The 55,658-nt window shown below is 64.8% G+C and carries 59 protein-coding genes and 2 riboswitches (2 of these 61 running past the window's edge); of the genes, 23 read left to right on the top strand and 36 right to left on the bottom strand.

Translation table 11 applies throughout. The annotated features are described in order from the left end of the window. Positions 1-587, top strand: the end of a protein-coding gene (locus tag AC5Y5C_RS10155) for an alpha/beta hydrolase (protein WP_499971446.1). It extends 838 nt beyond the left edge of the window; the window shows 587 of its 1,425 coding nt (coding positions 839-1,425); the start codon falls outside the window, past its left edge; its stop codon occupies positions 585-587. Between the two features lie 4 nt (positions 588-591). Here the strand turns inward: AC5Y5C_RS10155 and AC5Y5C_RS10150 are convergent, their stop codons facing one another. The 5 genes from AC5Y5C_RS10150 to AC5Y5C_RS10130 form a co-directional block, all read right to left on the bottom strand. Next, positions 592-1,062, bottom strand: a complete 471-nt coding sequence (locus tag AC5Y5C_RS10150) for an SRPBCC domain-containing protein (RefSeq protein ID WP_499971445.1) — start codon at positions 1,060-1,062, stop codon at positions 592-594. Next, positions 1,062-1,409 (bottom strand): ArsR/SmtB family transcription factor, encoded by a 348-nt coding sequence (locus AC5Y5C_RS10145; protein ID WP_499971444.1) that lies wholly within the window; start codon positions 1,407-1,409, stop codon positions 1,062-1,064. The genes AC5Y5C_RS10150 and AC5Y5C_RS10145 overlap by 1 nt, the downstream gene beginning before the upstream one ends. After that, positions 1,406-1,858, bottom strand: a complete 453-nt coding sequence (locus AC5Y5C_RS10140; protein ID WP_499971442.1) for a VOC family protein — start codon at positions 1,856-1,858, stop codon at positions 1,406-1,408. The genes AC5Y5C_RS10145 and AC5Y5C_RS10140 overlap by 4 nt, the downstream gene beginning before the upstream one ends. A gap of 81 nt (positions 1,859-1,939) precedes the next feature. Then, positions 1,940-2,812 carry an LLM class flavin-dependent oxidoreductase gene (locus AC5Y5C_RS10135; protein WP_499971440.1) on the bottom strand — a complete coding sequence of 291 codons (873 nt, stop codon included), beginning with the start codon at positions 2,810-2,812 and terminating at the stop codon, positions 1,940-1,942. Positions 2,813-2,909: 97 nt separating this feature from the next. Further along, positions 2,910-3,290, bottom strand: a complete 381-nt coding sequence (locus AC5Y5C_RS10130; protein ID WP_499971438.1) for a DUF4345 domain-containing protein — start codon at positions 3,288-3,290, stop codon at positions 2,910-2,912. A gap of 96 nt (positions 3,291-3,386) precedes the next feature. On the opposite strand from AC5Y5C_RS10130, the gene AC5Y5C_RS10125 reads away from it, so the two are divergent. Both AC5Y5C_RS10125 and AC5Y5C_RS10120 read left to right on the top strand, forming a co-directional pair. Continuing rightward, positions 3,387-3,983, top strand: a complete 597-nt coding sequence (locus tag AC5Y5C_RS10125; protein WP_499971436.1) for a TetR/AcrR family transcriptional regulator — start codon at positions 3,387-3,389, stop codon at positions 3,981-3,983. Positions 3,984-4,034: 51 nt separating this feature from the next. Next, complete coding sequence (locus AC5Y5C_RS10120; protein WP_499971434.1) at positions 4,035-5,015, top strand: pirin family protein; 981 nt, start codon at positions 4,035-4,037, stop codon at positions 5,013-5,015. An 11-nt stretch (positions 5,016-5,026) separates the two neighbouring features. Here the strand turns inward: AC5Y5C_RS10120 and AC5Y5C_RS10115 are convergent, their stop codons facing one another. Next, the gene (locus AC5Y5C_RS10115; protein WP_499971432.1) at positions 5,027-5,980 is read right to left on the bottom strand and encodes a GlxA family transcriptional regulator; all 954 of its coding nucleotides are present in this window, start codon (positions 5,978-5,980) and stop codon (positions 5,027-5,029) included. Positions 5,981-6,009: 29 nt separating this feature from the next. On the opposite strand from AC5Y5C_RS10115, the gene AC5Y5C_RS10110 reads away from it, so the two are divergent. Continuing rightward, the gene (locus AC5Y5C_RS10110) at positions 6,010-6,810 is read left to right on the top strand and encodes an HD domain-containing protein (RefSeq protein ID WP_499971430.1); all 801 of its coding nucleotides are present in this window, start codon (positions 6,010-6,012) and stop codon (positions 6,808-6,810) included. Between the two features lie 2 nt (positions 6,811-6,812). Here AC5Y5C_RS10110 and AC5Y5C_RS10105 read toward each other — a convergent pair whose 3' ends face one another. After that, complete coding sequence (locus tag AC5Y5C_RS10105; protein ID WP_499971429.1) at positions 6,813-8,078, bottom strand: competence/damage-inducible protein A; 1,266 nt, start codon at positions 8,076-8,078, stop codon at positions 6,813-6,815. A 31-nt stretch (positions 8,079-8,109) separates the two neighbouring features. Here AC5Y5C_RS10105 and AC5Y5C_RS10100 point away from each other — a divergent pair, with 31 nt between their 5' ends. Continuing rightward, complete coding sequence (locus tag AC5Y5C_RS10100) at positions 8,110-8,508, top strand: DUF6194 family protein (protein ID WP_499971427.1); 399 nt, start codon at positions 8,110-8,112, stop codon at positions 8,506-8,508. Here AC5Y5C_RS10100 and AC5Y5C_RS10095 read toward each other — a convergent pair. From AC5Y5C_RS10095 to AC5Y5C_RS10070, 6 genes are all read right to left on the bottom strand, one after another. Next, the gene (locus tag AC5Y5C_RS10095) at positions 8,505-9,518 is read right to left on the bottom strand and encodes a GNAT family N-acetyltransferase (protein ID WP_499971425.1); all 1,014 of its coding nucleotides are present in this window, start codon (positions 9,516-9,518) and stop codon (positions 8,505-8,507) included. The two genes, AC5Y5C_RS10100 and AC5Y5C_RS10095, sit on opposite strands and share 4 nt — an antisense overlap. 138 nt (positions 9,519-9,656) lie before the next feature. Continuing rightward, complete coding sequence (locus AC5Y5C_RS10090; protein ID WP_499971423.1) at positions 9,657-10,814, bottom strand: GNAT family N-acetyltransferase; 1,158 nt, start codon at positions 10,812-10,814, stop codon at positions 9,657-9,659. 41 nt (positions 10,815-10,855) lie between these two features. Then, positions 10,856-11,299 carry a universal stress protein gene (locus AC5Y5C_RS10085; RefSeq protein WP_499971421.1) on the bottom strand — a complete coding sequence of 148 codons (444 nt, stop codon included), beginning with the start codon at positions 11,297-11,299 and terminating at the stop codon, positions 10,856-10,858. Between the two features lie 10 nt (positions 11,300-11,309). After that, on the bottom strand, positions 11,310-11,663 hold the full coding sequence (locus tag AC5Y5C_RS10080; RefSeq protein ID WP_499971864.1) for a fluoride efflux transporter FluC: 354 nt from the start codon (positions 11,661-11,663) through the stop codon (positions 11,310-11,312). Between the two features lie 14 nt (positions 11,664-11,677). After that, positions 11,678-12,145, bottom strand: a complete 468-nt coding sequence (locus tag AC5Y5C_RS10075; protein WP_499971419.1) for a fluoride efflux transporter FluC — start codon at positions 12,143-12,145, stop codon at positions 11,678-11,680. Between the two features lie 14 nt (positions 12,146-12,159). Next, a riboswitch (Fluoride riboswitch) is annotated at positions 12,160-12,232 on the bottom strand. Positions 12,233-12,248: 16 nt separating this feature from the next. Next, on the bottom strand, positions 12,249-16,097 hold the full coding sequence (locus AC5Y5C_RS10070) for a bifunctional nitrate reductase/sulfite reductase flavoprotein subunit alpha (protein WP_499971417.1): 3,849 nt from the start codon (positions 16,095-16,097) through the stop codon (positions 12,249-12,251). Positions 16,098-16,305: 208 nt separating this feature from the next. Here AC5Y5C_RS10070 and AC5Y5C_RS10065 point away from each other — a divergent pair, with 208 nt between their 5' ends. Continuing rightward, the gene (locus tag AC5Y5C_RS10065) at positions 16,306-16,581 is read left to right on the top strand and encodes a GlsB/YeaQ/YmgE family stress response membrane protein (protein ID WP_499971415.1); all 276 of its coding nucleotides are present in this window, start codon (positions 16,306-16,308) and stop codon (positions 16,579-16,581) included. Between the two features lie 166 nt (positions 16,582-16,747). On the opposite strand, the gene AC5Y5C_RS10060 is transcribed toward AC5Y5C_RS10065, so the two are convergent. From AC5Y5C_RS10060 to modA, 4 genes are all read right to left on the bottom strand, one after another. Further along, on the bottom strand, positions 16,748-17,779 hold the full coding sequence (locus AC5Y5C_RS10060) for an APA family fibronectin-binding glycoprotein (protein WP_499971413.1): 1,032 nt from the start codon (positions 17,777-17,779) through the stop codon (positions 16,748-16,750). A gap of 180 nt (positions 17,780-17,959) precedes the next feature. Then, positions 17,960-19,027 carry a sulfate/molybdate ABC transporter ATP-binding protein gene (locus AC5Y5C_RS10055; protein ID WP_499971411.1) on the bottom strand — a complete coding sequence of 356 codons (1,068 nt, stop codon included), beginning with the start codon at positions 19,025-19,027 and terminating at the stop codon, positions 17,960-17,962. A 10-nt stretch (positions 19,028-19,037) separates the two neighbouring features. Further along, complete coding sequence (locus AC5Y5C_RS10050; RefSeq protein WP_499971409.1) at positions 19,038-19,850, bottom strand: ABC transporter permease; 813 nt, start codon at positions 19,848-19,850, stop codon at positions 19,038-19,040. Next, positions 19,847-20,590, bottom strand: coding sequence for a molybdate ABC transporter substrate-binding protein (modA, locus tag AC5Y5C_RS10045; protein WP_499971862.1), 744 nt, complete (start codon positions 20,588-20,590; stop codon positions 19,847-19,849). Before modA ends, AC5Y5C_RS10050 begins: the two co-directional genes overlap by 4 nt. 283 nt (positions 20,591-20,873) lie before the next feature. Here modA and AC5Y5C_RS10040 point away from each other — a divergent pair, with 283 nt between their 5' ends. The 5 genes from AC5Y5C_RS10040 (at position 20,874) to AC5Y5C_RS10020 (ending at position 24,879) form a co-directional block, all read left to right on the top strand. Next, the gene (locus AC5Y5C_RS10040) at positions 20,874-21,557 is read left to right on the top strand and encodes an SDR family oxidoreductase (RefSeq protein ID WP_499971408.1); all 684 of its coding nucleotides are present in this window, start codon (positions 20,874-20,876) and stop codon (positions 21,555-21,557) included. A 95-nt stretch (positions 21,558-21,652) separates the two neighbouring features. Beyond that, on the top strand, positions 21,653-22,636 hold the full coding sequence (locus AC5Y5C_RS10035) for an LLM class F420-dependent oxidoreductase (protein WP_499971406.1): 984 nt from the start codon (positions 21,653-21,655) through the stop codon (positions 22,634-22,636). A gap of 40 nt (positions 22,637-22,676) precedes the next feature. Then, positions 22,677-23,048, top strand: a complete 372-nt coding sequence (locus tag AC5Y5C_RS10030; protein ID WP_499971404.1) for a maleylpyruvate isomerase N-terminal domain-containing protein — start codon at positions 22,677-22,679, stop codon at positions 23,046-23,048. Next, entirely contained in the window at positions 22,954-23,301 is a 348-nt protein-coding gene (locus AC5Y5C_RS10025) for a DinB family protein (RefSeq protein WP_499971402.1), read from the top strand. The genes AC5Y5C_RS10030 and AC5Y5C_RS10025 overlap by 95 nt, the downstream gene beginning before the upstream one ends. Positions 23,302-23,424: 123 nt before the next feature. Further along, positions 23,425-24,879: an NAD(P)/FAD-dependent oxidoreductase gene (locus AC5Y5C_RS10020; protein ID WP_499971400.1), complete on the top strand. Its 1,455-nt coding sequence runs from the start codon at positions 23,425-23,427 to the stop codon at positions 24,877-24,879. A gap of 5 nt (positions 24,880-24,884) precedes the next feature. Here the strand turns inward: AC5Y5C_RS10020 and AC5Y5C_RS10015 are convergent, their stop codons facing one another. Genes AC5Y5C_RS10015 through AC5Y5C_RS09990 form a run of 6 tightly spaced genes read right to left on the bottom strand, consistent with a single transcriptional unit; the run spans position 24,885 to position 29,282 of the window. Beyond that, entirely contained in the window at positions 24,885-25,532 is a 648-nt protein-coding gene (locus tag AC5Y5C_RS10015; RefSeq protein WP_499971398.1) for an urease accessory protein UreD, read from the bottom strand. After that, positions 25,522-26,226, bottom strand: coding sequence for an urease accessory protein UreG (ureG, locus tag AC5Y5C_RS10010; RefSeq protein WP_499971396.1), 705 nt, complete (start codon positions 26,224-26,226; stop codon positions 25,522-25,524). The genes AC5Y5C_RS10015 and ureG overlap by 11 nt, the downstream gene beginning before the upstream one ends. A 41-nt stretch (positions 26,227-26,267) precedes the next feature. Further along, entirely contained in the window at positions 26,268-26,921 is a 654-nt protein-coding gene (locus AC5Y5C_RS10005; RefSeq protein ID WP_499971394.1) for an urease accessory protein UreF, read from the bottom strand. After that, on the bottom strand, positions 26,921-28,654 hold the full coding sequence (locus tag AC5Y5C_RS10000; RefSeq protein WP_499971392.1) for an urease subunit alpha: 1,734 nt from the start codon (positions 28,652-28,654) through the stop codon (positions 26,921-26,923). Before AC5Y5C_RS10000 ends, AC5Y5C_RS10005 begins: the two co-directional genes overlap by 1 nt. Then, entirely contained in the window at positions 28,651-28,974 is a 324-nt protein-coding gene (locus AC5Y5C_RS09995) for an urease subunit beta (protein ID WP_499971390.1), read from the bottom strand. Before AC5Y5C_RS09995 ends, AC5Y5C_RS10000 begins: the two co-directional genes overlap by 4 nt. A gap of 5 nt (positions 28,975-28,979) precedes the next feature. After that, the gene (locus AC5Y5C_RS09990) at positions 28,980-29,282 is read right to left on the bottom strand and encodes an urease subunit gamma (RefSeq protein ID WP_499971388.1); all 303 of its coding nucleotides are present in this window, start codon (positions 29,280-29,282) and stop codon (positions 28,980-28,982) included. 143 nt (positions 29,283-29,425) lie between these two features. Here AC5Y5C_RS09990 and AC5Y5C_RS09985 point away from each other — a divergent pair, with 143 nt between their 5' ends. The 4 genes from AC5Y5C_RS09985 (at position 29,426) to AC5Y5C_RS09970 (ending at position 32,585) form a co-directional block, all read left to right on the top strand. Further along, complete coding sequence (locus tag AC5Y5C_RS09985; protein ID WP_499971386.1) at positions 29,426-30,181, top strand: sensor domain-containing protein; 756 nt, start codon at positions 29,426-29,428, stop codon at positions 30,179-30,181. A 5-nt stretch (positions 30,182-30,186) separates the two neighbouring features. Beyond that, positions 30,187-30,921 carry a sensor domain-containing protein gene (locus AC5Y5C_RS09980; protein WP_499971384.1) on the top strand — a complete coding sequence of 245 codons (735 nt, stop codon included), beginning with the start codon at positions 30,187-30,189 and terminating at the stop codon, positions 30,919-30,921. 99 nt (positions 30,922-31,020) lie between these two features. Continuing rightward, complete coding sequence (locus AC5Y5C_RS09975; protein WP_499971382.1) at positions 31,021-31,785, top strand: sensor domain-containing protein; 765 nt, start codon at positions 31,021-31,023, stop codon at positions 31,783-31,785. Further along, the gene (locus tag AC5Y5C_RS09970) at positions 31,770-32,585 is read left to right on the top strand and encodes a sensor domain-containing protein (protein ID WP_499971380.1); all 816 of its coding nucleotides are present in this window, start codon (positions 31,770-31,772) and stop codon (positions 32,583-32,585) included. The genes AC5Y5C_RS09975 and AC5Y5C_RS09970 overlap by 16 nt, the downstream gene beginning before the upstream one ends. 130 nt (positions 32,586-32,715) lie before the next feature. Here AC5Y5C_RS09970 and AC5Y5C_RS09965 read toward each other — a convergent pair whose 3' ends face one another. Both AC5Y5C_RS09965 and AC5Y5C_RS09960 read right to left on the bottom strand, forming a co-directional pair. Beyond that, on the bottom strand, positions 32,716-33,126 hold the full coding sequence (locus AC5Y5C_RS09965) for a PaaI family thioesterase (protein WP_499971378.1): 411 nt from the start codon (positions 33,124-33,126) through the stop codon (positions 32,716-32,718). Between the two features lie 177 nt (positions 33,127-33,303). Further along, the gene (locus AC5Y5C_RS09960; RefSeq protein ID WP_499971376.1) at positions 33,304-34,062 is read right to left on the bottom strand and encodes an iron reductase; all 759 of its coding nucleotides are present in this window, start codon (positions 34,060-34,062) and stop codon (positions 33,304-33,306) included. Positions 34,063-34,319: 257 nt separating this feature from the next. Here AC5Y5C_RS09960 and AC5Y5C_RS09955 point away from each other — a divergent pair, with 257 nt between their 5' ends. The 8 genes from AC5Y5C_RS09955 to AC5Y5C_RS09920 all read left to right on the top strand — a co-directional run bounded on the left by AC5Y5C_RS09955 (position 34,320) and on the right by AC5Y5C_RS09920 (position 45,674). Next, a complete protein-coding gene (locus AC5Y5C_RS09955) occupies positions 34,320-34,727 on the top strand; it encodes a BlaI/MecI/CopY family transcriptional regulator (protein WP_499971374.1) in 408 nt (135 codons plus the stop codon). A gap of 14 nt (positions 34,728-34,741) precedes the next feature. Next, a complete protein-coding gene (locus AC5Y5C_RS09950) occupies positions 34,742-35,707 on the top strand; it encodes a M56 family metallopeptidase (protein ID WP_499971372.1) in 966 nt (321 codons plus the stop codon). 186 nt (positions 35,708-35,893) lie between these two features. Next, the gene (gene gnd, locus AC5Y5C_RS09945; protein ID WP_499971370.1) at positions 35,894-37,348 is read left to right on the top strand and encodes an NADP-dependent phosphogluconate dehydrogenase; all 1,455 of its coding nucleotides are present in this window, start codon (positions 35,894-35,896) and stop codon (positions 37,346-37,348) included. A gap of 2 nt (positions 37,349-37,350) precedes the next feature. Continuing rightward, on the top strand, positions 37,351-38,787 hold the full coding sequence (locus AC5Y5C_RS09940) for a GuaB1 family IMP dehydrogenase-related protein (RefSeq protein WP_499971368.1): 1,437 nt from the start codon (positions 37,351-37,353) through the stop codon (positions 38,785-38,787). 105 nt (positions 38,788-38,892) lie between these two features. Beyond that, a complete protein-coding gene (locus tag AC5Y5C_RS09935) occupies positions 38,893-40,257 on the top strand; it encodes a hemolysin family protein (RefSeq protein ID WP_499971367.1) in 1,365 nt (454 codons plus the stop codon). Then, entirely contained in the window at positions 40,247-41,302 is a 1,056-nt protein-coding gene (locus AC5Y5C_RS09930) for a hemolysin family protein (protein WP_499971365.1), read from the top strand. The genes AC5Y5C_RS09935 and AC5Y5C_RS09930 overlap by 11 nt, the downstream gene beginning before the upstream one ends. 100 nt (positions 41,303-41,402) lie before the next feature. Continuing rightward, the gene (locus tag AC5Y5C_RS09925) at positions 41,403-43,646 is read left to right on the top strand and encodes a malate synthase G (protein WP_499971363.1); all 2,244 of its coding nucleotides are present in this window, start codon (positions 41,403-41,405) and stop codon (positions 43,644-43,646) included. A gap of 189 nt (positions 43,647-43,835) precedes the next feature. Then, the gene (locus AC5Y5C_RS09920) at positions 43,836-45,674 is read left to right on the top strand and encodes a vWA domain-containing protein (RefSeq protein ID WP_499971361.1); all 1,839 of its coding nucleotides are present in this window, start codon (positions 43,836-43,838) and stop codon (positions 45,672-45,674) included. A 43-nt stretch (positions 45,675-45,717) separates the two neighbouring features. Here AC5Y5C_RS09920 and gcvP read toward each other — a convergent pair whose 3' ends face one another. The 11 genes from gcvP to secA2 all read right to left on the bottom strand — a co-directional run. Continuing rightward, complete coding sequence (gcvP, locus tag AC5Y5C_RS09915) at positions 45,718-48,504, bottom strand: aminomethyl-transferring glycine dehydrogenase (RefSeq protein ID WP_499971860.1); 2,787 nt, start codon at positions 48,502-48,504, stop codon at positions 45,718-45,720. Positions 48,505-48,773: 269 nt separating this feature from the next. Continuing rightward, positions 48,774-48,871: riboswitch (glycine riboswitch) on the bottom strand. A 62-nt stretch (positions 48,872-48,933) separates the two neighbouring features. Next, the gene (locus tag AC5Y5C_RS09910) at positions 48,934-49,560 is read right to left on the bottom strand and encodes a MerR family transcriptional regulator (RefSeq protein WP_499971359.1); all 627 of its coding nucleotides are present in this window, start codon (positions 49,558-49,560) and stop codon (positions 48,934-48,936) included. A 257-nt stretch (positions 49,561-49,817) separates the two neighbouring features. Further along, positions 49,818-50,321 (bottom strand): bifunctional nuclease family protein, encoded by a 504-nt coding sequence (locus tag AC5Y5C_RS09905; protein WP_499971357.1) that lies wholly within the window; start codon positions 50,319-50,321, stop codon positions 49,818-49,820. 46 nt (positions 50,322-50,367) lie between these two features. Next, positions 50,368-51,111 (bottom strand): transcriptional regulator FtsR, encoded by a 744-nt coding sequence (ftsR, locus tag AC5Y5C_RS09900; protein WP_499971355.1) that lies wholly within the window; start codon positions 51,109-51,111, stop codon positions 50,368-50,370. Next, positions 51,108-51,581 carry a glycogen accumulation regulator GarA gene (gene garA / locus AC5Y5C_RS09895; protein ID WP_078359911.1) on the bottom strand — a complete coding sequence of 158 codons (474 nt, stop codon included), beginning with the start codon at positions 51,579-51,581 and terminating at the stop codon, positions 51,108-51,110. The genes ftsR and garA overlap by 4 nt, the downstream gene beginning before the upstream one ends. 259 nt (positions 51,582-51,840) lie before the next feature. Next, a complete protein-coding gene (gene gcvH, locus AC5Y5C_RS09890; protein ID WP_499971353.1) occupies positions 51,841-52,236 on the bottom strand; it encodes a glycine cleavage system protein GcvH in 396 nt (131 codons plus the stop codon). A 55-nt stretch (positions 52,237-52,291) separates the two neighbouring features. Next, positions 52,292-53,050 carry a DUF881 domain-containing protein gene (locus AC5Y5C_RS09885; protein ID WP_499971351.1) on the bottom strand — a complete coding sequence of 253 codons (759 nt, stop codon included), beginning with the start codon at positions 53,048-53,050 and terminating at the stop codon, positions 52,292-52,294. A 4-nt stretch (positions 53,051-53,054) separates the two neighbouring features. Then, positions 53,055-53,387: a small basic family protein gene (locus AC5Y5C_RS09880; protein WP_005058551.1), complete on the bottom strand. Its 333-nt coding sequence runs from the start codon at positions 53,385-53,387 to the stop codon at positions 53,055-53,057. A gap of 36 nt (positions 53,388-53,423) precedes the next feature. Then, entirely contained in the window at positions 53,424-54,368 is a 945-nt protein-coding gene (locus AC5Y5C_RS09875) for a DUF881 domain-containing protein (protein ID WP_499971349.1), read from the bottom strand. Position 54,369: 1 nt separating this feature from the next. Beyond that, positions 54,370-54,999: a CDP-alcohol phosphatidyltransferase family protein gene (locus AC5Y5C_RS09870; protein WP_499971347.1), complete on the bottom strand. Its 630-nt coding sequence runs from the start codon at positions 54,997-54,999 to the stop codon at positions 54,370-54,372. A gap of 55 nt (positions 55,000-55,054) precedes the next feature. Beyond that, positions 55,055-55,658 carry the 3' portion of an accessory Sec system translocase SecA2 gene (secA2, locus tag AC5Y5C_RS09865; RefSeq protein WP_499971346.1) on the bottom strand. 1,721 nt of this gene lie beyond the right edge of the window, so the window shows 604 of its 2,325 coding nt (coding positions 1,722-2,325); its start codon lies off the right edge, out of view — the gene reads right to left on this strand; its stop codon occupies positions 55,055-55,057.

The raw sequence follows: 55,658 nt of genomic DNA, 5'->3' as shown, positions 1-55,658 counted from the left end.
GCAACGCGGCCGATCACCTCACCGAAGATGTTCGTCCCTATGTGGTCTCGGAGTTCGACGGGTCGGCTGATCCGGCCAACTGGGCGGTTCTCGGATGGTCGATGGGCGGCACCTGCGCCATTGACCTGACGGTCATGCATCCGGAGCTGTTTTCCACATTCGTCGATATCGCCGGCGACCACGGTCCCACCGCCGGAACCAAGCAACAGACGATAGAGCGGTTGTATGGCGGTGATGCTGCCCGATGGGACGCCTTCGATCCGCGCACCGTCATGGCCAAACATGGTCCGTATACCGGCGTCACGGGCTGGTTCGAGGACGCGATACCTCCGGCGGACAGCAAAAAGCCAAGTGGTGTAAAGCGCCCAACGGCCGACACCCCGACGGGGGTCGGTGGGCATGACGATGTGACGGACAATGATCGGGACGGTGCCGCCGCGGATCTGTGTGCAGCGGCGCAACAGGTTCAGATCTCCTGCACCATCCACCAGATGATCAGCGGGCATACCTGGCAGTTCGCCAGTCGAACGTTCTCGGACGCACTGCCATGGCTGGTGGCGCAGCTCCACACCCCGGGAAGCCGCTGAGAACCTACGCCACGCCGGCCCGGTTCCGCAGCGACTCCAGAAGCACCTGCCACCACTCGCCGTGGCGGCGCAGGAACAGTCCGTCGGGAAAGGTATGGCGGGCAACATGGTCCTGCGGAACCGACTCCCAGCCGAGATGTTCGACTGTCACCCGGGTTTCGTCACTGATCGGTTCAAACCGCACCTCGACGGTCGTCATCTGATCTTCGGTGAAGCTGTCCTGACGCCAGGTCAGGCCCAGTCTCCGCCCGGGTTCCCACGTCGTGATCCTGCCGATTTCGAACTCGGTGCCGTCCTGGTATGACTCGACGAAGCGGCCGCCGAGCCCCGGTTCGATCGCGAGGGCGCCGCGGCGCCGAGTGAATCGGAACAGTGTGTTGGGCTGCCACCAGATTCCGATGTCGTTGACGAATACCTCGAATGCGCGCTCCGGGGTGGCGCGTACCCGAAGCGACACCAGCACGCGTGACGCCATCACTTTTGCTCTCGCTCGATGTGATCCTTGAATGCCAACAGTTGTGTGGCCCAGAGCTTCTCGACCTCGCCGAGCCATGTCTTCAGTTCTGCCATGGGAGCGGGCCGCAATGTGTAGATGCGTACTCGCGCGTCGAATTCGGGGTGAGATTCCTCGACCAGCTCGCTGGCCTTGAGCGTCCGCAGGTGCCTGCTGAGCGCTGCGGGGCTCAGGCCGACGGCTTGTGCGATCTCGCCCGCGCGGCATGGTCGATCCCTCAGCACCTCGACGATCCTGCGTCGATTGGGATCGGCCAGCGCGGTGAGTGTGCGATCTATGCTCGCGAGTTCCGGAGAGGGCCGGGTCAAACCCAGCCCTCGATGTTCAGACCGCTCGCTTTTTCCGCATCCTCGCGTGAGACGGTCCGCACCGGCTGACCGAAGGTCCAGACGTGCCCCTCGGGATCCTGCGCGCGGTACACCCGATCGCCGTAGAACTGGTCGGCCGGGCGCATCAAGATCTTGGCCCCGGCCGCCTCGGCCTGCTCGCAGTGCGCGTCGATATCGCTGTCAATCTGAACATGGATCGTTTGCGTACACCTGCCGCCGACCGTCTTGGGGCTGGCCACGCTGGTGTCCCATTCAGATCCGACCATGAGATAGCTATCCCCGAAACGCATCTCGGAATGTTCAAGCTTGCCGTCGTTGTCGGTGATGACCATGGACCGTTCGAAACCAAAGGCTTTCTCCAGCCAGTCAAGGGCTGCCGACGGGTCCTGGTAGACGACCGCCGAGGCCAAGCTAGGACGTGTGCTCATGGTTGATATTTAACGCCTGCGTTGAATATCTGTCAATGGCCGCGCGAGCGGCAGATGCTCCCCTGCTCGCGCAAAGGATCGCTAGGGATTGACCTTGGAGATGACACGCTCGGCGAAGCTCTCCAGATTCTTGATCTTGGTGTCCAGCGGCTCGGTGTCCGGCCCGACGATGTACGGGATGCGGAAGCCGACGATGACATCGGTTACGCCCTTGTCCTCCAGGCGCTTCACGCCATCGACGGTGAACCCGTCGATGGAAATGACATGGATCTCAAACGGCTTATCGGCGCTTCCATCCTCCCCGCGGAACCGGTTGAGCTTGGCGAGCAGCTCGTCCAGATCCTCGGTGCCGCCACCATGCATCCAGCCATCGCAGCGTGCGGCGCGGCGCAATGCGGCGTCGGCGTGTCCACCGATGAGGATCGGAATGGGCTGGGTGGGCGCGGGGCGCATCTTGGTCTTGGGAATGTCGTAGAACTCACCGTGGAACTCGAAGTAGTCACCGGTAGTGAGCCCTTGAATGATCTCGATGCACTCGTCCATGCGCTTACCGCGTTTGGCGAACGGCACGTTCATGAGCTCGTAGTCCTCTGGCCATGGGCTGGTACCCACGCCGAGGCCAAGGCGGTTACCGGTCAGTGTGGCGATGGACGATGCCTGCTTGGCCACCAGCGCAGGCGGCCGGATCGGCAATTTGAGCACGAAGATGTTGAAGCGCAGCGTCGAGGTCACCGCGCCGAGCGCCGCGGTGAGCGTCAATGCCTCGATGAACGGTTTGTCTTCCAGGAATTCGCGGTTCCCGTCGGGCGTGTACGGATACTTCGCATCCGACTCATAGGGATACGCCAGGCTGTCGGCAATGGTCATGCCGTCGTATCCCGCCGCCTCGGCGGCTTGCGCCAAGGGGATGTAGTACGACGTGTCGGTCATCGCCTCGGCGAAGGTGAACCGCATAGATTCCTCCTGGAGTGCCCGGGAAAGCGCATTGCGCTCTCGATACTACGCACTCTAGCGGTTGCGAAATCTGAACTCGCATATTGGTTTTACGGGGTCAGGGGTTCTTCTCGTCGGCGCTCGCGATCGCGAAAAACAGTGCGGGAATGAGGATTTCAACGGCGAGCATGACGATCCAAAACGGGTGGGGCTGTCCCCGGTCGATCAGCGAGGCCACCCGGCCAAGCCCGCCCGCCAGCAGACCCGCGGCGAGGAAGCGGATCGCGATGCCGGGAATAGGCGACCGGCGGGCCACCCAGATCCAGGCCGCGCCGTACACGGCGAACAGCCCGGCGAAGAACCGCTCCTGGCTGTCGGTGCTGGCGGTAATGTCACCCCCGCCGAATACCGTCGCGGCTCCGCCGGCGACGTGATAGAGGCCGATGGCCAGGCAGATCACACCGGTCAGGATCGCCAGATACTTCAGCACTTTGCTCATCACTGCGTCCTCCGCGTCGCCCGCACTTGATAGAACGTTCTAGTGAGGACCGTACAATGCGACGAAGCCGGATACAAGGCCCCGAAAGGACCCACCATGCCCGCCGACACCCGCGACCGCATCGTCGCCGCCACCTGCGAGTTGTTCCGTCGGCAGGGGATGGCTGGTACCGGCCTTAAGCAGATCGCGCTGAGCGCGGGTGCACCCTTCGGATCGATCTACCACTTCTTTCCCGGGGGCAAGGTGCAACTTGCCGACGAGGTGATTCGGACCGCTGGGGGGATGTATCGAGATCTGGTGCTGGCGATCTTCGATCAGGGTGGCCCCGACCTGCCGGCCACCATCCGTACCGCGTTCGCTGCCGCGGCCGACAATCTCATCGCGACCGACTATGCCGACGCCTGCCCCATCGCCACCATCGCCCTCGAAGTGGCTAGTACCGATGACCTTCTGCGTCGTGCCACCGCCGACGTCTTCACGGACTGGATTGATCGGGGTGCCGAACGTATCGCCGGATCAGGTCTGCCGTATGAGGTGCGCCGGCGCCTCATGCTGGGATTCATCACCAGTCTGGAGGGTGCGTTCGTGTTGAGCCGGGCGCTGCGCAGCCCGGAGCCGCTACTGGCGGCGGGTGAGACGGCCGCGGCTGCGGCCTCGGCCGCGCTCATCACTGAGGGTGCGCCGCCGGAATAAAGCGGACCACGGTCCGGTTGACGGGTATAAGAACACTCACAGGAGGTTTGCATGCCAGCCATTACCGTGTCGCCAACGGACGCCCTGACTCTGCCGCGCATCCCCGTGCCCGAGCCCTCCGATACCGAACGTCCGGTGCGATCCGTCACCAGCGGGCCCCGTGGATACGAGGGCGAAGGCTTCCCCGTTGTGCGCGCCTTCAGCGGAGTGCCGTCCGCCGAGTTGGACCCATTCATACACATGGACCAAATGGGTGAGGTCGAATATGAACCGGGCGAGCCGCGCGGAACGGATTGGCATCCGCATCGCGGCTTCGAAACCGTCACCTACATGATCGACGGGAAGTTCGCTCATCAGGACTCCCATGGTGGAGGCGGGCTCATTCACGACGGGGCCACCCAGTGGATGACCGCTGGGTCGGGAATCTTGCATATCGAAACTCCCCCAGCCGAATTGGTGGAGAGTGGTGGAATCTTCCACGGCATCCAGCTCTGGGTCAACCTGCCGGCCCGCGACAAGTTCCTGACTCCGGCCTATCAGGCCATCGAGGGAGAGCAAAACACGCTGGTGAGTTCGCCCGATGGCGGCGCGCTGGTGCGGATCATTGCCGGAGACATCGGGCCGCTTCATGGTCCGGGCAACACGCATACGCCAATCACCCTGGCGCATGCGACGATCCATCCCGGCGCACGGCTGAACGTGCCCTGGAATCGGGAGTTCAACGCGCTCGTCTACGTTCTGTCCGGACGTGGCACAGTGGGCGCATTGGGCCACCCGATCGAGCAGGGGCAGCTCGCCGTGCTGGGCCCCGGCGACCGGATCACGGTGCAGGCCAAGGCGGATCAGGACGGTAACCGCCCGGCATTGGAAGTGCTGCTACTTGGCGGCCGCCCCATCCGTGAGCGTATCGTGGCCTACGGGCCATTCGTGATGAACACCAAGGCCGAGTTGATTCAGGCGGTCGAGGACTATCAGGCGGGCAGGTTCGGCGCTATTCCTCCGAATGCGCTGATGCCGCACGTCGTGCGCTAACCACGGAGCGCCTATCGCCGGAATGCCCGGCGGTAGGCGCTCGGCGTTGTCGCGGTGACCTTGCGCAGATGCGTCCGCATGGCTGTCACGCTGCCAAACCCGCATTGTGCGGCAATGGATTCCATGGTCATGTCGGTGTTCTCCAGCAATTCGCGAGCGCGGGTGGCGCGCTGTACATCGAGCCACCGCTTGGGCGTTGTGCCGACTTCCTCCCCGAAGCGCCGGTTGAACGTGCGCAGGCTCAGATGCGCGTGCCGCGCCAGTGCCGACACATCGTCGACATCGGCGAGACGCTCGGAGGCCCAGCTCAGGGTGGGTCCGAGGCCGCTGGAATCGTGGAAGGTCTTGGTCGGCGGGATGAACTGCGCCTGGCCGCCATCGCGATGCGGCGCCATGACGTTCCATCTGGCCATATCCGATGCCGCGGCCGCCCCCAGCTCGCGTCGCACCACATGTAGGCACAAGTCCATGCCTGCAGAGAGCCCCGCAGAGGTGAGGATGTCCCCGTCGTCCACGTACAGCGCATCGGGCCGCAGATCGACCTGCGGATAGAGCGCGCGCATGTCATCGCAGTACTCCCAGTGTGTCGTAGCGGGGCGCCCATCCAGCAGGCCCGCGGCCGCGAGAACGAATGCGCCCAGGCAGATACTGAAAATCACCGCGCCGCGTTGGTGCGCGCTCGTCAGAGCGTTCAACACATCGTCCGGTGGCGGATAGTCGTGCGGGGCCCGTGCGGGAACGACAACGATATCGGCGGTATCCAGCGCATCAATGCCGTGTTCTACTTCGAGATTGAAACCGTCTGGTGTCCAGACACTTCCGGGTCGGTGGCCACAGGTCACCAAATCGAAACCGTCCGGTTGGCCTGATCGCCCCGGGCCCCTGCGGAACATCTGCACGGCACACGCCAGGTCGTAGGTGATGACGCCATCGAGCGCGAGTGCCGCCACCGTCTTGGTACCCATGGCCCACTATGGCATAAATCCAAGCATCTATGGCATTCATGCCACTGGTTGTTTCGATCCCACCGGCCTTGACTGAGGCAATGACGATCGAATTGGACTGGCACTGGGCGACGAGCACCGGCGGCGCGGTCTCGACGGCCCAGCGACGGGCACTGTTGGGGCGCTTGTTTCGCGCGTTGCCCGCAATGGTCGGCGATGCCGTCAAGACGAAGATCGGCCGGCGTGGGCAGGGGCGAGCGGAATTCGGGCCGATCGCGGTACCCGATTCCGCGCTAGCGCGTGCCGCCGAGCAGGAGGCGCGTGACTCGGTCACACCGCATGTGCTCGAACACTCTTATCGCACCTACTTTTTCGGAAAAGCGCTAGCCGCGTTCGACGGTGTACAGGTCGACGACGAGCTGGTGTACATCGCGAGCCTGTTGCACGATCTGCAACTTGAGCACCCGACGCCCGGCCGGTGCTTTGCCGTGGTTGGCGGTGAGCGCGCCACCCAGTTCGTCAGGGATCATGGGGCCTCCGAGGACCGCGCACAGGCGGTGGGCGCTGCGATCGCTGCGCATATCACCCTCGGGGCCAGTGAAAACCTCGCAGATCCCGGCGGGTTCGTGTCGGCCGGGGCGGGAACCGATGTCTTTGGTCTGCGGCTGTCGGACCTCGACGCCGCATGGGTGGACGAGCTGCTGGGGCGGCATCCGCGGCGGGAATTCAAGCGGCACATGCTCAACGCCTGGGCGGCCGAGAGCGCCGCGGTACCGAAGGGCCGCGCGGCATGGCTGACCCGCTATGCGGCGTTTCCGCTGCTGGTCAAGGCAGCCCCGTTTGACGAGTAGGGCTACCGCTGCAGCAATCGGCGCAACAGATGCAACGCGACAGTGGTGGAACGCTCACGAATCTGGTCGCGGTTTCCGGGGATGACGACGCGGAGGTCGGCCTTCTCCCCCGTCGCGGTCTTCACGCAGAAGCACACCGTGCCCACCGGCTTCTCCGTCGTTCCACCGCCAGGACCCGCTACACCTGTCGTGGATATCGCGATATCGGCACTGAGCGCCTTCAACGCGCCGTCCGCCATGGCCTCGGCGACCTGCGGAGACACCGCGCCGTGGTCGGCGAGCAACTGCGGATCCACATGCAGCTGGCCAATTTTCACATCGTTCGCGTAGCTGATGACTCCGCCCAGAAAGTACTCCGAGGAGCCCGGAACATCAGCGATCCGTGCCCCCAACAGCCCCGCCGTGCACGATTCCGCCACGGCCAGGCGCCTTCCGCGCAGCAGCCCGGCCACCAGTTGGTCGACGGTCGAACCGTCGAAGGAGAACAGCGCCGCGCCGTGCCGGGCCCGGATGAACTCGTAGAAGCGGTCCCAAAGATGCTGGGCAGAGGCCTCGAATCGGGTAACCACTTCCACCTCGCTGCGTCGCAGGCAGGTGGTGATCTCCAGTGCGGCAAGGTCTCCCAGCGCGCTTTCCGCGAGACGCAGTGTCTCGGCGATATCGGGCTCGGTGATTCCGTACAGACGCAGCGTGGTCTGCTCAATGGCCGTGGCATCCTCACCGAGGAGCTCCAGGAAGGGCTCGGTCTCGATGGCCGACGGCCACATGCGCTGAAGCTCATGTGGGGGCCCGGGCAGCACCACGATGAGAACGTCACCCGTGCTCATGATCGCGCCCGGTGCGGTGCCGACCGGGTCAAGTACCTCTCCCCGCGCCGGCACGAGTGCTTGTTTGGCGATGCCGACGCGCAGCGCCTCCCAGTCCACGTTCTCCCACCGGTTCGCCATCGGCCGCAGCCGATCCATGATGGCCTCTTCCAGGGCGGCATCGAAAACAAGTGTGGTACTGGCAAATTCAGCCACAGTCGGAAGTGTCATGTCGTCGGCCGTGGGCCCCAGGCCGCCGGATGTGACGATGAGGTCCACGCCTTGATCGGCGAGAAACTGCAGTTGTGCCGTCAGATCCTCTTTGCGGTCTCCACACACGCAGATATGTGCGACATCGATGCCCACCTCCCGTAGGTGTTCGGAAAGCCACGGACCATTCGCATCGGCCACCCGTCCGGTGAGGACCTCCGTGCCCGTGACGACGATTCCCGCTCGCAACATGTCAGCAGCCTAGGCCGGTAAGTTCTGTGTCATGGATGAGGGCGCCATCATCGAATACATCGTCACGACCTTCCCGGACCTTCAACACGAGGTTGTGCAGGGCAATTGGTTCTTCTTCCGCGGCTCGGAACGCCAGATGCCCGTCATCACCCTGATGTCGAACGAGGCATTCGACACGTACTCCGGTCTGGGCCGACCGTCGGTGTATCGGCTCAACATCGGAGTCAGCGGTGGCACCTTCGCCAAGGTGGTCGCGGGCCAAGACGACGAACCCATCGATGCCGACTACACCGAGTTCGATCGAGTTCTCCCCCATCCCGAATACGGCGGCGCTAAATGGGTATGCGTGGTCAACCCGAGTGAAGACACCTTCGGTGAGGTGGTCCGTCCGCTGCTGACCGAGGCGTATGCGCGCGGTAGGAGCGACTAGCTGTCGTTGACGTGGGCCCACAGATGACGGGTGATGGCGGTCTCGCCAAGGGTCGGCAGAGTGGGCCCCTCGTTCTGGAAACCGTGTGCGGTGAGGGCGCCGATCAGGGGCTGGTCGTCGGCGCGCGCCGCAACCACGATCCGCCTCGTGGATGACGGAGCAACCGCCAGGTGCCCGGCCAGATCTGCGACAGCCGAAGTGAGCATTTCTTCGGAAGTACCAGGATGCGGCCTACCGATGAGCTCGGTGGTGGAGCTGCCCGGATCGACCGAAATCTCGACGTAACCCATGGCGTTGCCCGAAACATCCAACGCAACTTGGTTATTCGTGGCGGGTGTGGCGCGCCGACCCCGGTTGCGCAGTTCATAGCGCCCGCGTGCCAACATGTCGCTGAAGGACACCCTCGATCGGAAATCCGGAGCACCGACGGCTGCGTTGTCCGAGAGCGCATCTCGTGTCTGGCGTAGCGCCGTCAGATTCTCGGGGGTATTGCTCTGAAACCAAATCTGATGATCGGTGGGCCTACCGTCGTACATGCGCAGCCGACGGCAGGTCTGCAGCTTCGACCAGCCCACGGCCTGGGCTAGCCGCTGCACCGGAACATTCTGTACCGCCAGCGGTGCCACCGCGTGCGGGATGTCGGGATTGGCCTCGAATCCGGCGATGATCAGCGATGCCTGCGCCCACATGGTGACCGTGTGCGGAATGCCGGCGGTCCATGTCGATACTTCGGTGCCGCCCGTTCGTGGATGCCGGCCCGCCATGGCCAGGTGGCCGACCACGTGTTCACGGCCTCCACGGAAGTGGACGAGCAGACAAGAGACCGACCCCCGCGCCGCGTCGGAGAGTGCCTGCTTCCAGGTGTGAATCCACATGTAAGGAGAGTGCGCCGCCGACCATGTCATATCCGGGTGGCCGAACGCCGGCGCCAGCCGCTTCTCGTAGCGCAGGTTGGTTTCCCGCCACGATGCACCATCGGAGAGCCGCGGCGTGCGTAGCATCACCGTCATACCATCGATTTCGACCGGCCCCAGACATCGCGGAGTAGCCCCATCGCTTACACGCACCCCGGCAGGGTAGCGCACCAGGCGCAGGCAAATGCCGATTAATCGGCCACTGCGAGAAGGTGATTGCCGTGTACAGGGTGTCTATTTTGCGTGTGGACCCGCGAGGAGGGTCCACATCCGCAGGGTGGCATCGTCGCCACCCAGCGTCGGTGGCGCGTCGCCCTCGTCGATAAAACCAAGCGTGGCAAGCCGGTCAGCAAGGGTCGTGTCGACGTCGCTGACCGCAATGACTGTTCGGCGCGACCGGTCAGGGCGGGCTGTGAGCTGGCTCGCGAGGGCGGACAACGCCGAGACGCGGGCGTCGTCTGAGATCCGCGACTCGAATCGCGGCACCAATTCCGTTGTCGACGTGCCCACGTCGGAATGGACATCGATTGAACCGCCAGGCCGCGTGGCCACCGTCACGCGGTATCGCCCGTGGCCGGCAGGCTCGACCCGCACCACTTCCCCACTGGTGGTAGGCATTTCGAATGCGGGCTCGGATGGTGCCGTCCGCAGCGTGGCGCCGGCCAGCTGACGGGTTCGGATCGCCGCGAATCGGGCCCACGCCGACAGATGCTCAGCATCGGGCCGGCGGCCCCCCGCGGGCGTGAAACCTGTTCTCGTGGTGGGAATCTCTGAGAGCTGGTGCGTGGCCCAATCTCTGTATTCGGCGGTGTTGGCGACAATCCACATGTGATGGTCCGCCACCTGCCCGTCGTATCTACGCAGGGCTCGGCGTATCTGTAGCTGTCTCCACCCCATGGACTGCGAGAACCTGTTTGCGCGCACATTCGATACCGCGGTCGGCGCCAGCGCGTGCGGGATGGCGGGGTTTCCCTCGAAAGCGGAAAGCACCGTGGTCAGCTGCGCCCATCGGCTCGCCGCCGGGGGGACGTCCACCGCCCACGTGGAGATCTCGGCACCGCCGGTTCGGGGGTCTGTTCCGGTCATTGAGAAGTGGCCGACGACCCTCTCGGTGCCCTCATCGATCCTTACCAGCAGATATGACACTCCGCCGGCTCGCGCATCCGCAAGGGCAGAGCGCCAGGTATCCACCCAGATCACCGGTGAATGTGCGCTCTCCCAGTCCATGTCATCACGATTGAAGGCCGGTGAAAGCCGTTCGGCGAAGGTCAAGGCGGTCTTGCGCCAGGATGGACCGTCCGCAAGCCGGGGCGGCCGTAGCACCACCGTCACCCCGTCGATGGTGACGGGACCCCGGTCCACCGACGACCGGGTTTTGGATTTGCTAGGCACCGGGCCAGGCTACAGGAGATGAATTCGCTCCGCGATGATCATCAGGGGGCAGGCACCAGGACGAGTGGAACCCGCTTGGCGCCGATGAGGCGATGCGACACAGACTGTCCGAGCAGTGCGTCCCACACAGACGCCGGTCCGCCCCGTGGGCTACCCAGAATGATCATCAGCGCCGTGTACTGGTGCGCCACTGCGAGAATCGCGGCGGTCGCGGGCCCATGTGCGCGATGGTACTTCCATGCCACTTCTTGGCCGGAGAGCTCTTCCAGCGCCTCTGCCTCGGCGGCGGCAACAGCGATGCGCGCCTGAGCTTCCCAACTGTCCGTGTCGGGATCCACGGGTTCGTCGTCCATATCGAGGATGTGCACCACGTGTACGCACGCATCGAGGCGCCGGGCCAGATCAATCCCGAAATGCAGCGCGGCGGTGCTCGGCGGGTGTCTGTCCCATCCGACCACCAGATGCACATCGGGCTCGCCGGTCATAGTGACATCCTCACGCCGCCGACCACGCCAGCGCTAGTCCCGCAGCGCATGCGCCGACGGTGCCTAGCAGCGTGCCGAACGTGTTGTACAGGGCGAGAGACCACTCACGCCGCTCGATAAGTCGCACCGATTCGACGCTGGCGGTGCTGAAGGTTGTGTAGCCACCGCAGAAGCCGGTTCCCAGGACGGTCAGGAGTGCCGACGGCGGGTGGTGGAAGATCACCGTTCCCGCCAGTACGCCGATGACGGCCGACCCGGTGAGATTGATGAGCAGCGTCGCCCAGGGAAACAGGTGCGTACGTCGATGTTTGATGGCGGAATCGACGACGAATCGCAACACCGCGCCCAGCGCCCCGGCGAGCATCACGGCGATGACTGTCACGCCGAACCTCCCGAATATCGTGCGAGGGCCTGTGCGGCAGCGGCTATCCCGGCCATCGCGGCGGCCAAACCTGCGGCGATGCTGACCAATGCGTACCCCACCGCGATACCCGGAAATCCGTTGCGGGCCAGGGTGCTGATCTCCAGCGCGAGTGCGCTGTAGGTGGTGAAGGCACCGCAGATACCCGTTCCAAGAAACAACCGGGCGCGCCGGCGCCAGCCGCCATCGGGGCCCAGTAGCGTGAGGGTTTCCAGCAGCGCGCCCAGGATGAACGCTCCGGTGACGTTGACAGCGAATGTTCCCGAGGGCCACGACGTACCCGAGGCCGGCCACATCTGTTCGAACCAGTACCGCAGCCCGGTCCCGCACATGCCGCCGAGAAACACCCACAGCAGTGCATACGGCCGCAGATGTAGGGGTCGCGGGAACTTCTCGGCTTGCCCACCAGTCACATTCGTTCCCATCGTGTTACGGAATCATCAACACAGGAACTATCAGCCGTCAGTGGCGGTTCGGGACAAGCCCCGGCGAGATCCATCGCGCGTGACGAATATAGCGCGTGGACCGTCAGTACACGTCGCGGACGTAACGTTTCTCGGCCACGAGCCCCTTACGGAACTCGAGGGCCTCCTCGCCCGACAGCCGTCCGTGCTTCTGGGCAATCGTGAGCAACGCGCCGTCGACGTCTTTGGCCATGCGGCTGGCATCACCGCACACGTAGAGATGTGCACCCTCGGCGAGCCACCGCCACATCTGGGCGCCCTGCTCCATCATGCGGTGCTGGACGTAGATGCGTTTCTGCTGATCGCGCGAGAATGCCAGATCGAGTCGGCGCAGGGAGCCGTCGCGCAGGAAGCCGTCGAGCTCCTCGCGGTAGTAGAAATGCTGGGTGCGGTGCTGGTCGCCGAAGAACAGCCAATTGGGCCCGGTGTGTCCGAGCGCGCGACGCTCTTGGAGGAACCCGCGGAAGGGGGCGATACCGGTTCCGGGGCCGATCATGATCATTGGGGTATCCGAGGTACCGGGCGGACGGAAGTGCGGTGATCGCTGCAGGAAGATCGGTACGGGCAGGCTCTGCGCGCGGTCGGCCAGGAACGTGGACCCCACACCACCGCGGGCCGAGCCGTCCGGTCCGCGGTACCGGACGATGGAGACCGTCAACGCGACGGACTTCGGGCTGACCAGAGGGCTTGACGAGATTGAGTACTGGCGCGGGGTGAGCCTGATCAGGACTTGCTGCCACTCATCGATATCGGCGTGGATGGGAAATTCGTGAAGCACGTCGAGGGCGTTGCGGCCCTGCAGCCACAGGCCACGCGCCGCAGTGTCGGGGCCCCGCAACAACCTGACGGCGGGTTTGTCGCGGCGCCGGTCGGCGATGAAGCGCAGCAGATCGTCCGTCACGCGACATATGTCGTAGTGACTGGCGAGCGCGGTGGCCAACGGGAGTTCGCCGCCATCGATCGTGATGGGCATCTCCGCGTCGAAGCCGGTTGCAGTAAGCCAGCGTTGGACATCTTCGTCGCGGTTCGTCGGATAGATACCAAGTGCGTCGCCCACTGAATAGTCGACATCATGGCCGGTTAGGTCGAACTCGATGCGCCGTACTTCCTTGTCGGAACCTGGCGCGGAAAGGATCTCGTTGTGTGACAGCGCCGCCAGAATCGGTGCGTCGCGGGTGAACATTTCCGGCGCGGCCACCGGCAGCCCGTCGTTGCGTAACCGCCTGACCGCCTCCGCGCTGGCGGCGGTGCCTTCCCCGATGGCCTCCAGCAGGTCTGCGGTCCACGACGCGACCAGCGACCGGTCGGTGGCCTCGCCGTCCACTCGGCCGAGCACCGGGGTGGCGCCGAGCTCGTGAAGCCGGGCGTCGAGGGCCTTTGCGTGGCCGCAGAAATCCGCATAGGCGCGGTCTCCGAATCCCAGTACCGCATAACGCATGTGGTTCAGGGGTTTTGTCTCGCCGGAGAGCGTAGACCAGAATCGCGCGCCATTGTCGGGTGGCCCGCCCTCGCCGAAGCTGCTGGCGATGAGCACCGCCGTGCGGACCTCGCCAAGATCAGCGGGGTCACACTCGTCCATCGCGGCGATCGTCGCGGAGATCCCTGCCGTCGCCAATAGCTTGTGCACCGAGGTGGCCGCGATCTCGGCGTTGCCGGTCTGCGATGTCCACAGAATTGCTATGTCCCCCAGCGCTTGTGTGTGTGTCTCGGGCGTAGTACCGACTATCGCCCGCCCGGTGGGACGCAGCGCGACGGCGCTCACCTTGAACTCGGGTTGCAACGAATCCGGGTCAACGGCGTCATTGGTCACCGCGTTGATCGCCAGCCCCGGCCCCTGCGCGTCATTCCAGTGAAAGGGGACGAAACAGCTGCCACGCTTGGTTCTGTCGCTGATGATCGCGGGCAGCTCGGCGCTGCCCCGACGCGAGGTGATCTCGATAACGTCGCCCTCGGCGATCCCGAGGGTCGCGGCGTCGTGTGGATGAATCTCGACAAACGGTGACGGATGGAGCCGGTCGAGGGCCTTGATACGACCAGTCTTGGTGAGAGTGTGCCAATGATGTTGTAAACGACCGGTATTCAGGATCATGGGGTATCCGTCGCCCGCGAGCTCTGCGGGATCGCGGTGCGCCCGCGCATGGAACGCCGCCCGGCGCGATGGGGTCGGGAATGCCAGCCGCGGCATGGTGCCGTTCTCATCGACGTACAGGTCCTGGCTGATTCCGTCATTCAGGTAGCGAATCGGGTTACGGTCCCCCGCATTCTCGGGCGGGCAGGGCCATTGCACCGGCCCCTGGCGTAACCGGGCATAGCTGACACCACGCATGTCATATCCGGTGCGTGGATTCCAGAATGCGCGGATCTCCTCGAAGATCTCCTCGCTCGAGGAGTAGTCGAACGCATCGCCGAACCCCATCGCGGCGGCGACATCGCAGATCAAACGCCAGTCAGGCTGGGCATCGCCCGGCGCGTCGGCGGCCCGGTTTGTCAGCGTCACTGTGCGCTCCGAGTTGACCGATACGCCATCGGATTCGGCCCACAGCGCTGCGGGTAACAGCACGTCCGCGTAGTCGTTGGTGGCAGTGGCCAGGAACGCGTCCTGCGTGATCACCAGCTCGGCCCGTTGTAGACCGTCGATCACAGTCTGTCGATTAGCCACCGAAGCAACAGGATTCGTACAGATGATCCAGCACGCCTTGATATTTCCCGCAGCCATCTGGGCGAACATGTCGACCGTGCCGGCACCGAATTCCGTACGAAGGGAACCGGGTGCCAGGCCCCATTGCGTCTCGACGAACGCTCGATCGGCGGCAGATTTCACGGAACGCTGGCCCGGCAGCCCCGGGCCCATGTAGCCCATTTCCCTGCCTCCCATCGCATTTGGCTGGCCAGTCAGCGAGAACGGTCCACTACCGGGGCGGCAGATGGCTCCGGTGGCCAGATGCATATTGCAAATGGCATTGGTATTCCAGGTGCCATGAGTGCTCTGGTTGAGGCCCATCGTCCACAACGTCATCCATTCGCGCGCCTCCCCGATCCATCGGGCGGCAGTACGAATATCGTCCTCGGCCAGCCCGGTGATCGCTGCTACCACCGGAGGTGGGTAGCCGGCGAGGAACTCCGGCATTCCTGCCCAGCCCTCGGTGTGTTCGTCGATGAATTCGGAATCGATATCACCGTTTTCGACAAGCAGATGCAACAGCCCATTAAGCAGGGCTAGGTCGGTACCCGGACTGATCTGCAGATACAGATCGGCGCGTTCGGCGGTGGCGGTGCGGCGTGGATCGACCACGATCAGCCGTGCGCCGTTGCCGAGCTGGTCGGCCATGCGCAGGAACAGAATTGGATGGCAGTCGGCCATGTTGGCGCCGATGACGAGGAACAGGTCGCTCTGCTCGATATCGGAATACGCCCCGGGAGGTCCGTCGGCCCCCAACGATTGCGTGTATCCGGTTCCGGCACTTGCCATGCAGAGACGAGAGTTCGATTCGATCTGCGTGGTGCGGATGTAGCCCTTCGCGAGCTTGTTGGCGAGGTACTGCGCCTCCAGGCTCATCTGACCGGATACGTACAGCGCGACGGCGTCGGGTCCGTGGGTGTCGAGGATCTGGCGTAACCGCCGGCCCGCCTCGGCGGTTGTTGCCGCCAACGGTGTGGGAACGGGCTCCTGTCCGCGCGCGGGACGAATATGTGCCGTCGTCATGCGTCCGTCGGCGGACATCAGCTGGGCATGGGTGGCGCCCTTGGTGCAGAGGCGGCCGTGGTTGCTCGGGTGTAGGGCATCGCCCTCGACGGTTGCGATGGTGACCGGCCCCGCCGAACTCGTGTCGGGGCGCACGACGACACCGCAGCCGACACCGCAATACGAGCAGGCGGCGCGGCGCGCGGGGGGTGGCGCGCTCAGTTCGGTCACCCCGCCATGGTGAATCACGCAGATTCCCGAAATCTTCCGCCGAGGTTATCCGGCTGTCACGGCGTCCTCACCGCAAGAATCTACCGTGCGTGAGGTGGCGGGCTCGCTTATGCCACCTCGTTAAAGCACCGACGAACCAGGTGTTCCACTAACATCAGCAGCGGGTCGACGCTCGTTTCCTCCGTACACATACTCGAAGGAGCTAGACATGGTGTTGAACATCATTTGGATGATCATTCTTGGCCTGATCGTTGGCTGGATCGCCCGGTTGATCGTGCCCGGCAAGGAGAACTTCGGCTGGATCGTGACAGCGTTGCTGGGCATCGTCGGTGGTTACGTCGGCGGGACGCTGGGGAGCCTGGTGTTCGCCCCACACAAGTTCACCGTTACCCCGCCGATCAATCACGCCTTCCTCGGTGCGTTGGTCGGCGCGGTGATTCTGCTGGTCGCCTACAAGTTCATCGCGGGGAAAACTAAGAGCTGATCAGCGCGAACCTGCGGCTTGCCGGTAACGCCGGCTACCGCCGACAGCTACGGTCTGCTTACGCGAAGCGTGGTACCCGAAGCCCGACCGTGCCAGGCGGTTGCTCCACCGTTCCTATAGTCCGACTCACCATCGAAAATTGTGGTGGTCAGAACTGCCCCGAGAGCTAGACGGGCACTCCCGGCGCGGGTGGCGCCGCAGGCGGTGCGGGCTGAGCCGGCGCGGCCGGTTCGGGAGCTGGTGCACCCGGTGCCGCAGGCGCCGGTGGCGGCTGGTTGGGATCGGCCGGAGGGGGCGCCGGCTGGTTGGGATCTGCCGGCGGGGGCGCCGGCTGGTTGGGATCGGCGGGCTGCCCGGCCGGAGGCGTCGCAGGAGTGGGCGGGGTCCATGGGCGAACCGAATCGGTCAGGGCCTTGGCCACTCCCTTGTCCACCGGCGAGGCTGCCGTGCCGAGCCAGACGATGAACCAACGATCCTTGCCCTTACCCACGGCTGCGGCCCAGATCTGACCGGGCTCCTTGGCGGCGTCGTCGAATTTGACCTCGTAGTACGAGGATGCCGCGGGCATGCCGGCTACCTCAAAGCTCTGATCTTCCTGGTTGACGCGGTTGCCCGGGTACGGCATGAAGAACTCGCCCATATCCGATGCCAGCCTGCGGGCGGCCTTCTGGTTATCGGGCTCGGCCCCGGCGAAGAGCTTGAGATCGAGGCGACCCAGCAGGATGCTTCCGTTGGGTGCGGCCGGATTGGTCAGTAGCGCCGAACCGTATGTGAGCCTGCGTGCATCCGACAGTGCCCAGCCTTGGGGCACAACATAACTGAATCCACCCTGGTCATTGTTGACCCGTCCGCCGTCTGCCGGCGCGCCGGGTGCCGGCGTCGCGGGCGCGGGTGCGCCGGGTGCCGGAGGTGGCGCGGGCGCGGGTGCGGGTGCGCCGGGAGGAGGTGTCGTCACGGTCGTCGGCGTCTCCGGGTTGGGTGCCGGTTGACCGGGCGCCGGCGTTGCGGGTGGCGGAGGCGCATCGGTGGTCACCAGGTGAATATCCGTCGCGCGTACGGACATCGGCGCCTGATCAGCCGGTCCGGCAACAAGCGTGATGGCGCCTGCCCCTGACAGCGAGGCGACCGCGATGGCCGCCGCCATCACTCGTGTCCGTTGCGCCCGCTTGCCCGCCGATGTTGCCCGTGGTTGCTGCATGTCAATGAACGTACCGTTTTGTCCTGCACGTGCAAGCCTAACCGGCAATCGGCGCGCCCGATTTGCCGAGCGCTGCCAGTGGCGCCACTTCACGATCATTCGATGCGGTGGCAAGGGGTTTGGCTGACCAGAAGCAAACATAGGTTTCCTTTCAAAGGCTACCGAAATCCACGTCCCCAGCTATTGCGCCGCCTGAACGACAACCTCGTAGGCCTTCACGGCAAAGTATGCCGACGCCCCGGGCGCCAGCTTGAGTTCTGCCGCGGCGGCCGCGGTGATATGTGCGCTGAATATCGTGGCTCCAGCGGTTGCCGTTACAACCACGGTGTCTGCATGGGCACTCAGGGTTGTTACCGATACGGCGATGACGTTGCGCGGGCTGCCGCCAGGCGGGGACAGATGCACGCTGACGGCACGCGGCCCGAACACCGCGACGGCGCGCTGGCCCTGTGTGTGGCCTCCGGTACCGGACCACACACCATGGATGACAAGGTCGCCGACGCGGAGTGCGCCGTCCTCGCCCACGGCTCCCTCAAGGAGGTTCACTCCCGCGAACCGGGCGCCAAACTGGCTGGTCGGACGGGACAACACCGTGGTGGTTTCCCCCAGCTCGGCGATGCGGCCGGCGTCCAGCACCATCACACGGTCGGCGACCGCGACCGCATCCATGATGTCGTGAGTCACGATCAGAGCGCTTTGTCCGCCGCGTCCCAGCACCCGCCCGAGCAGCGCGCGGATGGCGGGGGCACTCTCCGCGTCGAGACCGGACAAAGGCTCGTCGAGCAGGACCAAGTCGGGCCCGGTGGCCAGCGCACGTGCGATGGCGACCCGCTGCGCCTGTCCCCCGGATAGTTCACCGGGCCGGCGACCAGCGAGATCGCGGGCGCCGACCGATTCCAGCCAGTGGTCTCGAGCGCCGGACACCTCGCGGCGAGGCCGGTCACGCATCCCGAACTCGACATTGCCCGCGACCGTCAAGTGCGGGAACAACAATGCTTCCTGCAGCAGAAGTGCCGTCCGCCGCCGGTGAGTGGGGATGAACGTGCCAGTGGCGCAGTTCGTCAGCATGTGGTCGCCGAGCCATATCTCACCGGAATCGGGCCGTAGCAGTCCGGCGATGAGCCCCAGCAACGTGGACTTACCGGCCCCATTCGGGCCGACGATCGCCAGCGTCTCGCCGGGCGCAACGGTGAATGTGGCATGCACTCCGCGGCCGGAATGCCCTGCGTCGAATCGCAGTTCACTCATCGCAGTTCACTCATCGCCGCCGTCCATCTTGTCGCCATCCATCCGAACGCCAGGCTCGTGCGCCGACGACAGCCAGAACAATCGCCGCCACCGCCACCAGCAGCAGTGAGAGCGCCACGGCCGACTGCGCATCGGATTCACGCTGCAAGTAGATCTCCAACGGCAGGGTGCGCGTGACGCCCTGACGTGATCCCGCGAACGTCAAGGTGGCGCCGAATTCACCCAGCGAGCGCGCGAAGGCCAACACGGTGCCCGACATCAGCGCCGGCATCACCAGCGGCAGCGACACACGACGCAGCACGGTGGTCGGCGGCGCCCCCAGGCTTGCCGCCACATGGTCATAGCGCTCCCCCGTCGTGACCAGCGCGCCCTCGAGGCTGATAACGAGGAACGGCAGCGATACGAAGGTCTGCGCCAGAACGACGGCGGAGGTGGAGAACGCTATACGGATTCCGGCGGCATCCAGGTAGTGCCCGAGCAGCCCGAGCTTGCCGAAGGCGTACAGCAGGGCGATTCCGCCGACGACCGGTGGCAGCACCAGGGGCAGCAAAATCAACGGTCGTAACAGCCGGGTGAGCAACCCGGGCCCGCGGGCCAACACGAGGGCCAACGGCACTCCCAGCAGCAGGCACAGTGCCGTGCTCGTCAAGCATGTTCTGAGGCTGAGCGTCAGTGCTGCCCGCGAAGCGGGACTGGTGACCAGCTCCGGGAACTGAGCCCAGTCGGCCTTCACAACGAGTGCCAGCAGCGGCAGCACGATGAGCAGCGCCCCGATGGCCGCCGGCAGATACACCCACCGGGGCAGACCGGGTGCCCGAGTCACGGCGCGGAGAACCCCGCCGCTGCCAGAGTCTTGTGTCCGACGTCCCCGGTGACGGTTTCGATGAACTGATTCGCGCGCTCTGGATTGCGTGAATTCGCGGTCACCGCAATCGGATAGGTGTTGACGATGGACCGGGCTTCGGGGAAGGCGACGGCGGTGACCTTGTCGCCCGCGGCCCTGGCATCGGTGACGTACACCAGACCGGCGTCGGCTTGTCCTGCGGCCACCTTGTTGAGCACGTCGGTCACCGAGGACTCCTCGCTGACCGGATTCAACGGCACCCCAGTCTCTTTGGAGGCCGTGACGGCAGCCGCGCCGCACGGTACCTGCGGCGCGCACACCACCACGTCGAGACCCGGACGCGCCAGGTCGGCGAAGGTGGCGATGCCCTTCGGATTACCCGGGCCGGCGACGATCGTGAGCGTGTTGGCGGCGAAGTCGACGGGATTGATGACCGCGTGCGCCTTCCACGCCTTGTCCATATTGGCCGAATCCGCGGTGGCCAGGACGTCGGCCTGGGCGCCCTGGGTGAGCTGCGTGACCAGATCCGAGGAGCCGGCGAAGGTGAACTCGACCGTCGTTCCGGCGTGAGTGGACTCGAAAGACTTCCCGATCTCGGTGAACGCCTTGCGTAGCGATGCGGCGGCCAGCACGTGTAACTGGACGGTGGCATTCCCAGGACCTGTCGACGAGTTCGTCGCGCTGTCGGCGGGTGTCGTTCGTGAGGCGCAACCGGACATTGCCAGCGAACTGGTGAGGAGAACCGCGGCGAGTAGTTTCCATGCTCTGCTGGTCAGGAGAATCCATGCTCTGCTGGTCACCGCCACAACCCTAGCCGTCGGCCGGGCGATACGCGGTGGTCGAGGGTATTGCTACCGTCCAGTAATATTGGGCGTCAAACCCGTGCGACCCGGCCGCCAAATCCGGGGTATGAGGTCCGGGTTGTGTCACGATCAAGCTGATCAGGCCTGACTTCAGGTGCGGATTGGTAAGGCTTGCAGGAAAGGTAAGGAAGGTACCGCCATGGACGTACTGGTAACCGGAGCGGTTAACGAGGTCGGCCGGGCGGTGGCTGCGGAGTTCCGCAACGCCGGCCATCGGGTCGTCATCACCGGCCCCAACGCGGACGAGTTGGAGATCGCCGCCAAGGAACTCGAGGTCGACGCCATCGTGTGCGATAACTCCGACCCCGACAGCCTGGAGGAGAACCTCGAGCTGTTCCCCCAACACCTCGACGCCATCGTCAACATCCCCAACCCGGTCTGGAGCGAGCCCGGCCCGCATCTGGGCAGCCTCACCGATACCGGAGAGGCCTGGCTCTCGCGGTATGAGTCGAGCGTGCTGACCGCGGTACTGACGGTGCAGGCGATCGGAGACCACCTGCGTTCCGGTGCGGCCATCGTCAATCTGTGCACGTTGGGCACCCGTGACCGATCGGGTGCAACCACCGCCGCCAAGGCTGCACTTTCAGCGTGGACCGCCGAGCAGGCCGAGCGGATGGGCACCCGCGGGATCACCATCAACACCATCGCACCCGGGCAATCGGCTGATGCCAATTACGACGGCCTGGACAGCGCCGAGGATGCGCGCGATCTGATCGGCGCCGAGATCGCTCGGCTGGCGTTATTCCTCACCAGCCCCCAGGCGCGTCACATCACCGGTCAGACCCTGCACGTCAGCCGCGGTGTCCCGGCCGGCGTTAGCTGACCGCAGCTGGAGTGCACTCCAGCTCTAGATTATCGAATTGCCTTGCAGGGCAAGACAGTAATGCCGCATCGGCGGATCGCGCGTAGGCTGGCCGAGTGACTATTCGGCTCGGATATCAGATCCCCAATTTCTCCTACGGCACCGGCGTGGCCGAACTCTTCCCCACCGTGGTCAGTCAGGCGCGCGAAGCGGAGGCGTCGGGTTTCGACACGGTCTTCCTGATGGATCACTTCTATCAGCTGCCGATGATCGGCACCCCGGATCAGCCCATGCTGGAGGCCTACACGGCCCTGGGTGCGCTGGCGAGTGCCACCAGCACCATTCAGCTGTCCACCCTGGTGACCGGCAATACCTATCGAAACCCGACGCTGCTCGCCAAGGCCGTCACCACGCTCGATGTGGTCAGTGGTGGACGCGCGATCTTGGGCATCGGTGCGGGATGGTTCGAGCTGGAACATCAGCAGCTCGGGTTCGATTTCGGCACATTCACCGACCGCTTCGAGCGGCTGAGCGAGGCGCTCGAGATCATTCCGCCCATGCTTCGCGGTGAGCGCCCCACCTTCGGCGGCAAGTACTACCGCGCCGAGACGGCGCTGAACGAGCCACGGATCCGTCCGAACATACCGATCATGATCGGCGGCAGCGGCGAGAAGAAGACGTTCGGTCTGGCGGTGAAGTATGCCGATCACCTGAACCTGCTCAGCTCGTTGGACGAGATCCCGCACAAGCTGTCGGTGCTGAGGCAACGGTGCGAAGAAGCCGGCCGGGACCCGTCCACGCTGGAAACCTCTGCCTTCTTCTCGGTATTCATCGACGATGATTCGGCGACGGCCTGGAAATCGGCCCGCGAGCAGCTACGGAAGAACGGCATCGATCTGGAGACCCTTCCCGAGGACGCCCGTGCACAGGTGCTCGGACGCACCCTGGTGGGTAGCCCCGAGGAAATCGCCGAGCAGGTGCAGACGCGGGTTCTCGATCAGGGAATCGACTCCGTCACCCTCAACGCGACAGCCAACGGGCATGTCCCCGGCGTGGTCGAACTGATCGGCAACACTCTTCGTCCGCTGTTCAAGGACTAGTCGGCCGGATTCGTCCTCTCGCGCGCAATCCTTCGGCAGGATGTGGGATATGGGCGCACCGTTCAGCTTGCAACCTGCCGCCACGGCTGTGGATGCACTTCTTCCGGGCGTGTCGGATGATGCGCTGGACTATCCGACGCCCTGTGCCGAACTCACAGTCCGGGCGCTACTGAACCACCTGATGGGCTTGTCGAGGGCCTTCCGGTACATCGTGCAACCCGAGGAGGCCGCGGCTCTCGATATCGACCTGTCGGGCCCGTATCGACCTGTCGGGCCCGTCCTTCACCGAGGACCTCGATCCGCAGTGGCGGACCTTGTTGCCGCAACGTCTCGCCGACCTTGTCGAGGTCTGGGCGCGGCCCCGGTCATGGGTTGGCGAATCGACCATCGCGGGAACCGTGATGCCCAATGACCAGGTGGCGATGGTGGCCCTCGATGAACTGGTACTGCACGGCTGGGATTTGGCAGCCGCGACCGGTCAGCCATTTGACCTACCCGAGGGCACAGATCCGGGTCTGTACGGATTCATCAGTGCCCTCGCATCTGACGGCGGAATTCCCGGCTTGTTCGGTCCGCAGCGGCCTGTTTCCCCCGGTGCTCCACAGTTCGATCACATGCTCGCCATGTCGGGACGTGATCCAGGCTGGCGGTCACAGGGTGTGTGAGATATTTCGCTAAACTAACTGACGCGACGTGAGGGGAAATCCCGACTACGGTTGGGGTGTTGCACCAAGTGTCAGACAAGGTGAATAAGCCCAGTTGAGACACCATTTGATGAGGAGTGATCGATGAGCACGACACCAGACGCCGCCAGCTCAGCGGCGCCTGTCGAGGCCAATCCGAAGCCCAAGATCAAGGACGCGCTGACACCGAAACACCGGGTCGTCATCATCGGGTCGGGGTTCGGCGGCCTGACCGCCGCTAAGACACTCAAACGTGCCAACGTCGATGTCACGCTGATCGCGCGCACCACTCATCACCTGTTCCAGCCGCTGCTGTACCAAGTGGCCACCGGAATCATCTCCGAAGGGGAGATCGCTCCCCCGACGCGGCAGATCTTGAAGGACCAGGACAACGCGCAGGTCGTTCTCGGCGATGTGACGAGCATCGACCTGGAGAATCAGGTGGTCCACTCCTCGCTGCTGGGGCATGACTACTCCACGCCGTACGACAGTCTGATCGTCGCCGCCGGCGCGGGTCAGTCGTACTTCGGAAACGACCACTTCGCCGAGTGGGCCCCGGGCATGAAGTCCATTGACGACGCTCTCGAGCTGCGCGGCCGCATTCTGGGTGCCTTCGAGCAGGCCGAGCGCTCCAGCGATCCCGTTCGGCGTCGCAAGCTCATGACCTTCACCGTGGTGGGTGCCGGTCCGACCGGCGTCGAGATGGCCGGGCAGATCGCCGAACTGGCCAACGAGACCCTCAAGGGCACCTTCCGGCACATCGACCCGACCGATGCGCGGGTCATCCTGCTCGATGCCGCGACGGCTGTGCTGCCGCCCTTCGGTCCGAAGCTGGGAGACAAGGCACGCAAGCGCCTAGAGAAGCTCGGCGTCGAAATCCAGTTGGGCGCCATGGTCACCGACGTGGATCGCAACGGCCTGACCGTCAAGCATTCCGATGGCACCGTGGAGCGCATCGAATCCTGGTGCAAGGTGTGGTCCGCAGGTGTGTCCGCGAGCCCCCTGGGCAAGAACTTGTCCGAGCAGTCGGGTGTGGAGCTGGATCGTGCCGGACGTGTGAAGGTCGGCCCGGACCTGTCGATTCCTGGCCACCCGAACGTCTTCGTGGTCGGCGACATGATGGCGGTCGATGGCGTGCCCGGGGTGGCTCAGGGCGCCATTCAGGGTGGACGCTACGCGGCCAAGCAGATCAAGGCCGAGCTGAAGGGGCGTAGTGCCGCAGAACGCCCCCCCTTCAAGTACTTCGACAAGGGCTCGATGGCCACCGTGTCGCGATACAACGCGGTGGTGAAGATCGGCAAGCTGGAGTTCAGCGGATTCATCGCCTGGCTCAGCTGGCTGGCGCTGCACTTGGTCTATCTGGTCGGGTTCAAGAATCGTCTGGTGACTCTCATCCTGTGGTCCATTGCGTTCGTGACGCGCTCGCGCGGCCAGATGGCGATCACCGAACAACAGGCTTGGGCGCGGACACGTCTGGATCAGCTTGAAGAGCTGGTCGCGGAGAAAAGCGGCGACGATGAACAGGTTGCACAGCCTGACGAGGAAAAGGCCGCGAGCTAGCCGGGTTAGCCGGGCGGAAGGCGCGGCCCCTGCCAGGTCAGCAGGGTGGCGTCGCCGGCGAGGCGCAGCACGGTGGCGTCGGCCGGGCTCGGCAGTGTGAAATCTGTTGCTGGGTAGCGCAACTCGCTGATCAGTGCCAGGGGGCGGCCCAATTCGTCATCGGTCACCGATCCCGCGCCGAGTTCGACGCGATGGCGCAGCAGCGGGCGGTCGTCGACATCCGCGTCGAGCTGGCCGCTCCAAAATCCCGACGACTCCCCGGCCCTGCCGATTTGCACACGCTCGCGCAGCCGCAGGCTCGCATTGACCGATCCGCGCACGGTGACCTGAGAGTGGTGGCGGGCGTTCGCCGCCACGATGGTGGGCGCCGGGTCGAGATCCAGCCTGCCCGCCACCGAGCAGTCCCACGCTGTCCAGGACTGCAGGGTGTCGCGGCCGGGCAGGGCAACCGCGGCCGCCACGGATCGCACCCGCAACAGCACTCCTTCACCGACTTCGATGTGCACCGAAATCTCATCGCCACCAAGCGGACTCGCCGCCACCCCGACCAAGTGCACGGTGTCGGCATCGGTGAGTCGGCCCTGCAGGCTGCCCGAACAGCGCAGCCGTGGGAGTCTTCCCTTCTCCGCAATGATCTCGACGTCAGTGCGCATCTGGATCTGTCGTGCTTAGTGCAACCGGCTCATCGAGATGGCCCCGGACCCAGCTCAATACCTCCGAGGCCGTCGGCTCCTCGGTCAGCGAGATCATCGCGGTTGGCCGGCCGTCGCGTACGGCCGCCGCATCACGGGCCATCACGCCCAGGTCCGCCCCCACCATGGGCGCGAGATCGGTCTTGTTGATGACCAGCAGATCAGAGAACGTGACGCCGGGGCCGCCCTTGCGTGGCACCTTGTCGCCACCGGCAACGTCGACCACGAAGATCTGCACGTCGATCAGGCCCGAGGAGAAGGTGGCGGTGAGATTATCGCCGCCCGATTCGACGAGGATGAGGTCGAGCGGATCATTGGTGGCGATGAGATCCTCGATGGCATCAAGGTTCGCGGTGATGTCGTCGCGGATCGCGGTGTGCGGGCAGCCACCGGTTTGCACCGCGGTGATGCGCTCATCGGGCAGCACCGCATGGCGGCGCAGAAAGTCGGCATCCTCGGTGGTGTAGATGTCGTTGGTCAGCACCGCCACCGAGATCTCGTCGCGCAGCGTGCGGCATAATGCGGCAACCAGCGCGGTCTTGCCCGACCCCACCGGCCCGCCGATCCCGATGCGCAGCGGCTCCCCCGGTTGACGGACCCGGCGCGGCCTGTCGATGTGCTGATGGGGCTGGCCGTCGAGGAGATGCGGTGGCATGTTGATCCAATCGTGGTTGTGCGTGTGAAACCGTGTGAAGGCTACGAAACAAACAGCGGGCGTTCGCGTGTGAGATGCCGCTCGGCGAGCACATCCAGGAGCGGGTCCGACAGGCAGGCCAGCCCGGAATTGGCCAGCGTCGCGGTCTCCTCGCAGAGGCCCGTCAGGGCCAGCGTGCCGACCGCCACCTCGGACGGGTCCAGCGCCAGTAGTCGCTGTCCTGCCGTGGCGGACCCGGTCAAGGTCGTGTACACGACGACGAGGGCGATATCGCGGCCCGACAAACCTGCTGCCGCGCCAATGACGCCGTACACCACGGCCAGATGCGGCTGCCGGCTGTGCGCGCGCCAATCGATATGCGGCCAGGCGATCCCGGCCAGACGCTTGAGTCCCCGGCCCTGGGCGCGAGAGGCGTCTCGCGATGCCGCTGACGGGGTACGTGCGTCCGTTTCGGCATCTGCTCGCACCGGATCCAGCTGTCCCGACGTGACGGCGGCAGCGATGGACGCCGCGACAAGGCCATGAGTCCGGATACGTCGCCGCAGGTAGGCGGTGAGCGTCGCACAGTCCCGCACGAGGCCCTGGGTAATCGCCTCCTCCACCCCGCCGGAATGCACGTGCGAGCCGGTCGGCAATCGGGAGTCCGCCAGCGACAGCAGCAGCGCTGTCGTCGCGGATGTGTCGGTGGACCCCATCAGAACAGGAAATACCGTTGCGCCATGGGCAGTTCCGTGGCCGGCTGTTCCTGCCACACCTCACCGTCGATACGTACGGTGAAGGTATCCGGATCGACTCGGATCTCCGGCATCGCGTCATTCAAGGGCAGGTCGGCCTTGCCGCGATGACGGACGTCGCGGGTCGGAACCAGTCTGCGCCGCAAGGCAAGCCGCGCGGCGAGGTCGTCCTCGATGGCCGTCGGTGAGACGAAATGTACGGCCAGCCCCGGGGCCACGTTGGGCATGGCGCCGAACATGGGCCGCGGCAGCACGGGCTGCGGGGTCGGAATGGAGGCATTGGCGTCACCCATGGCCGCCCACGCGATCGCACCGCCCTTGATGACGACGTGCGGCCGGACCCCGAAGAACGCCGGTTCCCACAGCACCAGATCGGCCAGCTTGCCGACCTCGATGGAACCCAGCTCGTGATCGATGCCGTGGGTAATCGCCGGGCAGATGGTGTATTTCGCGACATACCGGCGGACACGGTTGTTGTCATTGCCTTTGGCTCCGCCCGGGTCCCCTTCCAGCGCACCGCGGCGCTTCTTCATGACATGCGCGGTCTGCCAGGTGCGCATCACCACTTCGCCGATGCGCCCCATGGCCTGGCTGTCACTGCCGATCATCGAGATAGCACCGATATCGTGCAATAGGTCCTCGGCCGCGATCGTGGATGGACGAATCCGGCTCTCGGCGAAGGCAAGATCTTCCGGTACGGCGGCATTGAGATGGTGGCAGACCATGAGCATGTCGAGATGCTCGTCGAGAGTGTTGACGGTGTGCGGGCGCGTGGGATTGGTGGAGCTGGGCATCACGTTCGGATGGCTGGCCACGGTGATGATGTCTGGCGCATGGCCGCCACCGGCACCCTCTGTGTGGTAGGCATGGATCGCGCGTCCGGCGATGGCCTCCAGAGTGCCTTCGACAAAACCTGTTTCGTTGAGGGTGTCCGAATGCAGGGCGACCTGAACATCCGCCTCATCCGCGACGCGCAGGCAGGCATCGATCACCGCGGGTGTGGTGCCCCAGTCCTCATGCAGCTTGAAACCTGCCGCGCCGCCGCGCAATTGCTCCCACATGGATTCGGGGTTGACGGTATTGCCCTTGCCCAGCAGCAGCACGTTCACCGGCCATCTGTCGAGTGCTTGCAGCATGCGGCCCAGATGCCATGCGCCGGGTGTCACGGTGGTGGCCTTGCTGCCCTCGGCGGGACCGGTGCCACCACCGATCATGGTGGTGATGCCACCGCCGATGGCCTCGTCGACCAACTGTGGACAGATGAAATGGACGTGACAGTCGATGCCGCCCGCCGTGACGATCCGGTCGTTGCCCGCGATGATCTCGGTGGACGGGCCGACGATCAGCTGGGGATGGACTCCGTCCATGATGTCCGGGTTACCGGCCTTGCCGATGCCGACGATACGGCCATCCCGAATGCCAATGTCGGCCTTAATGATTCCCCAGTGGTCGATGATGATGGCGCCGGTGATGACGGTGTCGGGCGCTCCTTCGGCGCGGGTAAGGCGGCTCTGCCCCATCGACTCGCGCAGCACCTTGCCGCCGCCGAAGACCGCCTCCTCACCCGCCAAACCGGGACCGCCACATCGATCTTCGGTGATCTCGATGAGCAGATCGGTATCGGCCAGTCGGATGCGATCACCGGTCGTCGGTCCGTAGAGCTTGGCGTAATGCTCCCGCGATACCCGGGTCATGCGGGTTCACCGCCATCCAGCCGCCCCGGAGCGTCGAGTGTCAGTCCGTGCACTTCACGGCGACCGCGTAGGGGTACCAGCCGAACCTTCTGGGCGACACCGGGTTCAAAGCGAACGGCGGTACCCGCCGGGATGTGTAAGCGGTGTCCGTGCGCGGCCTCCCGGTCGAAGTCGAGTGCCGGGTTTGACTGGGGGAAGTGAACGTGGCTGCCGACCTGGACCGGGCGGTCTCCGGTGTTGACGACGTCGAGCTCGAGGACGGTCGCGCCCGCGTTGAGTTCGATGGCGTCTGATGCGAACAGGTATTCGCCGGGAATCATATGGCTCATCCGATCGGGTGGTGCACAGTAACGAGTTTGGTGCCGTCGGGAAAGGTCGCTTCCACCTGGACGTCCGGGATCATCTCGGGCACGCCATCCATGACGTCGTCACGTCCGAGGACCTCGCGGCCACTGGCCATCAATTCCGAGACGGTGCGGCCATCACGGGCACCTTCGAGGAGATGGTCGGTGATGATCGCGATCGCCTCGGGATGGTTGAGGCGCAAGCCTCGGGCCTGGCGGCGTCGCGCCAATTCCGCCGCATAGGAGATGAGCAGCCGTTCCTGCTCGTGCGGGGTCAATCGCATAAGGGGCGATCCTGCCACGATCCGGGCGACCCGGCATCGCCGACGTCTTACCGGTACCGATGCGTTTTGCCGTGCGGTCGGGATCTCGAGTGCGAGAATCCTCGGAAACGCGCTGGGTGTGGAGTCGATCAGGAGGGTGCGCGATGCGGTACGGAATGAATGTGGGGTGCGTGGTGTCGGCTGCGCTGTTGATAACCGGATGCAGCCAGCCCAGTGAGGGGATCAAACCGGTTTCCGCGCCGACTACCACCGTCGCGGACATGCCGATGACGGCCGGCACGTCGGCTCCCGCGTCCATCCCCGCGACCACCAGGGCACCGGCGCCGCCACCTCTGGTGGTGACCCCGGAGAAGATCGATTCGATCCTGGGCTCGCGTGCCGATGTGGGGAAGATCCTGGGAACCACGCTGGAATACGACGACAACACGTCGGCACCGCCGACCGATGCGGTGGGCGGCGCTGGGGATTGCGTGAATCTCGACAATCCGCGAGCCAGCCAGTTGGGATCCGAATGGACCACCTACCGCTGGAACTACTACCGAGAGACCAAGGACACGACCGCGTACATCGTGAGCCAGATCGCCGTTCTGTATCCGTCCCGCGAGGAGGCCGCGGCGGCATTCTCACGGGCATTTCCCACATCCACGTCGAGGGCATGCGTGAACGCGGAGATCTCCAAACAGGATCAACAGTGGAAGATCACCAACATCGCGGAAATCAGCGATACCGCGGCCCGATGGACTCAACTCCAGGTCAACCAAAGCGCGACCTGGCACTGCTTCTTCGATTTCCGTAACAAGAACAACGCGCTCTTCGGGACCTACCTATGCCAATACGGCGACGGCGTGCCCGGCGTGACGACCATTACCGACCGGATCGCCGCCTGGATCCCGCAGTGAAAAGAATGGCCGTGACGACAGAATCCGCGTACCGAAAGGCGGCCGTCGCAGTGTGTACCGCGGTTGTCCTGACCGGGTGCTCATTATTCGGGGGTGGCGAGAAGGACCCGGCGACATCCGGGCCATCGACGGCATCGGGTGCATCGAAGACGTCGGCAACATCGGCGGTGGATGCGATCAGTCCCGATGAGGCCAACTCGCTCATCGTCCCCAAGAAGGACGTCTCCGAGCTCATTGGCTCGACTCTGGAATACGAGGGGAAGTCTTCGAACCCGCGAACCTCGACGATCGAGGGCAAACAGTCGTGCCAGGCTCTCATGGTCCCGCTGGCGGTAGACGTCGGCGACAAATGGACGACCTACCGCGATGTCTGGTACCGGGAGGACAAGGACACGTTCACGCACTCGGTGACCCAGCGCGTATTGCTCTACTCGTCGAAAGATGATGCCAGGGAAACTTATTCGAAGGAGTTCCCCGCCGACGTCGGTGGTTGCACGGGCGAGGAACTGAAAGTTGACACCGCGACCTGGCGTGCATCCGTGCGTGGGACATCGGCGGACCGTGCGCAATGGGTGCTCGACGAGATCGTCGACGGACGACCCTCGGGATGGCGCTGCATGTTGGAGGCACGCATCATCGACAACCTGCTTCTCTCGGCGACGGTCTGCCAGCTCGGCAACGGAGGTCCGGCGGTAAAAGCGATTACGGACCGGATGGCGGCGGCCACCGAACCGAGGTAGGCGATCGGTCCTGGCGTGCGTGTAACACTGGGCGCCAGCGATCCGATGTAGCCATGATTTGGGTCGATACGGGTCTGAAATCGGCAGGGAGGGACTTGGATGCGTCACGTGTTGGCTGTCGGATGGCTTGGCCTGGCAGCGATGCTCGCGGTGAGTTGTGGGACGGAGACCGGCGGCATCAAGCCGATACCGGTCGGTGCCACCGAGACATCGGCACCGGCCGATCATGGGCAGGACGGGGCGATCGCGAGCCCCAAGTCCAGTGCTCCACCGGTCACCACCTCGCTCGAACCGCCGGCGCCGGTGATCGTCACGCCCGACAAGGCGGAGTCGATCATCATCTCTGCCGACGATGTGGGCAGGCTGGTCGGATCACCGCTCACGTACGAGTTCAAGTCCACTCGACCCAGCGATGCCTCCGCGACCGGCAAGTGTCAGGCACTTACCGGGCTGCGCAGCGAGAGCCTCGGTGACGAGTGGACCACCTACCGAGGCTCTCGGCTGCAGGAAACTCAGGATCGGTACGACCACATCGTCTGGCAGGCGGTGGCTCTGTTCCCCGATGCGAAGGCCGCCGCGAGCCAGCTGCAGGCCGCGTATCCCCCGTCGCTGGCCTCGTGCGCGGACTCTCGCCAGACCGAGGGCGATATCGAATGGCGGATTGGCCCGTTCTCGAACAACGGCACCAGTGTGACGTGGGTGCGACAAGAGCTCAAGGACGGAAAACCGGCGGGATGGCGGTGTTTCTACGACTATCGGGCCAAGAACAACGCGCTCTTCGGGAGCCTGTTGTGCCAGAACGGCAACGGCACCCCGATAGTCACCGCGATCGTCGACCGTATGGCCGAATGGATTCCGGCATGATCGCGGCCAAGAACATGAGAGGGGGCCTCATGGCGGGCACAACAGCGCGGGCCGTGTTGTGTACGGCGGCGATCGCCGCGCTAGCGCTGTCCGGATGTTCCGGCCAGCAGGAGGCGACAGGAACATCGACGTCGGCCGCCACCACAACGGCGTCGCGGACCGCACCCGCGCCGGCCCCGGCTCCGGCCAGCAGCGGGCCCGCGGGTCTGACGGGGTGGCCCGGGCAGGACAAGGTCACCGAGGATGCCATGGTTGCGGCGCTGTTCACCGGCGAGGAGATCGCCAAGGTCTTCGACACGGAAGTCGCCAGGACGAACAAGCGGGACGAGCCCTTTAAGGCGACCGAGTCTGACGATGCCAGTTGCAATGTGACGCAGGGACTTACCGTCGAGTCGGTGGGCAAGGACTACGAGGCGTTCCGCGGGGCCGAGATGTTGCTCGGCGACGCCACGAACCCGGACGCTCAGGTCTACCAAGGGATCGCGGCATACAAGGACAAGGACGCGGCGCAGGCGCAGTTCTCGACGGCAGCCGATGAGATCAACGAATGTGACGGAAAGACGTACAACTTCACCGATCCCGGCGGACGAAAGGTGCCTGTGGCGGTGTCGGTCTCATCGTCGAACGCCAAGAAGGTGAATTGGGCCCTTGCCTACGGGCCGAGTAAGTATCGCTGCTTCGTGTCCTACAACGGTGTCGCGAATGTGATTGTTCAGACCCAGATTTGCGCGCGAAGCAACTCAAAGCAGCTGGTGCAGAAGATGGCCGACAGGATTGTCGACAAGCTGCAGCTGAGCTGACCAGCCACCTGGATTCAGCGGGGACTGGATCCGGGCGGGGGCGAGGATGGCGGCCCGACCATCGGGGGGCCGGCCGACATCTCTCGAAATGAGCTCGGGTGGGCGCCCGGGGGCCGCGCCCACCCGGGTCTCACAGGTTCTGTAAGCGGACCTGTCCGCGTGCAATCGTCCGGTTCTCGTCGTCGGCGATGGTGACGAGCCACAGCTGCTGACGGCGGCCTCGGTGTATCGGCGTGGAGGTGGCAGTGAGTGTGCCCGACGAGATGGCACGCAGGAAGTCGGTGTTGTTGTTGACTCCGACCACCGCGCTTTCCTCCCCCAACACGTTGGCGCGCCAGATGTACCCGGAGACGCTCGCCACGCTTTCGACCACCGAGCAGTACACGCCGCCGTGCACGATCCCGTTGGGTTGCAACAGGTTCTCGGTGATCGTCAGGGTGGCGGACACTCCCTCGGGTGTCAGCGAGGTGTATTCGAGCCCCACGAGCTTGTCGAAGGGCGCGGTAGGCATCTTGCTGAGGTGCTCCGGCGTGTCTGGCATGCGATGTTCATATCAGTGCGGCATCCCCTAACGAAGAAGTGCCCCACCTGCCGAGGCAGGTGGGGCACTTCCTTCGAGTGGACCGGGGGTCTCTGCAGCCCTCAGGACTCCGGCACGGTCCGGGTGTCTGGTCGCGCTGTAGCGCGTTCGACATCTGTAAGGATAGGCAAGGCTGTCCTAAATTGCAAGGGCTTTGTGGCGGACCGGCAATCCGAGTGTCATGAAGCGGTCAAGGATTGCCTGTCCGCGTCGCATTCCATCGGTTTCGCTCGAGCGCGCCAGCAGCGGAACATGGGTCGCCGCCCCCACCACGGTCGAGCCGACCAGTTGCCACATCTGGCCGATTTCCATGGTGCCGGAGCTGATCTGCGACAGTCGCGTGAACAAGGGGGCGAGGGCGCGATGGCAGCGGTGTGCGGTCCACGCGGCGAGTGCGTCCTCACCGGGGAAGGCCACGACCTGACCCCGGTCCCGGTCCGGGTCGTCGGGTAACACGCGCAGCGTCGGGTCCACAACCCCCGCCCAATCGATGCAGCCCTCGGAATCGAAGTAGACCCACAAGTTCCCTAGGCCCGGATCCCAGGCGCGTCCCTCCAGCACGACCAGGGCAACCAATCGGCCGACCACGGTGTGGACGAGAGCGTCGGCGAGCTGGTGGACGGCGACCGTATCGCTACCGGTCTCGTCGATGGCACGGGCGTACATCCGCTCAAGCCGGTCGGTGTCCAAGGCGCGTGCCAGCGGCCACCATCGGCGCCGGCCGACATCGGACATGACGGCGACGCCGTACGCCCGGGGGCATTCGGGATACAGCTCGCGAAGCCGGGCGCTCGATTCGTGCAGCGGCAGTGATTGGCGGATGGACATCCCGGCGATCAGCGGATCGTCGGCGATGAGACTCCTGGTCGAAGTGCATCGATCGATGGCCAGTGTCACAGTTGGCAGCCTCCCTTCACGTAGACAAGATAGGTAAGCCTAACCACATGTAGGATGACATCGCCAGGTGCGGGTGCTGTGAGTGCCCTCACCGAAGCGCCTGATCATTGCGCCGTGTAGGCAGCGAGCGGCCCGCACCGTCCAGGACCGGGTGAGACCACATCGAGGGCTGGAACAAAGACCGGGCTATGGATCGTTGGCTGTCAGAAGAAGTACGACCGGATGTAGTACGGCATTGCGTCGGAGGTAAACGTAGAATGTTCGGAATGGCACGCCTGGGCGAACTTGAACGCGCGGTGATGGACCATCTGTGGTCCTCCCCCGAGCCCCAGACTGTGCGCCAGGTCCACGAGGCATTGTCGGCGCGGCGTGACCTCGCCTATACGACCGTGATGACCGTGTTGCAACGTCTCGCCAAAAAAGATCTGGTGGTTCAGCACCGCGATGACCGCGCGCACCGCTACGCGCCCGTGCACGGCCGCGACGAGCTTGTCGCGGGTCTGATGGTGGACGCGTTGGCGCAGGCCAACAACTCCGGTGCCCGCGAGGCGGCGTTGGTGCACTTTGTGGAGCGTGTCGGCCCTGATGAGGCCGACGCACTGCGTCGTGCATTGGCCGAGCTCGAAGCGAAAGATCCATCTGCTGGCGGCAGCCCCACTGAGTAAGGGACACTAGTTATGTGTCCGCCCTGGCGTTCGCGATACTCGCGCTGCTGCTGACCGGTCCCGTACCGGCGTTGCTCGCGCGTGCGCGCTGGCCGTACCGCGCGCCACGTGCTGCCATGGTTCTGTGGCAGGCCATTGCCGCAGCCGCCGTTCTCTCCGCGTTCAGTTCCGGGCTTGCTATCGCGAGCAGACTTCTCGTGCCCGGGCCGGATGGTCACCCGACCGCCACGATCACCGGTGAGATCGACCGCCTCGGGTGGGGTTTGTGGTTGCTCTACGTCACGGTGTTCGCGATCACCATCCTCATCGGCATCCGGCTTATGGTGTCGGTGGTCCGGGTGGGTGTACGTACCCGCCGTCGGCGTGCTCATCACCGGGCCGTCGTCGATCTGTTGGATCACAAGCGGTACTGCGAGAACTGGCGCGGCGGCTACGACATCAATCGTCGGCGCGACCACGATCTTCGGGTACTGGAAGTCGACGAACCGCTGGCCTACTGCCTGCCGGGTGTGCGCAGCCGCGTGGTCGTCAGCGAGGGAACGTTGAGCACGCTGGGACACAATGAGGTGACTGCGATCGTCGCGCACGAACGCGCCCATCTGCGAGCTCGCCACGATCTGGTGCTGGAGGCGTTCACGGCCGTCCACGACGCGTTCCCCGTCATCGTGCGCAGCAAAAACGCGCTGGAGGCCGTCAAACTGCTGGTCGAGCTACTTGCCGACGACGCCGCGGTTCGCACCGCCGGCCCTACTCCCCTGGCTCGCGCACTCGTCGCCTGCGCGGGTGGCCCGACGCCGGTGGGTGCGATGGCCGCCGGTGGCCCCACCACGTTGATCCGGGTCCGGCGCTTGGGCGGGAGCGGCAACAGCCTGCCGTTGTCGTGCAGCGCTTATGCCGCGGCAGCGGCGATACTGGTGGTGCCCACGTTGGCTGTGGTCATCCCGTGGTTCACCGAACTTCAGCGCTTGTTCAGCAGTTAACCGGTCAGTAGGCGACCCGCGGTCGCGGGTCGAATGTGACTACGCGAGAATCGGCGATGAGCCGCTTGCGTGAAGAGCACTCGGTTCAGATGAGCCGCTTGCGTGAAGAGCACTCGGTTCAGATGAGCCGCTTGCGCAAAGAGTGAACGGCTTTGGTGCGCAACACGTCAACGAAAGGATGTGCTGGTGACGGCTGCAGACGACTCGGCTCAGGGAAAAGCTCAGATCGGTGTGACGGGTTTGGCCGTCATGGGATCGAACATCGCGCGGAACTTCGCACGGCACGGATACACCGTGGCCCTGCACAACCGGTCGGTCGCTAAGACCGACGCGCTGCTGGCCGATCACGGATCTGAGGGTGACTTCATTCGCAGCGAGACGGTCGAGGATTTCGTCGCGGCTCTCGAGCGCCCGCGCCGCGTTTTGATCATGGTGAAGGCCGGTGACCCGACCGACGCCGTTATCGAAGAACTTGCGTCCGCGATGGAGCCCGGCGACATCATCATTGACGGCGGTAATGCGCTGTACACCGACACCATTCGCCGTGAGGCCGCGCTGGCCGCACGCGGACTGCACTTTGTCGGCGCGGGAATCTCGGGTGGTGAGGAGGGCGCGCTGAACGGCCCCTCGATCATGCCGGGCGGTCCGGTGGAGTCCTACAAGGCACTAGGGCCGCTGCTGGAATCCATTGCGGCACATGTCGATGACACGCCCTGCTGCACGCATATCGGCCCGGACGGGTCGGGACACTTCGTGAAGATGGTGCACAACGGCATCGAGTACTCCGATATGCAGCTGATCGGCGAGGCCTACCAGCTGCTGCGCGATGCGCTGGGTCTGTCGGCACCCGAGATCGCCGAGGTCTTTACCGAATGGAACAGCGGGGAGCTGGAAAGCTATCTCATCGAGATCACCGCTGATGTGTTGGCGCACACCGACGCCAAGACCGGACAGCCCTTGGTCGATGTCATCGTGGACGCCGCCGAGCAGAAGGGCACCGGTCGCTGGACCGTCAAGTCCGCGCTGGACCTCGGTGTGCCAGTGACCGGCATCGCCGAGGCGGTCTTCGCCCGTGCGCTGTCCGGATCACGCCCCCAGCGTGCCGCCGCGGCCGGGTTCACCTCCGGGTCGCTTGGCGAGAAGCCGAGCGATGCAAAGCAATTCGTCGAAGACGTGCGGCAGGCGCTGTACGCATCGAAGATTGTGGCGTACGCGCAGGGCTTCAATCAGATCGCCGCGGGTAGCGCCGAGTACGGCTGGAACGTCAAACCGGGTGACCTGGCGACCATTTGGCGGGGTGGCTGCATCATCCGCGCCCAGTTCCTGAACCGCGTCAAGGAGGCTTTTGCCGACGAGCCCGACCTGGCCACGCTGATCGCCGCCCCGTATTTTCGGGCCGCGGTCGAAAACGGCATCGACAGTTGGCGTCGCGTTGTGGTGACGGCGACGCAGCTGGGAATTCCCGTCCCCGGCTTCGCCTCGTCGCTGTCGTACTACGACGGTCTGCGCACCGATCGCCTGCCTGCTGCCCTCACTCAGGCGCAGCGGGACTTCTTCGGCGCGCACACGTACGAGCGCGTGGACTCCCCCGGCAAGTTCCACACGCTCTGGAGTGGCGACCGCCGCGAGGTAGAAGCGTAACTGTGCAGTTTCTAGACGGGCAGCGACCGCCGTACGACCTCACCTACGACGACGTCTTCGTGGTGCCGAACCACTCGGACGTCGTCTCGCGGTTCGATGTCGACCTGACCACCGGCGACGGCACCGGCACCACGATCCCGATCGTGGTTGCCAACATGACGGCGGTGGCGGGCCGACGGATGGCCGAGACCGTCGCTCGGCGTGGCGGAATCACCGTGCTGCCCCAGGATCTTCCGGTTCAGGCTGTCGCGCAGACGGTCGAGTTCGTCAAGAGCCGCGATCTGGTGTACGACACGCCGGTGACCCTGGCGCCTGACGACTCAGCGGGCGAGGCGGTGGCACTGATCCACAAGCGCTCGCACGGGGCCGCGGTGGTGCTTGAGGACGGCAAGCCGCGGGGGCTGGTCACCGAGGCTGCCTGTACCGGCATCGACCGGTTCACCCGTGTGCACGACATCGCGACCACCGATTTTGTCGCCGTACCCACGGGGACCGATCCGCGGGCGATCTTCGATCGCCTGGCCGAAGCTCATGTGCCGGTAGCGGTACTGACGCGTCCCGACGGAACCATGGCGGGGATCCTCACCCGCACCGGGGCGATCCGGGCGGGTTTGTACACCCCGGCAGTGGACGCGAGCGGGCGCTTACGTATCGCCGGCGCGGTCGGTATCAACGGCGATGTCCGGGCCAAGGCGACGGCCCTGGCGCAGGCCGGAGTGGACCTACTGGTCATCGATACCGCGCATGGGCACCAGCAGAAGATGATCGAGGTCCTCGCGTCGGTCGCGGAGCTGTCGCTGGGTGTGCCGATCGCCGCGGGCAATGTGGTGTCGGCGCAGGGCACCCGGGATCTGATCGGGGCTGGTGCGGACATCGTGAAGGTGGGCGTGGGCCCAGGAGCCATGTGCACCACCCGGATGATGACCGGTGTGGGGCGCCCGCAGTTGTCTGCGGTCATCGAATGCGCTGCCGCAGCACGGGAACTCGATGCCCACGTGTGGGCCGACGGTGGGGTTCGGCACCCGCGGGATGTCGCCCTGGCGCTCGCGGCGGGCGCCGCCAATGTGATGATCGGTTCCTGGTTCGCCGGCACTCACGAATCGCCCGGAGATCTGCAGCTCTCTGCCAGCGGTCGCCGCTACAAGGACAGCTTCGGGATGGCATCCAAACGTGCGGTGGCGGCCCGTACTGCTGGCGATAGTGCCTTCGACCAGGCCCGCAAGAGCCTGTTCGAGGAGGGCATTTCCACCTCGCGGATCGAATTGGACCCGCAACGCCCCGGCGTTGAGGACCTCATCGACCACATCATTTCGGGTGTACGCAGCACCTGCACGTATGTCGGTGCACGCACGCTGGGTGAGCTCCACGAACGGGTGGTTCTGGGCGTCCAATCGGCCGCCGGATTCGCCGAGGGACGCCCGCTTCCCGAAGGTTGGTGACCGTCCTCCCCCGACGGTTGAGTACCTGCCGGCCATATGCACCGTTACCATGAGCTTCACGATGGTCACGCCGTGTGATCAGTCAACCTAAGGGGCTAGCCAGCGGTGACGCTCTTATTCACCGGGCTGAGCTTGCTTGCGTTCATCGCGCTGACCGCGGGGACGGCGCTCTTCGTGGCCGCCGAGTTCTCCCTGACTGCCTTGGAGCGAAGCTCCATCGAAGCGCGGGCCAAGAGCGGCGATAGCCGGGACAGGTCGGTCAAACGGGCACACAGCACGCTGTCGTTCCAGCTGTCGGGGGCTCAGCTCGGTATCACCATCACCACGCTCGTGACCGGTTACTTGGCAGAGCCGGTGATCGCGCGTCTGCTCACGCAGGCGATCGGATATACCGGAGTGGCGGTCAGCAGCGCGATATCGCTGGTGCTGGCGCTCATCATCGCCACTTCGATATCGATGATCTTCGGCGAGCTGGTGCCCAAGAACTTCGCCTTGGCGCGTCCCATCTCGACCTCGCGCGCCACCGCCGGACCCATGGTGCTGTTCTCGTCGGTGTTCGCCTTCGCGATCCGGGCGCTGAACGGCATTGCCAACTGGGTGTTACGGCGCATGGGTATCGAGCCCGCCGAGGAGCTGCGATCGGCTCGTTCGCCCCAGGAACTGGGGTCACTGGTGCGTACCTCGGCCCGCAGCGGCGCGCTGGACGAAACCACCGCGGTACTGGTCGACCGGTCGCTGCGGTTCGGGAGCCGCACCGCCGAGGAACTTATGACCCCGCGCACGGAGATCGAGTCGCTCGAAGCGACGGACACGGTTGCCGACCTGGTCGCCCTCGCTGTCGAGACGGGCTTCTCGAGGTTCCCGATCACCGAGGGAGATCTGGACGCGACGATTGGGATCGTCCATGTCAAACAGATCTTCGAGGTGCCACGGGAGCGGCGGGCCACGACGGCGCTGGCCACTCTCGCCCGGCCGGTGGCCGTGGTGCCGTCCACCTTGGACGGTGACGCGGTCATGGAACAGGTGCGGGCCAACGGGATGCAAACCGCGCTGGTGGTCGACGAGTACGGCGGTACCGCCGGCCTGGTGACGGTCGAGGACATGATCGAGGAGATCGTCGGCGATGTCCGCGACGAACACGATGATGCGACTCCTGATGTGGTGTCCTCCGGCGGCGGCTGGGTGGTCTCGGGGCTGCTGCGTATCGACGAGGTCGCCGCGGCGACCGGCTACCGGGCCCCCGAGGGCGAGTACGAAACGATCGGCGGTCTGGTGCTCCAGGAGCTCGGTCACATTCCGACGGTCGGCGAGACCGTCGAATTGTCGGCGGTGGTGCCGGACCATCCGTCCGCTGAGCTGCCTCGTTGGCGGGCCAGGGTGGCGGGCATGGACGGTCGCCGGATTGATCAGATCGAACTCACCGAGCTGACCGAGGCCGACTCTCGGGAGAATGATCACGATGGGCAGTGACATACTCGGCGTATTACTCACCGCCGCATTGCTTTTGGCGAATGCCTTCTTTGTGGGAGCCGAATTCGCCCTCATCTCGGCGCGCAAGGACCGGCTGGAGGCACTGGCAGAGGCGGGTAAGAAGCGCGCGGTGACGGTGATGATGGCGGGCCAGAACCTGTCGCTGATGCTCGCCGGCGCCCAGCTTGGCATCACCATCTGTTCAATCCTGTTGGGCCGCATTGGGGAACCGGCAGTAGCGCACCTGTTGGAGCGGCCCTTCGAACTGTTGGGTGCGCCAACGGCGGTGATACACACGGTTGCCTTTGTCGTCTCGCTGTCCATCGTTGTGCTGTTGCATGTGCTGCTCGGTGAGATGGTGCCGAAGAATATCGCCATCGCCGGTCCGGAATCGGCGGCCATGCTCTTGATTCCGCCCTACCTGGTCTACATTCGGTTGGCGCGGCCCCTGATCGCCTTCTATAACTGGTGCGCCAACAGTGCGCTGCGACTCATCAATGTGCGGGTGAAGGACGAGCTCGAGGTCACCGTGTCCACTCTGGAGCTCTCCGAAATGATCGCGGAGTCGCTGTCCGAGGGCCTGCTCGACGAGGAGGAACACACCCGGTTGCGTCGCGCGCTGCAGATCCAGCACCGTGTGGTGGCGGACGTGGTGGTGCCCGCTAACCAGATCCGGTCGATCGCCGTATCGGGCTCGGCGCAGGCGCCTTCGGTGACCGCTGTGGAGCGTGTGGTGGCCGAAACTGGCTACTCACGATTCCCAGTTATTGGACCCCAGGGGGATTACCTCGGCTATCTGCACATAAAGGACGTCTTGACCATGGGGGACGATCCGGAGGCGATCATCGACCCCGCGTTCATTCGGCCGCTGCCGCGGCTACACGGTTCGGTTCCGCTGCCGGAAGCGCTGTCGACGTTGCGTCGTAGCAACAGTCATCTGGCGCTCATGTCGACCACCGACGGCAGCGTAGTGGGCCTGGTCACACTGGAGGATCTGGTGGAGGATCTCGTCGGCACCGTCCGTGACGGAACTCACCGCATATAGCGCGGTTTCGAGGTTGATGGCTACCAATGAGTAGGATCAATGTTTACCGATTTCGCAAGAACGTCCGGTCCCAGACCACCGACAACACAGAGGAGTTGCGATGAGTGATCGCGTCGATGTGGGCAACCTGCGCGTGGCGCGGGTGCTATACGACTTCATCACCAATGAGGCCCTCCCGGGCACAGGTGTGGATGCCGACGCTTTCTGGGCTGGGGTCGACAAAGTGGTGACCGATTTGGCTCCGCGGAACCGCGAGCTCCTCGACCGGCGCGACGACCTGCAAACTCAGATTGATCGCTGGCACCGGCAGCGCGCCATCGAGCCGCTGGATCCCTCGGACTATCGGGAGTTCCTCACCGAGATCGGATACCTGGTACCCGAGCCCGAAGATTTCACCATCACCACCGCTAACGTGGACGATGAGATCACCACGACGGCAGGGCCGCAGCTGGTTGTTCCGATCTTGAACGCGCGTTTCGCGCTCAATGCCGCCAATGCGCGCTGGGGTTCCCTGTACGACGCGCTGTACGGCACCGACGTCATCCCGGAAACCGATGGGGCCGAGAAGGCGTCCGCCGACACCGGCGGGTACAACAGGATCCGTGGCGACAAGGTCATCGCCTACGCCCGTGAGGTGCTCGACGGTGCAGCGCCCCTGGCGGCCGGCTCATGGAAAGACGCCATCGGCCTGAAGATCGACGACGGTCAACTGCTCGTCGACTTGGGCGACGAACTCGCTGAAGGCCCCCTCACGGGATTAGCCGAACCCGGCCAGTTCGTCGGCTACACCGGCAAGCTCGGCAAGCCGCAGTGGTCGGTGCTCCTCGTCAATCATGGCCTGCACATCGAGGTCCTGATCGACCCCGACTCCCCCATCGGATCCACCGACAAGGCCGGCATCAAGGACGTTGTGCTGGAATCGGCGATCACCACGATCATGGACTTCGAGGACTCGGTGGCCGCCGTGGACGCCGAGGACAAGGTGCTCGGATACCGAAACTGGCTGGGGCTCAACAAGGGGGACCTGTCCGAGGAAGTTTCCAAGGGCGGTAAGACGTTCACCCGGGTGCTCAACGCGGACCGTGTGTTCAATACCCCCGATAGTGGTGCTTCCGGACCCGGTGAGCTGACCCTGCCCGGCCGCAGCCTGCTGTTCGTCCGCAACGTCGGTCACCTGATGACCAATGACGCGATTGTGATGCGCGGCGAGGGCGGCGAAGACATAGAGATGCCCGAGGGTATCCAGGATGCGCTGTTCACCAGTCTCATCGCCATCCATGGCCTGCGTTCCGGCAAGAAGAACGGCGCACTGAAGAACAGCCGCACCGGGTCCATCTACATCGTGAAGCCGAAGATGCACGGGCCGGAGGAAGTGGCCTTCACCGCCGAGCTGTTCGGCCGTGTCGAAGAGGTGCTCGGGCTCCCGCACGCCACCATCAAGGTCGGCATCATGGACGAGGAACGCCGCACCACCGTCAACCTGAAGGCCGCCATCAAGGCCGCCTCGGATCGTGTGGTGTTCATCAACACGGGCTTTCTGGACCGCACCGGCGACGAGATCCACACCTCGATGGAAGCCGGTCCGATGTGCCGCAAGGCCGTCATGAAGTCGCAGCCGTGGATTCTGGCGTACGAGGATCACAACGTCGACACCGGGCTGAGCGCCGGTTTGGCAGGTAAGGCGCAGATCGGCAAGGGTATGTGGGCCATGCCCGACCTGATGGCCGAGATGGTCGCGCAGAAGATCGCGCAGCCACTCGCCGGAGCCACCACGGCGTGGGTGCCGTCCCCCACTGCGGCGACCCTGCACGCGTTGCACTATCACCAGGTTGACGTCAAGGCCGTGGACCAGGAGCTCGCCGGTAAGCACCGCGCCGAATTGGAGTCGTTGCTCACCATCCCGCTGGCTGAATCGCGTCACGACTGGACCGCAGAGGACATTCGCGAGGAAATCGACAACAACTGCCAGTCGATCCTGGGCTACGTGGTCCGCTGGATCGACCATGGCGTCGGCTGTTCCAAGGTTCCGGACATCCACGACGTGGCACTCATGGAAGACCGCGCTACCTTGCGGATTTCCAGCCAGCTGCTGGCCAACTGGCTGCGTCACGATGTCATCACCGAGGACGAGGTGGTCGAGGGTCTCAAGCGGATGGCGCCGGTTGTCGATCGGCAGAACGCCGGCGACAAGCACTACCGACCGATGGCTCTGGACTTCGACAGCAACATTGCCTTCGAGGCCGCTAAGGAGCTCATCCTGGAGGGCAAGGATCAGCCGAACGGGTACACCGAGCCGATCCTGCACCGGCGCCGTCGCGAGTACAAGGCCGCGGCGGCCAAGTAGCGGATGGCCCCGCGGCGTGCCTTTACCTCGTGGTGCAGGGTACGTCTCCGTGTCTATTTGGACGCGGTTTGGTTGCGCGCACCGTGGTATCGGCGGTCAGGGACAGTAGACTCGGGCCGACGCGCAGCGGGGCTCGTGCTCAGCCGCTGGACAAGTATTTAGACACGATCGGAAGGGTCGCGACATCACATGGGCAGGCACAGCGCATCTGGGTCCGATAGCCCAAATGGTCGGGACGACAACGACGATTGGGACGCGGACTCCGAGCCGGAATACCAGTCGAACTCTGGTTCAGAGGCCGACACGGGCAGCTGGCAGCGGTCGCATCGCAGCGGCGGCAGTAACTGGGGAGTCAGCAAGGGACTGGTCGGTGTCGTCGCGGCCGTGCTGGTCGTGGCCGTATCCATCGGACTGTGGTGGTACTTCGACAGGCGGACGACCGACAACCAGGCAGAGGCCTCTGCCACCTGCGTGCACGGAGACAACGCCATCGCCGTGGTTGCCGACCCGTCGATCGCGGACCGTATTGGCGAGTTGTCCGAGAAGTTCAACAAAAAGCACGAGGTAATCGGCGACTACTGCTTTACCGTCTCGGTGCGTCCGGCAGATACGACCAACGTGATCAAGGGACTGACGGGTGAGTGGCCCGCCGAGCTCGGAGCACAACCGGCGTTGTGGATCCCGGGAAGCTCGATCTCCTCGGCACGTCTGAAGGCGGCATCGAAGACCAACATCGTCAATGACAGCCGATCGCTGGTGAGTACGCCGGTCGTGATTGCCATGACGCCGAGGCTGCGCCAGGCCATCCCCAACGACAAGAGCTGGGCGGATCTGCCTGCGCTGCAGAATGTTCCGAACGCACTGGACGGTGTCGGCCTGCCGGGATGGGGCTCGTTGCGGCTGGCGCTGCCGTCGAGCGGTAATGCCGACGCGGCGCAGCTTGCCGCGGAAGCGGTGGCGGCTGCCAGTGTTCGTCCCGGGGATTCGCCCGAGCTGGGTGCCGGCCCGGCCGCATCGTTGGCGGCAGCGGCTCCCAAGCTGCCCGCGAACAATCTGTCCGATGCCTTGGGTGCGCTGCTTGACGGTGGCGAGCAGCCTGGTGCCGCCGTGCACTCGGTGGTCACCACCGAGCAGCAGCTCTACGCGCGCACCCGCAGCAATGGCGATGCCAAGAAGGTTATCGCCGCGTGGTTGCCCGCGGGGGCGACCCCGATCGCCGACTACCCCACCGTGCAGCTGGACGGCGCGTGGCTATCCGAGGAGCAGCACACCGCGGCAAGCCAATTCGCGCGTTTCCTGGGCGATAAGGATCAACTGAAGGACCTGGCGGCCGCGGGCTTCCGCGCCGAAGGGGCCGACCTGCCCAGTAGCGATGTGGTGAGCTTCGCGAAGATCGACAAGCCGCTGAGCATCGAGGACAAGGTGCGTGTCGCACTGGCCGATGGCACCTCAACGGGTGCCGGCGCTACCACCATCATGTTGGATTCCTCGTTGTCCTCGGAGGGCGTGAAGTTGTCCGATGTGACTGGGGCACTTGCCAACCGCATCCGGACCGTGGCCCCGGGCTCTGGTGTCGGGCTCTGGACGTATGACGGCAAGGAAGGCAATACCGTCGTGCGGCTGGGTGTTGCCGCCGACGACGTCGAGGGTGTGTCCAGGTCGCAGAGTGTGGCCGACGCGTTGACGGCGTTGCAGCCGACCTCCAACGGTGCGGTGGCATTCACCACGTTGCGCAACGTGTACCAGGAGGCGGTGAACAGCTTCCGCCCGAATCAGGTCAATTCGGTGCTGATCGTGGCGGGTCGCTCGCATACCGACCAGAGCCTGGACAGCGCGGGCCTCATCGACACGATCAACCGCCAGAGAGATCCGGCGAGGCCGGTGCGCATCAACGTGATCGACTTCGGCACCGACTCCGATCAGCAGACCTGGCAGGCGCTCGCCCAGCAGACCGGCGGTGCCTACCAGAACCTGGCGGCTTCGAACAGCCCGGAGCTGGCCACGGCCATCGCGCGCTTCGTGTCCTAGTCGCGAGCAGTCCCCCGCACGCGGAGGACTGCTCGCGCAATCGCTACTCGGCGAAGGCCTCGATCGGTGGGCAGGAGCACACCAGATTGCGGTCGCCGTAAGCACCGTCGATACGACGCACCGGCGGCCACACCTTGGGGCGGAATCCCTTTCCGAGTGGGTACGCAGCCTCGGTCCGGCCGTAGGGGTGATTCCACTCATCGGCGGTGAGAGATTCGGCGGTGTGCGGCGCCCCGCGCAGCGGGTTGTCCTCCACCGGCCATACCCCGGAGCCGACCTTGTCGATCTCGGCCTTGATGGCGATCATCGCCTCGCAGAAGGCGTCCACTTCGGCCAGGCTCTCACTCTCGGTGGGCTCCACCATGAGTGTGCCGGCCACCGGGAAACTCATGGTCGGTGCGTGGAAACCGTAGTCGGCCAAGCGCTTGGCCACATCGTCGACGGTGACGCCGGTGTTTTTGGTGATCTCCCGCAGATCCAGGATGCACTCGTGGGCCACCATGCCGTTATCCCCGGTGTAGAGCACCGGGTAGTACTCATCGAGACGGCGCGCCAGGTAGTTGGCCGAGGCGATCGCGGTCAGCGACGCCGCCCGCAGGCCGTCGGGCCCCATCATCCGGATATAGGCCCAGGTGATCGGCAGGATCGATGCCGAACCGTACGGCGCCGAAGATACCGGAGGTCCGGAGGGCAGTTCCTCGGCATACGGGTGCCCCGGCAGGTACTGCGCGAGGTGGCCGCGGACCGCAACGGGTCCTACGCCAGGCCCACCGCCACCATGAGGGATGCAGAACGTCTTGTGCAGGTTCAGGTGGCTGACGTCACCGCCGAAGCGCCCGGGACGGGCAAGCCCCACAAGGGCATTCAGGTTCGCGCCGTCGACGTACACCTGTCCCCCGGCGTCGTGCACGGCCGCGCAGATGTCGGCAATGTCGTGCTCGTAGACGCCGTGCGTGGACGGGTACGTGATCATGATCGCCGCCAGTGCGCTGGCATTCGCCGCGATCTTGGCGCGTAGATCATCGAGGTCGACGTCGCCGTTGTCGCGGCAGGCCACTACCACTACGCGCATACCCGCCAGGGCCGCCGAGGCGGCATTGGTGCCGTGGGCGCTCGATGGGATCAGACACACCTCACGGTCGCTCTCGCCGCGGTCGATGTGGTACCGCCGGATGGCCAGCAGCCCCGCGTACTCGCCCTGTGATCCCGCGTTGGGCTGCAAGCTCACGGCGTCGTACCCGGTGATACCGGCCAGCCAGCCTTCGAGATCGGCGATCAGCGTGCGCAGGCCGCGAGAATCACCCGCCGGGGCGAATGGGTGCTGGGTCGCGAACTGCGGCCAGGTGATCGGTTCCATCTCGGCGGCGGCGTTGAGCTTCATGGTGCAGGACCCGAGTGGAATCATGCTGCGGTCCAACGCAATATCCTTGTCGGATAGCGCGCGCAGGTAACGCATCATGTCGGTCTCGCTGTGATAGCGGTTGAACGCCGGATGTGTCAGGTAATCCGAGTCGCGGGTCGCGATATCCGAGGGGTGCAGGGCCTCCAGGGCGCCCTCGAACATCTCCGTGCCGAATGCACGCAGCACCGCCACAAGGTGCGGCAGCGTTGTCGCCTCATCGCAGGCGATCGAGACGTGGTCGCCGTCGGGGCTCCAGATATTGATCCCTTCGGCCTTGGCGGCGGCCTGGATCCCGGCGGCCCGGCCGGGAACGTGCACCAGCACCGTGTCGAAGAATTGCTCGTGCACCACGGTGTGGCCGCCGCGAGTCAGCCCGGAGGCCAGCAGCCGTGCGTTGCGGTGCACCCGGGTGGCGATGGTGCGTAACCCTTCCGGACCGTGGTAGCTCGCGTACATGGCGGCGATCACCGCCAGCAGCACCTGCGCGGTACAGATGTTGCTGGTCGCCTTGTCGCGGCGGATGTGCTGTTCGCGGGTCTGCAGCGAGAGCCGGTAGGCGGGTGCGCCGTCGGAGTCCACCGATACCCCGACGAGGCGTCCCGGCAGCTGTCGGGCGTGCGCCGTGTGTACCGCGAGGTAGCCGGCATGCGGGCCACCGAATCCCATGGGCACACCAAAGCGTTGGGTGGTGCCGAAGGCGACGTCGGCACCGATGTCGCCGGGTGGGGCGATGAGGGTGAGGGCCAACAGGTCAGCGCCGACCGCCACCAGCGCGCCACGCTGATGAGCCTCGGAGATGACCGAAGTCCAGTCGCGCACCAGCCCGGAGGCGCCGGGCAACTGCACGATCACTCCGAAGAATTCGCCGTCGGGTAGTCCCTGGGTGAGATCGACGGTCACCACCTCGATGCCGAGTGGTTCGGCGCGGGTCGCGATCACGGCCGCGGTCTGCCCGTACACGTCGGCATCGACAATCAGACGATTGGACGCGGACTTCACGGCGCGATGCATGAGCGTCATCGCCTCGGCGGCAGCCGTGCCCTCGTCGAGCATCGAGGCATTCGCGATGTCGAGGCCGGTGAGCTCGGCGACCATGGTTTGGAAGTTCAGCAGTGCCTCAAGACGTCCCTGACTGATTTCCGGTTGGTACGGCGTGTAGGCGGTGTACCAGGCCGGGTTCTCCAGGATGTTCCGGCGAAGCACCGGCGGCGTCAACGTGTCGAAGTACCCCTGCCCGATCATCGACACGGCAATCGTGTTGTGGCTAGCAAGTTTCCGCAGCGCGTCCAGGGCTTCGTGTTCGGATGCTGCTGCCGGGAGCGCGTCGAGGCCGGTGGCGAGTCCGCCGTGCTGCTCATCCAGGATGCTGGCCGGAACAGCCTTCTCGGCGAGCTCGTCGAGGCTGGCCACACCGATGGTGGCAAGCATGGTGTCGATATCGGCGGCGGTGGGACCGATATGGCGATCGGCGAAAGGCGATGATGAGCCGCTGGCGCGAAGAGGATTGGACACGGTACTCCCGGAGGGCCGAGTCGCGCGACGGGCACGCGACGGCGTCTCCCCTCCCTCTGTCATCTACCCGGTACGGGCGCCTGAGAGATTCGGTCGTCTCACCGGGCAGATTCCCGGATGAGAGCCTTTCCCCGTCGGCGGGTGACCCGGTCGCAAGAGCAGATCACCGCTTTTCAGAGGCATCGGGGCCGAGAGCGGTTCGGGGGCCTGAGAGATTGGCGGAGAGGTGTTGCTCCTTCGGCGGCCATGACTGGCGGTCATGACACTCTCCCGCCCACGGGCGATGCTCGACCAGCTTACGCGAGTTAACCCTCTGGTCCAGACCGTCGAGTTGGTGGAGCCGGATCAGCCGGTCTTGCGGGCACGATCCTTGCGCCGGGAGGCCAGTTCGTCCTCGGGTGCCTCGATGGCCTCGCCGCCATCGGCGCGCTCCCCCGGGAACTCAGCGATGGCACCGGTCAGTTCGCGCATGGCACCGCTGACCGCGATGCCGAATACGCCCTGTCCGCCCTGCAGCAGGTCGACGACCTCTTCGGCGGAGGTGCATTCATAGACCGTGGTGCCATCCGAGAACAGCGTGATATTCGCGAGATCCTCGACCCCGCGCTGACGCAGGTGCTCGACGGCAACCCGGATGTTCTGCAGTGAGATTCCGGTGTCCAGCAGTCGCTTGACGATCTTGAGGACCAGGATGTCCTTGAAGGAGTACAGGCGCTGGCTGCCGGAGCCGGCCGCGCCGCGGATCGAGGGAACCACAAGTGAGGTGCGGGCCCAGTAGTCCAACTGGCGGTAGGTGATGCCGGCAACCTGGCAGGCGCTGGGCCCGCGGTAGCCAACGAGCTGGTCGGGCACTGAATCATCCGGGAAGAGACCCGGCTGAACAGGTCCGTCAGCCGCTGATGACTCGGCAGAACCCGCCGCGCTCCCATCCAGCGTCATGTCCAGCTGCCCCTGCTGCGGCTGTTCGACCACTTCTGCTCCCTCTCGCCGATCGCTTCGCCGGCTCTCGTGGCGCGGTTCCTGAGAAATTCCCTGAGAAATTTCAACGAACCGAGTCCGCCGGTAGTGCGTTCGTCCAAGCACGAATTCTCCGAGCATACGCTCCTTGCGCTGCCCCGTGCCGGCCGCTGAGTCAAATTATGGCCTCCGGAAAATCACGGTCAACGCGACGCGCCCGGGTCGAGACTGTAAAGGTCAGGTTGAGACTTACTCGTTACTTAAGGCTCTGTTTACGGGCCTTCTGTGGCCTTGAAGTCGTCGGGCGAGACGCTGTCGAGGAACTCTTTGAACTTCTCGACCTCGTCTTCTCGCAACGCTCCGCCGGAGTCCTCGTCGTCCTCGTCGGGAATGATCAAACCCGCCTCGGCCAGTACAGCTTCCTCGACGTAGATCGGAACCCCTACGCGCAGCGCGATTGCTACCGAATCCGACGGTCGCGCCGACACCCGCAGATCGCTATCGAAAACAAGGTCGGCGTAGAACGTACCTTCTTGCAGATCCACGATCCGTACTTCCTTGAGCGAATGCCCAAGGGCGGCAATGAGATCGCGGATCAGATCATGGGTGAGCGGCCGCGCCGGTTCCACCCCCTGTTGTTCCAGGGCAATGGCCGCCGCCTCGGACTGGCCGATCCAAATCGGCAGGTATCGATCGCCGGCGGATTCCCGCAGCAACAACACCGGCTGGTTCTGGGGCTGCTCCACGCGGATTCCCACGACTCGAACTTCGCTCATCGTGCCCTCCAACACCAGTACTTCTGTCGTACCGCGAGTCTAGTCCTCAGCGATCGAGGACGCCGCGCACCGCGGACTTGATCATCGCGCCGTGGAGCGCGATCGAGAGCGCAGCCACCTCCCGGATCAGGTCATCGGCGCGGTCGCGGGCTCCTGCCTTGTTGGCTTTGACGGTCGGGCCCACGATCTGGGCAATCAGATCGGTCTCGCGATCGACCGCCGATCGGAAGGTACGCAAGTGCCGCGGCTCGACGCCGTAGTCGGCCAGCTCGGCGGCGCACTGAACGATCATGACCGTGTATTCATCGAAGAAACCGCCCGGGCCGGCGGTGATGATTCCCGCCTTGATGAGCGAGGTCAGCACCACCTCGTCCGCCCCGGAACGAGACAGCAGGTCCTCGCGGCTGAGCCGGGTGGGGCGCGCGGATGGAAACCCTTGATGGGCAATATCGTTGGTGCTTTCGCCATCGGTGATGGCAAATAGACGAGGGCCGCCGCTGAAACCCGCCACATCGGGCAGCGCTCCGTCGGGCTGGGCGTCGAGCTGCTCCTTGATCACCTTCAACGGCAGGTAATGATCGCGTTGCGCGGTCAGGATGAACCGGAGCCGCTCGGCGTCATAGGCCGAAAACCGGCGATACCCCGACGAGCTACGCGACGGGGTAACCAGGCCCTCCGATTCGAGGAATCGAATCTTCGAGATCGTGACGTCCGGAAACTCCGGACGCAACAGGTCGAGTACCGACCCAATCGACATTCCGGTGAGAGCCGGCCGGTCGGGAGCTGTCACTGGCCACCCGAGGAGGTGTCGTCGCCGGCCGACTTCGGCCCGGTCAGGAAGACCAGACGGAACTTTCCGATCTGCACTTCGTCGCCGTTGGCGAGAACCGCCGAGTCCACCGGCTCGCGGTTGACGTAGGTGCCGTTGAGGCTGCCTACGTCAACTACCTGGAATTCGTCACTGTCAAGCCGGAATTCGGCGTGACGACGGCTTACCGTGACATCGTCGAGGAAGATGTCACTGTCGGGGTGCCGTCCGGCCGACGTGGTTGCCTGATCGAGCAGGAAACGCGATCCCGCATTGGGTCCACGCTTGACCACCAACAGTGCCGAGCCGGCGGGCAATCCCTCGACACCCGACACGTCGGTAGCGGCCTGTGCGGGCGCTTCCAGTTCCGTGGCGAAATCGGCGCGGAACACCGAGGTCGTCTCCGCGGTGACCTCGCCTGACGTGTCGTCCTTGTCGTTATCGGTCACCATCGCTCCTTCTTCCTCGCCCCTGGAGGATTCGATTGTCAGTGCGGATCTCGCAGAGCCTGACGCTCTTCGCGACCCTCATCTGCCCTCATGCTCTTCGCGGCGAGCGCTCATCAAAACACATGCTCTTCACGGCGAGCGCTCATCGCCGCTCATTTCCGACCGTACCGTCTGACTGCCCGTAACGGGCCACCTCTGCCGTATCGGCCAGCGGTCCACCCGAAATAGTGGTCATCGGACGGGTTGGAGAACTGGTGCCCTCCTAATCGGTGGCGTCACCATATCCCGATGCGTCTAAGAGGTCATTAAGAGCCGCATCGAGGTCTGCCTCGCTGGTGACTTCAAGATCGACCAACCATCCCTCGCCATAGGGATCGGAATTGACCAGCTGCGGATTGGAATCCAATTCACCATTCGCACCAACGACTTTCGCGGTGATCGGCGCGAACAGGTCCGATACCGACTTGGTGGACTCCACCTCACCGAACGTGGAGCCGGCGGTCAGGTCCGAGCCGACATCCGGCAGCTGGACAAACACCACGTCGCCGAGCTGTGACTGTGCGTAGTCGGTGATTCCGATGCGCACAGTGCGCTCACCCGTGCGCCGCACCCATTCGTGTTCCTCGGTGTAGTGCAGGTCGGCAGGAATTTCGGTCACGGTGAATCATCCTTGCTCTCGGTCAGTGGTCTGCGTGGTCGCTGGGCCCGGAGGGCTACTTGCCGGGCTGAGCGTATTGGCGCGGTTTCGGTTCCCGCAAGGTGGTGATGTCTACGCGTGTCGGCTGGTCGATGGTAACGCCACCACCCACTCGCGACACGGTGTCGACGGCGCCACCCGGTATGTTCATCGCCGACGCGAGTGTCGGTGGATCGCCTATCGCGAGAACCGAATACGGGGGTGCCAGAAGCGTGCCGTCGACGGTGAGCTGTCCTGGGGCTCCGGTCACCCACGAATCGGCGCCGATGCGCACCGACGTGTCGCCCGACTTGATCTCGATCGCCTCGGCACCGGCCGCCCGTAGCTCGTTGATGATGTCGAGCAGTGCTTCTGGTCCCAGGCCCTGCCCGGGATCGCTGATGGTCAGGATGACGCCCGGTCCGGTGGCGCCGACGGTCCCCACCATGATGGACAGCGCCGACAGCCGCGCCTTGGCATCGTTGATCACCGCCTGATTGCCGGTTCCACTGGCGCGCATGGTGATTAAGCTCTGTTGCAGGTCTGCGATCTCCTTGTTCAGGTTGGCGTCGCGCTGTTGCAGCGAGTCGAGCAGCACCAGCAGGTCAGCGGGCCGCGCGGTGTCCAGCCCATCGCCGGATTCGGTTTGGCGAACCTGGGTGGTGATCGCCAGGCCCAGCAATGCGCACAGCGCGACGCCCAGTACTCCGAAGGTGACCTGAGTGCGCGTCGGGGGACGGCGTGTCTTGGGCATCTCGTGCTTGCCCGGGTGTGGTTCGTGCTGGGAGTCGGTCATCGGCTCACGCCCCAAACAACCTGCGCCGCAGGGCGGCAGCGTTTCCGAAGATTCGAATGCCGAGAACGACGATGATGGCGGTGGATAGCTGCGTGCCGACCCCGAGCTGGTCACCCACGAACACGATCAGGGCCGCTACCAGCACATTGAACACGAAGGAGACCACGAACACCTTCGAATCGAATATCTGGTCCAAATAGGCCCGAGCGCCGCCGAAAAGCGCATCGAGCGCCGCCACCACCGCGATCGGCAAGTACGGGGCGACGGCGTCGGGCACGTTCGGGTGAAACACCAGCCCCAAAACCACGCCGATCGCCAGCGCGACAATGCCGATCATCGTCTACTTCCTCTCCTCGTCACGGTGGGGTTCATGTCATCGGTTTCCTGCTGGAATTTCCTTGGCGTACTTCACGTCCCGATTGGCCGCCGGGGCCAGCTGGACGTTCTCCTGGGTGCCCAGGGCGAGTCGGATGCCATAGGATTTCTGTAAAAGCCGCATTCGGGCCATGCCCGGGCTGCGCTCGAACGAAGACTTCATCGTGTTGGCGGGGCCGATGGCGACGATTCGGTACGGCGAGCTGATGGGCTGATTGTCGACCAGGATCGCTCCCCCGGCCTGACGCATCGTCACATTCGGGCCGATGCGAACGTCCGAGACCGAAATCGCCTCTGCACCACTGATCCACAGCGAGTTCACGACCAGCTGCATGTCACGGTCGAGAATAACCTGCTGGCTGCGCGGGATACGTTCCTTCGAGACGTCCGAAAGGTCGCCCGGGCTGCCCGGGTCGGCCAATGTGACGATCAGCGCTGGTCCGCGTACCTGAGTGCTCGCCGCCGCAAGACCTAACTGGTCCAACCGATTCAGTAGCTCCTTGCCCTGCTCGTTGCCTTCCAGCTGGCCGCGCCGAGCGCCGGCCACCTCGGCCGACAACTGGTCGCGCGTGGACTCCAGCGCTCCGGAATCGCGCTGTTCACTACGGATGCTTGCCAGCAGTCCCTGCTTCTCCTGCATGACGCCGGGCGCGATGCGGGTGGTCTGCGCGACGGCCGCCGCGAAGACGGCGGCGATGGCGATGGCAGCGACTGCCTGCCAACCCCATTCGGCCACGCGTGAGCGCGGTGCAGCCCCGTCGCGGCGGGCGGCGGCCGCCTCGGCATATCCGGCGTCCAGGTGATCAGAAAGCAAGGTGCGCAACAGCGAGGGCACGGGATTGCGCTTGGGCCGGTTCGCGGTGTGGTGGCCCAGACCCTCTTCGGGTTCGAAACCACCCATGAGATGCGGCCCATTGCCGTGTATGGGGTCGTCGGTACTCATCTCAGGTGCTGACCCTTGGCAACTGCCGGACCACCATCACGATCTGTGCGACGTAGAGCACGAACGTCCACAGATACATGCCCAGTCCCCATATCAGGAAGGCCCACCCGCAGGGGCCGATTATCCTTCCCCACAACGAGTCCCATTCGCCGATGAGGATGAGGGGGAACGCCGACATCAATGCGAAGGTCGCGGCCTTGCCGATGTACATGACTGGCAATGCCTCGATTCCACGACGGCGCACGATGGGCAGTCCGAGGGTGAGAATGAGATCGCGGGCCAGCAGGGTCAGCACGATCCACCACGGCACGATGTCCCGGATCGCGAACGCGATCGGGGTGGTCACCATGTACAGCCGGTCGGCGGCCGGGTCTAGGAGTGTGCCCAGGTGTGACGACTGATTCATCAGCCGGGCAATCTTGCCGTCGGCCCAGTCGGTGAAGCCGCTCAGCATCAGAATGGTGACGGCCCAGCCGTCGGCGTGCTTTACCAGCAGTAGGTACAGGAACAGCGGGATGAACGCCAGTCGAATAACGCTCAGCACGTTGGGGACCGTCAGTATCCGGTCGTCTCCGGAGGACGGTTCCGCGGGAGCTGAAGCTCTTCGCGCAAGCGGCTCATCGGTTCCCATCCGGCCAGCCTCTCATATTCGCGGAGCGATACCCCACGTAAACAGGCTCCTGTCGTCAGCTGAAGACGCCGGGCAGGTTCAGAATCGAGAGGCTGTCGTTCTTGCGCGGGTCGTCGTGGATCATGTACGTCCACGTCGAGGTCGGTCGGGCAAGCTTCGAAAGATCCAATCCCTGTTCCTCGTCAACCAGATTCGCGGTGTCGAAGGTCTGCTGTGCCGCCTCTACGGCGTCGGCTGCCAACGAGGCGAAGGCATCTACGGCGAGCCGGTGGAACTCGTCGATCGGGTTCTGCCGCCCGAGTGCGCGCAGATGAATGCTCTCGCGTACGTCGGACAGGTACGCCAGGTGGTCCGCCCAACCACGGTCGAGGTGGTACAGCATGATCTGCCGCGAGATGCGCTCGAGCCGCTCTTCGGAAAGATCTTCCGCCAGCTCGTCGTAGCGCTCCGCAGAACGCTCCTTGAGCTCCTTGCGGGCGGTATCGGTGCGCAGCAGGGTGTCGCGACGGTCGGCGATGATGGCACGCTGCTGGGCGATCAGTTGGTTGTAACGCCAGGTGTTGGCGTGCAGATCCAGCATCGTGCCTTCGGCGACCCGCTGGGCGTGGTCGAGCAGACCGCCGGACTTGGGACTGACGATCTGTCCGTCATCATCGGTT

The organism is Mycobacterium sp. NGS15, from assembly GCF_059813245.1.
This window is presented reverse-complemented; position numbering and strand designations above follow the sequence as displayed.

Bases quoted from the DNA above. Each gene is read 5' to 3' on its own strand.
- AC5Y5C_RS10065 (WP_499971415.1), top strand. From the start codon at position 16,306: ATGGTGTTGAACATCATTTGGATGATCATTCTTGGCCTGATCGTTGGC.
- AC5Y5C_RS10000 (WP_499971392.1), bottom strand. From the start codon at position 28,654: ATGACCCGGGTATCGCGGGAGCATTACGCCAAGCTCTACGGACCGACG.
- AC5Y5C_RS10015 (WP_499971398.1), bottom strand. From the start codon at position 25,532: ATGCGCACTGACGTCGAGATCATTGCGGAGAAGGGAAGACTCCCACGG.
- AC5Y5C_RS09930 (WP_499971365.1), top strand. From the start codon at position 40,247: ATGGGCAGTGACATACTCGGCGTATTACTCACCGCCGCATTGCTTTTG.
- AC5Y5C_RS09975 (WP_499971382.1), top strand. From the start codon at position 31,021: ATGCGTCACGTGTTGGCTGTCGGATGGCTTGGCCTGGCAGCGATGCTC.
- AC5Y5C_RS10140 (WP_499971442.1), bottom strand. From the start codon at position 1,858: ATGAGCACACGTCCTAGCTTGGCCTCGGCGGTCGTCTACCAGGACCCG.
- AC5Y5C_RS10005 (WP_499971394.1), bottom strand. From the start codon at position 26,921: ATGGGGTCCACCGACACATCCGCGACGACAGCGCTGCTGCTGTCGCTG.
- AC5Y5C_RS10075 (WP_499971419.1), bottom strand. From the start codon at position 12,145: ATGGGAACGAATGTGACTGGTGGGCAAGCCGAGAAGTTCCCGCGACCC.
- AC5Y5C_RS10100 (WP_499971427.1), top strand. From the start codon at position 8,110: ATGGATGAGGGCGCCATCATCGAATACATCGTCACGACCTTCCCGGAC.
- AC5Y5C_RS10105 (WP_499971429.1), bottom strand. From the start codon at position 8,078: ATGTTGCGAGCGGGAATCGTCGTCACGGGCACGGAGGTCCTCACCGGA.
- gcvP (WP_499971860.1), bottom strand. From the start codon at position 48,504: ATGCTTGCCACCATCGGTGTGGCCAGCCTCGACGAGCTCGCCGAGAAG.
- AC5Y5C_RS09920 (WP_499971361.1), top strand. From the start codon at position 43,836: ATGGGCAGGCACAGCGCATCTGGGTCCGATAGCCCAAATGGTCGGGAC.
- AC5Y5C_RS10080 (WP_499971864.1), bottom strand. From the start codon at position 11,663: ATGCTCGCCGGGGCGCTGGGCGCGGTGTTGCGATTCGTCGTCGATTCC.
- modA (WP_499971862.1), bottom strand. From the start codon at position 20,590: ATGTCCGGTTGCGCCTCACGAACGACACCCGCCGACAGCGCGACGAAC.
- AC5Y5C_RS10120 (WP_499971434.1), top strand. From the start codon at position 4,035: ATGCCAGCCATTACCGTGTCGCCAACGGACGCCCTGACTCTGCCGCGC.
- AC5Y5C_RS10085 (WP_499971421.1), bottom strand. From the start codon at position 11,299: ATGACCGGCGAGCCCGATGTGCATCTGGTGGTCGGATGGGACAGACAC.
- AC5Y5C_RS09965 (WP_499971378.1), bottom strand. From the start codon at position 33,126: ATGCCAGACACGCCGGAGCACCTCAGCAAGATGCCTACCGCGCCCTTC.
- AC5Y5C_RS10125 (WP_499971436.1), top strand. From the start codon at position 3,387: ATGCCCGCCGACACCCGCGACCGCATCGTCGCCGCCACCTGCGAGTTG.
- AC5Y5C_RS09985 (WP_499971386.1), top strand. From the start codon at position 29,426: ATGCGGTACGGAATGAATGTGGGGTGCGTGGTGTCGGCTGCGCTGTTG.
- garA (WP_078359911.1), bottom strand. From the start codon at position 51,581: ATGGTGACCGATAACGACAAGGACGACACGTCAGGCGAGGTCACCGCG.
- AC5Y5C_RS09870 (WP_499971347.1), bottom strand. From the start codon at position 54,999: ATGGGAACCGATGAGCCGCTTGCGCGAAGAGCTTCAGCTCCCGCGGAA.
- AC5Y5C_RS10135 (WP_499971440.1), bottom strand. From the start codon at position 2,812: ATGCGGTTCACCTTCGCCGAGGCGATGACCGACACGTCGTACTACATC.
- AC5Y5C_RS09925 (WP_499971363.1), top strand. From the start codon at position 41,403: ATGAGTGATCGCGTCGATGTGGGCAACCTGCGCGTGGCGCGGGTGCTA.
- AC5Y5C_RS10030 (WP_499971404.1), top strand. From the start codon at position 22,677: ATGTGGGATATGGGCGCACCGTTCAGCTTGCAACCTGCCGCCACGGCT.
- AC5Y5C_RS10020 (WP_499971400.1), top strand. From the start codon at position 23,425: ATGAGCACGACACCAGACGCCGCCAGCTCAGCGGCGCCTGTCGAGGCC.
- AC5Y5C_RS10055 (WP_499971411.1), bottom strand. From the start codon at position 19,027: ATGAGTGAACTGCGATTCGACGCAGGGCATTCCGGCCGCGGAGTGCAT.
- AC5Y5C_RS09970 (WP_499971380.1), top strand. From the start codon at position 31,770: ATGGATTCCGGCATGATCGCGGCCAAGAACATGAGAGGGGGCCTCATG.
- AC5Y5C_RS09955 (WP_499971374.1), top strand. From the start codon at position 34,320: ATGTTCGGAATGGCACGCCTGGGCGAACTTGAACGCGCGGTGATGGAC.
- AC5Y5C_RS10110 (WP_499971430.1), top strand. From the start codon at position 6,010: ATGGCATTCATGCCACTGGTTGTTTCGATCCCACCGGCCTTGACTGAG.
- AC5Y5C_RS09990 (WP_499971388.1), bottom strand. From the start codon at position 29,282: ATGCGATTGACCCCGCACGAGCAGGAACGGCTGCTCATCTCCTATGCG.
- AC5Y5C_RS09885 (WP_499971351.1), bottom strand. From the start codon at position 53,050: ATGACCGACTCCCAGCACGAACCACACCCGGGCAAGCACGAGATGCCC.
- AC5Y5C_RS10150 (WP_499971445.1), bottom strand. From the start codon at position 1,062: ATGGCGTCACGCGTGCTGGTGTCGCTTCGGGTACGCGCCACCCCGGAG.
- AC5Y5C_RS10060 (WP_499971413.1), bottom strand. From the start codon at position 17,779: ATGCAGCAACCACGGGCAACATCGGCGGGCAAGCGGGCGCAACGGACA.
- ureG (WP_499971396.1), bottom strand. From the start codon at position 26,226: ATGCCACCGCATCTCCTCGACGGCCAGCCCCATCAGCACATCGACAGG.
- AC5Y5C_RS10040 (WP_499971408.1), top strand. From the start codon at position 20,874: ATGGACGTACTGGTAACCGGAGCGGTTAACGAGGTCGGCCGGGCGGTG.
- AC5Y5C_RS09875 (WP_499971349.1), bottom strand. From the start codon at position 54,368: ATGAGTACCGACGACCCCATACACGGCAATGGGCCGCATCTCATGGGT.
- AC5Y5C_RS09905 (WP_499971357.1), bottom strand. From the start codon at position 50,321: ATGAGCGAAGTTCGAGTCGTGGGAATCCGCGTGGAGCAGCCCCAGAAC.
- AC5Y5C_RS09980 (WP_499971384.1), top strand. From the start codon at position 30,187: ATGGCCGTGACGACAGAATCCGCGTACCGAAAGGCGGCCGTCGCAGTG.
- AC5Y5C_RS09880 (WP_005058551.1), bottom strand. From the start codon at position 53,387: ATGATCGGCATTGTCGCGCTGGCGATCGGCGTGGTTTTGGGGCTGGTG.
- AC5Y5C_RS10115 (WP_499971432.1), bottom strand. From the start codon at position 5,980: ATGGGTACCAAGACGGTGGCGGCACTCGCGCTCGATGGCGTCATCACC.
- AC5Y5C_RS10095 (WP_499971425.1), bottom strand. From the start codon at position 9,518: ATGACGGTGATGCTACGCACGCCGCGGCTCTCCGATGGTGCATCGTGG.
- AC5Y5C_RS09995 (WP_499971390.1), bottom strand. From the start codon at position 28,974: ATGATTCCCGGCGAATACCTGTTCGCATCAGACGCCATCGAACTCAAC.
- AC5Y5C_RS10130 (WP_499971438.1), bottom strand. From the start codon at position 3,290: ATGAGCAAAGTGCTGAAGTATCTGGCGATCCTGACCGGTGTGATCTGC.